The sequence below is a fragment of the Klebsiella sp. JN_Kp126 genome (assembly GCF_033843325.1).
Lineage (GTDB): Bacteria > Pseudomonadota > Gammaproteobacteria > Enterobacterales > Enterobacteriaceae > Klebsiella > Klebsiella michiganensis.
In genome coordinates this window covers 1-57,186 of sequence record NZ_JAWXQV010000092.1, presented here as the reverse complement: position 1 = coordinate 57,186, position 57,186 = coordinate 1, and the positions used below count along the sequence as shown (strand labels likewise).

Below are 57,186 nucleotides of genomic sequence, written 5' to 3'. Positions count from 1 at the left end.
GCGGCGATGAAGCGCGAGAAAAACCACTGGACTATATGCAGGGGGTGATGCTGGAAACCACCGGCGCGTCGCCCTGGTATCGCGTCGAGCTTTCCCCGCTGCTCTATCAGGGGACGGCGTGGCCTGACCTGCGCGATGTGCGGGTATTTAACCATCAGGGAGAGACCGTACCGTTCGCGCTGCAGGTGCAGAAGGCGCAACCCGTTACGCCTGAAGCGATGACGCTGCGGCTTTTCCCTCTGGAGATGTCGCCGGTTCCGCCGCGCGAAGAGGGGCGACGCGGCGGAGAATCGCTGGTCCTGCGTTCAACAACGGGGATCGAAATTCATCTGGAAACCGATGATGCGAAGGCGCTCGGGCAGAGCTACTTACTGACGCTGCCAACGGAGAAAACGGACGCGTTTGCGCTGGCTCAGCTGCGGCTGAACTGGGCGGCGCTGGCGGGCAGCTGGCAGGGGAAAGCGTCGGTCTATTCCAGTCGGGATTTGAAGTACTGGCGCCCTGTCCAGGAGGATGCGCCCCTTATGGATCTGGCGCGCGATAGCGATCGTTTGAAAATGGATACCATTAGCGCTGACCTGACGCTCTCCGCGGACGGGAATCGTTACCTGCTGGTGCTCCTCGATTCGCAAAGCAAGGCGGTCGTGTTAAATAGCGTGACGGCCCTGGCCGAACGCAGAGAGCCCGAGTCTACGCGCATTGAGCTTGATGCGCAGGCGAACAAGATTTCAGATGAGGAAGCCGTTTGGCGCTGGGCCCGGCCTCAGCCGCTGACTTCGCTCAGGATATCGATGGCCAGCGAAGGGGTTCTGCCGGTCGCGCTCTCCTGGCGCAGCGGCGAAAAAGAAGCCTGGCAGCCGCTGACCAAAACCGTGCTGTATCGACTGGACGGCAAGCGTTCGGAGGATATTCAACTTTCAGGCCAGCCGGTTGAAGCGGTGCGGATCACAACGATTAACGCCAGATTACCGACGTCGCTGCCCGCGATAAGCGGTACGCGAGACAAATACCAGCTGGTTTTTAATACCCAGGGAAAAGGGCCTTATATGCTGGCCTGGGGCAACCGGGCGGCGCCAAAGGCGGATGTCGCCATGGACATGCTCATCCCGGCGTCGTTGCGCAAAACGCAGGCTGTAAGCGATCTACCGCTGGCCGTCGCGCAGGAGAGCGTCACCCTCGGCGGTGAAGCGCGGTTGACGGCGACGTCGGCTACCGAGCAGCAGAGCGGCTGGAAAAAGCTGCTGGTGTGGGGAGCGCTAATAGTGGGCGTCCTGGTGCTGGCGATGATGGCGTGGCGAATCTGGCGCGAAGTGAAAAAAAGCGGCTCCGTATAAAACAAAAAAGGCTCGCATCTGCGAGCCTTTTGCCGAACAACGTACGCCGATTACAGGCTGGATACGTTCTCGGTCAGGTATTTAGCGACGCCTTCCGGAGAAGCGGCCATACCTTCTTTTCCTTTTTCCCACTGCGCCGGGCAAACTTCGCCGTGCTCTTCGTGGAACTGCAGCGCGTCAACCATACGCAGCATTTCGTCGATGTTACGGCCCAGCGGCAGGTCGTTAACCACCTGGTGACGAACAACGCCGTTGGCGTCGATCAGGAAGGAACCACGCAGGGCAACGCCTTCGTCCGGGTGCTCAATACCGTACGCTTTCTGGATTTCGCGTTTGATGTCAGCAACCATGGCGTATTTAACCGGGCCGATGCCGCCCTGGTCTACCGGGGTGTTACGCCACGCGTTGTGGACGAACTCGGAGTCAAAAGAAACGCCAACCACTTCTACGCCGCGTTTCTGGAATTCTTCGTAGCGCTTGTCGAACGCGATCAGTTCAGACGGGCAAACAAAGGTGAAGTCCATCGGCCAGAAGAACAGAACGGTGGCTTTACCGCTGGTGTGCTGTTTGAAGTTGAATTTCTCAACGATTTCGCCGTTACCTAAAACCGCTGCCGCGGTGAAGTCCGGAGCCTGACGAGTAACCAGAACCATATGATTCTCCTGTTAATACTAAGGTTAATTGGAACGCAACGCGGGCAAGTATAGGGAGAGGCGCCGGCGAACTCAACGTGACGCTGACAATCGATGAGATAGGTTTTGCCTATCAATCGTTATTTGAAACGGCTATTCAGAATAGTCTTTTGCCAAAAAAGCGCAATCTTTTACAGTTCACCTTTTTTCGCCTGCGCCATCATCTGCGGGTAGAAGCGCCAGAACTGCTGCTCAAGACGATCGTAATGGGTATCCAGATCCTGCCAGGAGTCGCGCAGGGCGTCCAGCCGCGGACGGCGGCTGGCCATACCGTTCAGAACCCGCTGAATAAACGCCATATCCCGATAGCGTTCAAGCCAGCGCTCTGACCACAGGTATTCGTTGAGATTGACAAAACGCGGCGGGGAATCGGGCAAAATAAACGTGACCTGGGCGTGGGCGTAGCGGACAAACTCCGGCAGCGGCAGCTCGGGCGACAGCTGCGCCCAGTGGCGTGACAAGAAATGGTCCCACATCACATCCAGCGTAATCGGCGCAACCCGGCGCGTTTCGGGACGAAACCACCCTTTGGCTTCGGTGACTTCGGGCAGGTTATCCGTCAGTACATCGATCCGGCGGTGCATAAAAATGCCCTCCACGACGTCAGCGGGCCACTCGCCGGCGGGGTCGCCGCGAACGAAATCGGCCAGTAAATTACCGGAAAGGGAGCTGTCAGCGAGATGGGCGAGGTGCAGGTGTGCGAGAAAATTCATGCGATTCGTTATCCGGATACGGCTAGTTGTTGCAGCGAAGAGGTGTGAGCACTAGACTAAGCCGCCTGTTTTTAAGTCATGAGTATATGCCATGCGCGTCGCCGATTTCTCCTTTGAATTACCCGAATCCCTGATTGCCCACTATCCCATGCCCGAGCGCAGCAGCTGCCGCTTGCTGTCATTAGACGGGCCGACGGGCGCGCTGACGCACGGTACTTTCACCGATTTACTCGACAAGCTCAACCCTGGCGATCTGCTGGTTTTTAATAATACCCGCGTGATCCCGGCCCGCCTGTTTGGCCGTAAAGCCAGCGGCGGCAAGATTGAGGTGCTGGTCGAGCGCATGCTCGATGATAAACGTATTCTGGCACATATTCGCGCGTCTAAAGCGCCGAAACCGGGCGCGGCGCTGCTGCTCGGCGACGATGAAAGCATTAAAGCGACCATGGTAGCGCGCCACGACGCGCTGTTTGAAGTTGAGTTCGACGACGCGCGCAGCGTGCTGGACATTCTCAACGCTATCGGCCATATGCCGCTGCCGCCGTACATCGATCGTCCTGACGAAGACGCCGACCGCGAGCTGTATCAGACCGTATACAGCGAAAAACCGGGCGCCGTTGCGGCGCCAACCGCCGGCCTGCACTTTGATGAGCCGATGCTGGCGAAGCTTCGCGAAAAGGGCGTTGAGATGGCGTTCGTCACGCTGCACGTGGGGGCAGGAACCTTCCAGCCGGTACGCGTAGACAGCATTGAAGAGCATATTATGCACTCTGAATATGCGGAAGTGCCGCAGGAGGTGGTCGATGCGGTGCTGGCGGCAAAAGCGCGCGGCAGCCGGGTGATTGCGGTGGGCACGACCTCGGTGCGTTCGCTGGAAAGCGCGGCGCAGGCGGCGAAAAACGACCTGATTGAGCCTTTCTTCGGCGATACGCAGATTTTCATCTACCCGGGCTATCAGTACAAAGTCATTGATGCGCTGGTGACCAACTTCCATCTGCCTGAATCCACGCTGATTATGCTGGTTTCCGCATTTGCCGGCTATCAGCACACCATGAACGCCTATAAGGCTGCGGTAGAACAAAAATATCGCTTTTTTAGCTACGGGGACGCGATGTTTATCACGTACAATCCGCAGGCTATTTTTGAGCGCCCATAAGAAGGCTGTCGCGCTGGTTATTTTGACGCCTTCAGGAATTTATTAGCTATGGAATCATTCCGTAGCGAGTCGTTAAACGTCAGACTGTTTTTCTGACGCGGGAGTGATAATGAAATTTGAGTTAGATACCACCGATGGTCGCGCGCGCCGCGGCCGTCTTGTGTTTGAGCGCGGCGTCGTTGAAACGCCAGCCTTTATGCCGGTTGGCACCTATGGCACCGTAAAAGGGATGACGCCGGAAGAAGTTGAAGCGACCGGCGCGCAAATCATCCTCGGCAACACCTTCCATCTGTGGCTGCGTCCTGGTCAGGAGATCATGAAGCTGCACGGCGATCTGCACGACTTTATGCAGTGGAAAGGACCGATCCTCACCGACTCCGGCGGCTTCCAGGTCTTCAGCCTCGGCGATATTCGCAAAATCACCGAGCAGGGCGTGCACTTCCGCAACCCGATCAACGGCGATCCGATTTTCCTCGATCCGGAAAAATCCATGGAGATTCAGTACGATCTCGGTTCCGATATTGTGATGATCTTTGACGAATGTACGCCGTATCCGGCGGACTGGGATTACGCTAAGCGCTCGATGGAAATGTCCCTGCGCTGGGCGAAGCGCAGCCGCGATCGGTTTGACGGTCTGGGCAACAAAAACGCGCTGTTTGGCATCATTCAGGGCAGCGTTTACGAAGATTTACGTGATATCTCTGTTAAAGGTCTGGTAGAGATTGGCTTTGATGGCTACGCTGTCGGCGGTTTGGCTGTCGGCGAGCCGAAGGAAGATATGCACCGTATTCTGGAGCACGTCTGCCCGCAGATCCCGGCCGACAAGCCGCGATACCTGATGGGCGTCGGTAAGCCGGAAGATCTGGTTGAAGGGGTGCGTCGCGGGATCGATATGTTCGACTGCGTCATGCCGACGCGCAATGCGCGCAACGGCCACCTGTTCGTCACCGACGGCGTGGTGAAAATCCGCAACGCGAAGCACAAGAGCGATACTTCGCCGCTGGATGCAGAATGTGATTGCTACACCTGTCGCAACTATTCACGCGCTTACTTGCATCATCTCGACCGTTGCAACGAAATATTGGGCGCGCGACTCAATACCATTCATAACCTGCGATACTATCAGCGCTTAATGGCTGGTTTACGCAAGGCTATTGAAGAGGGTAAATTAGAGAGCTTCGTGACCGATTTTTACCAACGTCAGGGTCGAACCGTTCCACCTTTGAACGTTGACTAATTTTAATAATGAGGGAATTTCAATGAGCTTTTTTATTTCTGATGCGGTAGCAGCAACCGGTGGCGCGGCGCAGGGCAGCCCGATGTCTCTGATCCTGATGCTGGTGGTGTTTGGTCTGATTTTTTACTTCATGATCCTGCGCCCACAGCAGAAACGCACCAAGGAACATAAAAACCTGATGAACTCCATTGCCAAAGGCGATGAAGTACTGACCAACGGTGGCCTGGTTGGGCGCGTCACTAAAGTCGCGGAAAGCGGCTACATCGCTATCGCGCTGAACGATACCACTGAAGTGGTTATCAAACGTGACTTCGTAGCTGCCGTTCTGCCGAAAGGCACCATGAAGGCGCTGTAATTACCCATTTTCCCTAAGGGAACTGCCGTGTTAAACCGTTATCCTTTGTGGAAGTACGTCATGCTGGTCGTCGTCATTGTCGTCGGCTTAGTGTATGCGCTTCCCAACCTGTATGGTGAGGATCCGGCCGTTCAAATCACTGGCGCGCGCGGCGTCGCCGCCAGTGAGCAAACGCTGATCCAGGTCCAGAAAACACTACAAGAAGAAAAAATTACCGCGAAGTCTGTGGCACTGGAAGAGGGCGCAATTCTTGCGCGCTTCGACACCACTGATATCCAGCTGCGCGCGCGCGAAGCGCTGATGGGCGTGCTGGGTGACAAATACGTCGTGGCGCTTAACCTTGCTCCGGCAACCCCGCGCTGGCTGGCGGCCCTGTATGCCGAGCCGATGAAGCTGGGTCTTGATCTGCGCGGCGGCGTGCACTTCCTGATGGAAGTCGACATGGACACCGCGCTGGGCAAACTGCAGGAACAAAATATCGACAGCCTGCGCAGCGAGCTGCGTGATAAAGGCATTCCTTACGCGACCGTGCGTAAAGAAGACAACTACGGCCTGAGCATCGCTTTCCGCGACAGCGCCGCGCGCGACCAGGCTATCTCATACCTTAGCCCTCGTCACCGCGATCTGGTTATCTCCACTCAGGGCAGCACTGGCCTGAAAGCCGTGATGACAGACGACCGTCTGAAAGAAGCCCGCGAATATGCCGTTCAGCAGAACATCAATATCCTGCGTAACCGTGTAAACCAGCTGGGCGTTGCCGAACCTCTGGTTCAGCGTCAGGGCGCCGACCGTATTGTGGTTGAACTGCCGGGTATCCAGGACACCGCGCGTGCGAAAGAGATCCTCGGCGCGACCGCGACCCTGGAATTCCGTCTGGTTAACACTAACGTTGATAGCGCCGCGGCGGCCGCCGGTCGCGTTCCGGGCGACTCTGAAGTGAAATATACCCGCGAAGGCCAGCCGGTTGTGCTGTACAAGCGCGTCATCCTCACCGGTGACCACATCACCGACTCGACGTCGAGCATGGATGAGTACAACCAGGCGCAGGTTAACATCTCCCTGGATAGCGCTGGCGGCAACATCATGTCTAACTTCACCAAGGACAACATCGGTAAACCGATGGCGACCCTGTTTGTGGAGTACAAAGACAGCGGGAAGAAAGATGCCAACGGGCGCGCGATTCTGGCGAAAGAGGAAGAGGTGATTAACATCGCCAACATCCAGTCTCGTCTGGGTAACAGCTTCCGTATTACCGGCATCAGCAACCCGACCGAAGCGCGCCAGCTCTCCCTGCTGCTGCGTGCAGGCGCGCTGATTGCGCCGATTCAGATTGTTGAAGAACGGACCATCGGTCCAACCCTCGGTATGCAGAACATCAAGCAGGGCCTGGAAGCGTGTCTGGCCGGTCTGGTGGTCTCCATCCTGTTTATGATCTTCTTCTACAAGAAGTTCGGCCTGATTGCGACCTCTGCGCTGGTGGCTAACCTGGTGCTGATTGTCGGCATTATGTCCCTGATTCCGGGGGCGACGCTGACCATGCCGGGGATTGCGGGGATCGTGTTAACCCTTGCGGTGGCGGTCGATGCGAACGTTCTGATTAACGAACGTATTAAAGAAGAGCTGAGCAACGGGCGCTCCGTGCAGCAGGCGATTGACGAAGGTTATCGCGGCGCGTTCAGCTCCATCTTTGATGCCAACATTACGACGCTTATCAAAGTCATTATCCTGTACGCGGTCGGTACCGGTGCCATTAAAGGGTTTGCGATTACCACCGGTATCGGTATTGCGACCTCAATGTTTACCGCTATCGTCGGCACCCGTGCCATCGTGAACCTGCTGTACGGCGGCAAGCGCGTTAAAAAGCTGTCTATCTGAGGAGTGCGTTGTGGCACAGGAATATACTGTTGAACAATTGAACCACGGCCGTAAAGTCTGGGACTTTATGCGCTGGGACTACTGGGCTTTCGGCATTTCAGGTTTTCTGCTGATTTTGTCCATCGCTATTATTGGCGTGCGCGGGTTTAACTGGGGTCTGGATTTCACCGGCGGTACGGTGATTGAGATCACCCTCGAAAAACCTGTCGATATGGACCAGGTGCGTCAGTCGCTGCAGAAGGCGGGCTTTGAAGAGCCGCAGCTGCAAAACTTCGGCAGCAGCCGCGACATCATGGTGCGTATGCCGCCGGTGCATGACGCCAACGGCAGCCAGGAGCTGGGCAGCAAGGTCGTTAGCGTGATTAACGACTCGACCAGCCAGAACGCGACGGTCAAACGTATTGAGTTTGTGGGGCCGAGCGTTGGCGCGGACCTTGCGCAGACCGGCGCGCTGGCGCTGATAGCCGCGCTGGTGTGTATCCTGATCTACGTCGGCTTCCGCTTTGAGTGGCGTCTGGCGGCAGGGGTGGTTATCGCGCTGGCGCACGACGTGGTGATCACCATGGGCGTGCTGTCGCTACTGCATATCGAGATCGACCTGACCATTGTGGCCTCGTTGATGTCGGTTATCGGCTACTCGCTGAACGACAGTATCGTGGTATCCGACCGTATTCGTGAAAACTTCCGCAAGATTCGCCGCGGTACGCCGTACGAAATCTTTAACGTGTCGTTGACGCAAACGCTGCACCGTACCTTGATCACCTCCGGGACAACCTTGATGGTTATCCTGATGCTGTACCTCTTCGGCGGTCCGATTCTGGAAGGCTTCTCGCTGACCATGCTCATCGGTGTCTCCATCGGTACGGCTTCTTCTATCTACGTCGCGTCCGCGCTGGCGCTGAAGCTGGGCATGAAGCGCGAGCACATGCTGCAGCAGAAAGTCGAGAAAGAAGGGGCGGATCAGCCGTCAATTCTGCCGTAAGGCAATCGCGTAGCGATAAAACGAATCCCGGTCGCAAGGCCGGGATTTTTTTATTACAGCCGCCCGGATTTTGGTTACTCTCCCGTATCAGCACGCAATGACATGGAGAAATGCCGATGGCTGTCGTAACGCTTTCCACCGTTCCTCAACCCCCGCTCTGGCACGATGTGCCTTCCGTTACGCTTAACGACGACACGCTGCGGCTGCGCAAGTCCAGGGTGCTGGCAAATATGCGTCAGTCCGGCGTAGACACGCTTATCGTCTATGCCGACAAAGAGCACGGCGGCAACTTTGAGTATCTCACCGGCTTTATTCCCCGTTTCGAAGAGGCGCTGCTGGTGCTGCATCGGGACGGTGAAGCGGTGCTGGTGCTGGGTAACGAGAATCTCAAGCTGGCAGGCCATGCCCGGCTGGAAAACCGTGTGATTCACGCCCCGTGGTTTTCGCTGCCCAATCAGCCGATGGAAACCGGTAAAACGCTGGCTCAGCGGCTTCAGGAGGCAGGCGTTGCGGCGGAAAACCGAATTGGCCTGGCGGGCTGGAAGCTCTTTACCGGCGCGGCGGATGACCGCGCGCAGATGTTCGATCTGCCTGCCTTTATCGTGGACGCTATTCGCCAGGCCGCCGGCCCGCAGGCAAGATTAACTAACGCCACCGGCATTTTTATCGACCCGGCAAGCGGAGCGCGAGTCACCAATAATGCCAACGAGCTGGCGCACTATGAGTACGGCGCAAATCTGGCTTCCACCGCGATTCTCACCGCGCTTAACGCCGTTGCGCCGGGTAAAACGGAAAAGCAAATCGGCGCGCTGCTGGCGGCGGAAGGGCAGCCTAATAGCGTGGTGATGATTGCCGCTACCGGCGAGCGCTTCGCTTGGGCGAATCTTTATCCGGGCGATAAGGTGATTCAGCGCGGAGATAAATTCTCGCTGACCACCGGCTTCAAAGGCGGCCTGAGCAGCCGCGCCGCCTACGTGGTGGCCGATGAGAGCGAACTGGCGCCCGAGGTGGCTGATTATCTCGAGGTCGTGGCGAAGCCCTATTTCAACGCGGTGGTGAACTGGCTGGAAAATCTGCGCATCGGCATGCGCGGCGGTGATATGTATGCGCTGATAGAGCAGGCGTTGCCGAAGGCGGAATATCACTGGCACCTGAATCCGGGGCATCTGGTCGCGGATGAGGAGTGGCTCTGTTCGCCCATTGGCCCCCATTCAACCGCCTGCCTGCAAAGCGGGATGATACTGCAAATCGACATCATTCCTTCCCGCCCGGGCTACGGCGGCGCAAGCATTGAAGATACCGTGGCGCTTGCCGATAGCGCGTTGCGTCGGGAGCTGGCGCAGCGCTATCCCGAACTCTGGCAGCGTATCGTCGCCCGGCGCTTGTATATCGGCGAGCAGCTTGGCATTGTGCTTCCTGAAGAGGTGCTGCCATTTTCCAGTACCGTGGGATACCTGCGTCCGTGGCTGCTGAGTCCCGAGCGCGCGCTGGTGTGCGCACCATACTGACACAATGCTGTCAGTAGGCCTGTCTTACACTCCTCCTGAACCCAAACAATGGACAGGAGGATGTATGAACAACGTAATTAACTGGTTTGAGATCCCGGTTGCGGAGATGGATCGTGCCGTGGCGTTTTACGAGCCGGTGATGCAGGTGACGCTGCGTCGGGAAAAAATGGATTGCATCGAGATGGCCGTTTTCCCGCATGAGGATCCGGCTCCCGGCGGCGCGCTGGCAAAGTTCGATGGCGTTAAGCCCTCCGATCAGGGATGTATTATCTATCTGCATACTGACAATCTGGCGGCCACGCTCGATCGCGTCAACTCGGCGGGCGGAAGCTGCGTGTTTGGCCCCCTTGAGCTGGCGGACGATATCGGCACGATTGCCCTGTTTATTGACAGTGAGGGTAATCGGATTGGCCTTCACCAACCCGCGTAAATGAGACAACAGAAATGAGCCGACGCGCCGACCGCCTTTTTCAAATCGTCCAGATCCTGCGCGGGAGGAGATTAACCACCGCCGGGCTGCTGGCCGAGCGGCTCGGCGTGTCAGAGCGCACCATCTACCGCGACATTCGCGACCTCTCGCTCTCCGGCGTCCCGGTTGAGGGGGAAGCCGGGAGCGGCTACCGGCTGCTGGCAGGCTATGACCTACCGCCGCTGATGCTAACAACCCAGGAATCGGAAGCGCTGATGGCCGCTATACGGCTGCTGCAAACCTGGGGCGGCGCCTCGCTGTCCCAGGCGCTGGAGTCGGCGCAGGAAAAAGTGCTGGCTATTTTGCCTGCCGAGAGCCGGCGCAAGGCGGAGCAGTCGCGCGTGTTCGCACCGGACTTTGGTGCGCAGGGCTATAGTAAAGATCAGTTTGATATAGTGCATCGGGCAGTCTCCGCCCAGCAGGCGCTGGGGCTGCGCTATCGCGATGAAGCGGGAAACGTGTCGCAGCGTGACGTACTGCCGCTGGGGCTTTTTTTCTGGGGCGAGCGCTGGCTGCTGGTGACCTGGTGCGAACTGCGGGAAGATTATCGCTGTTTTCGCCTTGACCGCTGCCTGGAGATTTCCGCCACCGGGCGTCATTTCAGCGAACGAGCCGATCGCTCATTGAGTGATTTCTTGCGTAAGGTGAGATGCGAAGAGCGTTAGCTTTTATGATCCCCGGCGTAGTTGCCGGGGATCATCGAGCCGATTAGAAGTTGTAGCCGACCACGAAGTAACCACCCCAGCCGGTAGAACGGACGTTAAAGTCGCCGTCGCCGAAGTTCAGCTTCGCGTCATCCGCCCACTGGCCGCCGTTGTGGAAGTAACGCGCCACGACGGAGTAGTGCCAGTGATCGTAGTTCAGCGCCAGGATATGGCTGGACGCGATGGAGTTGCTGGTGCGTGAATGCTTACCGTTCAAATCATAAGCGTTGTCATCGCCCAGATCGGAGCCCCAGTCAAAGTTGGTGAAGCCGATATAGCTCAGTGAACCGCCCCACAGGTCGGTCAGCGGCACGAAGTATTTCACTTTGAAGCGGTAGCCGTCCCACTCGTTCTCGTTTGATGCGCCATAGTTTTGCCACTGATATTTCGCATAGACGTTGAGCGAGAGGCTCATCGGCAGGCCGGTATCGATATCGGTACCCAGACCCATATACCAGGTGCTCTGACGACCGGACTTGTTGCGGCCCATGTCGTAGATATAGTTGTTAGCGAAATACCACTCTTTGAACGGGCCGAAGCTGAGGTCGGTACCGGTCAGTTTGTCGATGGAGAAGCGCGGCTCAATTTCCATAAACAGCGGGGAACCGTGGTTCCAGATACCTTTCGCGTTGGTGTTACCACCGAAGAATACCGGAGCATCCATATAGCCATAGAAATCAAACCAGTCTTTCTTGGCGAACGCTTCATATTCCAGATAAGTATCGTTACGGATCTGCGGCCCAAAACGAGTGTGGTAGCTGCCCACCACGTTTACACTCTGGTGCCACCAATCAGACAGGTATTGCGGTTTGTCGTTTTCTGCCGCGCTGGCAGAGAAAGATGCGGAGAGCGCCAGAGCTGCGCCGGCTGCCAGTAATGTTTTTTTCATAATGATGCCACTGTTTAAATTAAGCCTGAAGGCGTTAAAAGAAGCGCCGAAGCGTTTCTAAATATTTCGTATTTCTGTGGCGTCTATTATAGGAATCATTGCTCACAAAAATATGTGTTGTTTCACATAACGAACACATGCGTAATCGATTGCGTTCACGATTTTATGCATTTCTTGCGGGAATGCCACCGAAATTCATAAATTCTGGCAATTTTTAGTGAACTGAATGGAAAATCTGTAAGTGGATTAGCATGAGGGGAGGGGAGCCGGATGTTCAGGGCATCCGGCTGAGGGCGTTACGGCGTGTTTGCGGGCTGGATATCGTGGATGCGGACAAAGCCAACCTGCTCGGGCGTTACGCCATTCAGGCGTAGCGGAATATCGACGTCGCTCGGCGCCAGAACGCTTGCCGGCGCGCTAATCAGCTGATTTTGTACGTTAACTTCCTGATAGCTATCGGTGGTGCCGCTGATCTGCCCGGAGGCGACCGTCGCGCTAAAGGCCGGCAGCGGATCGTTTGATTCACCCTGGATACGCAGGGTCAGGCGGGTACCGTCGCCATCCGGCGCGATATTGAGCAGCGACATGCGCAGCGTACCAATCTGGCTTTTCAGGCGAGCTGGCGTTTTCGCCTCCGGCAGCAGGTATACGCCGCTGTTTGATTTCGCGTTCAGAACGTTTTGCTGAGTAATTTTTACCGTTTGCTGATTGAGCTGGGTCATCTCTTTGCTCAGGGTGCTCACGCTCTGGTTCATCTGGCGGATTTCGCTTTGCTGCGCGCAGGCGCTGAGGGTGAAAATGCTACCCACAATGGCCAGCTTTAAATAACGTCTTGTCATAGTTGGGATTCCGTTAACAGAGGATGCTTAATGGTAGACCGATCGGATAATCGCACTATAGATCCTTTGTCTCAAAAGCTCTTTCTTTGTTGTCGGGTCACTTCGCGGTAAACTACCCGTTAGTTTAACTACATGTCAGGACGCGCCATGCATTGCCCTTTCTGTTTCGCCGTAGATACCAAAGTTATCGACTCTCGTCTGGTGGGCGAGGGCTCTTCCGTGCGTCGTCGTCGTCAGTGTCTGGTCTGTAATGAACGTTTTACGACGTTTGAAGTGGCGGAACTGGTGATGCCGCGAGTCGTAAAAAGCAACGACGTGCGCGAGCCTTTTAATGAGGACAAACTGCGCAGCGGTATGCTGAAAGCGCTGGAGAAGCGCCCGGTCAGCTCAGACGATGTCGAAATGGCGGTTAACCATATAAAAACCCACCTGCGCGGGACCGGCGAGCGGGAAGTGCCGAGCAAAATGATCGGCAACCTGGTGATGGAACAGCTGAAAAAGCTCGATAAAGTCGCCTACATCCGCTTTGCTTCGGTCTATCGCAGCTTCGAAGATATCAAAGAGTTTGGCGAAGAGATCGCCCGCTTACAGGACTGAGCCCATGCAGGATGAAATATACATGGCGCGAGCGCTGAAGCTGGCCGCGCGCGGACGCTTCACCACGCACCCAAACCCGAATGTCGGCTGCGTGATCGTTAAAGATGGCCAGATCGTCGGCGAAGGTTTTCACTATCGCGCCGGTGAACCGCACGCGGAAGTGCACGCGCTGCGCATGGCGGGCGAAAAAGCGAAAGGCGCGACGGCGTACGTCACGCTGGAGCCCTGTAGCCATCACGGGCGCACGCCGCCGTGCTGCGAGGCGCTGATTGCCGCAGGGGTGACCCGCGTGGTTGCGGCGATGCAGGATCCGAACCCGCAGGTCGCGGGTCGCGGTTTGTACCGTTTGCAGCAGGAAGGGGTCGACGTCAGTCACGGGCTGATGATGAACGAAGCCGAGGCGCTGAATAAAGGTTTTCTTAAGCGGATGCGCACCGGTTTTCCCTGGATTCAGTTAAAAATGGGCGCATCGCTGGATGGGCGCACGGCGATGGCCAGCGGAGAGAGCCAGTGGATCACCTCACCGCAGGCGCGGCGCGATGTGCAGCGCCTGCGTGCGCAAAGCCACGCCATCCTGACCAGCAGCGCGACGGTGCTGGCGGATGACCCGGCGCTAACCGTACGCTGGGACGAGCTCAACGCCGACACCCAGGCGCTGTATCCGCAGGAAAACCTGCGCCAGCCTTTGCGTATCGTTATCGATAGTCAGAATCGCGTCACGCCGCAGCATCGTATCGTGGAGCAGGCGGGTGAAACGCTGTTTGCCCGTACCCGTGAAGATGAACGCCAGTGGCCGGAGAACGTACGCACGCTGCTGGTGCCGGAGCATAACGGTCGCCTGGATCTGGTGGTCCTGATGATGCTGCTGGGCAAACAGCAAATTAACTCGATCTGGGTGGAAGCAGGCCCCACCCTTGCCGGCGCGCTGCTGGAGGCCGGGCTGGTGGACGAGCTTATCGTCTATATTGCGCCTAAACTGTTAGGCAGCGATGCGCGCGGATTATGTGTACTGCCGGGGCTTGAGAAACTTGAGCAAGCACCCCATTTCAAATTCAATGAGATACGTCATGTAGGCCCGGATATTTGCCTGCATTTAGTGAACGCTTGATTTCCCCGGACAAAAGGGAAAGCAGTGCGCCGATTATTATGATAGAATCCGCCCCCCTTGCGGGGCCAAATGAACTGAACCCGAAGGAAGAGTATGAACATTATTGAAGCTAACGTTGCTACCCCGGACGCTCGCGTCGCCATCACCATCGCGCGTTTCAACAACTTTATCAACGACAGCCTGCTGGATGGCGCGATTGACGCCCTGAAGCGTATTGGCCAGGTCAAAGATGAAAACATTACCGTGGTTTGGGTTCCAGGCGCGTATGAGCTGCCGCTGGCGGCTGACGCACTGGCGAAAACCGGTAAGTATGACGCAGTGATCGCGCTGGGTACCGTTATCCGTGGCGGCACCGCGCACTTTGAATATGTGGCTGGCGGTGCAAGCAATGGCCTGGCGCACGTCGCTCAGGACAGCGGAATCCCGGTAGCCTTCGGTGTTCTGACCACAGAAAGTATTGAACAAGCCATCGAACGCGCTGGCACCAAAGCCGGTAACAAAGGCGCTGAAGCCGCGTTGACCGCGCTGGAAATGATTAACGTATTGAAAGCCATCAAGGCCTGATTTTTGTAAGGGGAATTCCGTGAAACCTGCTGCTCGTCGCCGCGCCCGTGAGTGTGCTGTCCAGGCGCTTTACTCCTGGCAGTTGTCCAAAAACGACATCGCTGATGTCGAATACCAGTTCCTGGCGGAACAGGATGTGAAAGATGTAGACGTTCTGTATTTCCGCGAACTGCTGTCCGGAGTGGCGACTAACAGCGCGTATCTCGACGGCCTGATGAAGCCGTATCTTTCTCGTCTGCTGGACGAGCTGGGTCAGGTGGAAAAAGCGGTGCTGCGTATCGCACTGTTTGAGCTGTCAAAGCGTAGCGATGTACCGTACAAAGTTGCGATTAACGAAGCCATCGAACTGGCGAAAACCTTTGGCGCTGAAGATAGCCATAAGTTTGTCAACGGCGTGCTGGACAAAGCTGCCCCGGTAATTCGTCCCAACAAAAAGTAAATTCCAGGGCCGGTTTTTGCAGAGTCTCACTTCTGCAAACCGGCCTTATTCTTTTCTTTTTCTGAGGCATAACGTATGGCATGCGGCGAATTTTCCCTGATTGCCCGTTATTTTGATCGCGTAAAAAGCGCACGTCTTGATGTTGAAACCGGCATTGGCGACGACTGCGCGCTCCTGAACATCCCCGAGAAAAAAACGCTGGCAATCAGCACCGACACCCTGGTGGCGGGAAACCATTTTTTACCCGATATCGACCCTGCCGACCTCGCCTATAAAGCGCTGGCGGTCAACCTGAGCGACCTGGCGGCAATGGGCGCTGAACCGGCGTGGCTAACCCTGGCCCTGACCCTGCCGGAAGCGGACGAAGCCTGGCTTGAGGCCTTTAGCGACAGCCTGTTCGTGCAGCTTAATTATTACGATATGCAGCTCATTGGCGGCGATACCACGCGCGGACCGCTGTCGATGACGCTGGGTATTCACGGCTATGTGCCGACGGGACGCGCTTTGAAGCGCTCCGGGGCAAAGCATGGCGACTGGATTTACGTCACCGGCACGCCGGGAGACAGCGCAGCGGGTCTGGCGATTTTGCAGGATCGGCTGCAGGTTGAAGATGACGCCGACGCGGATTATCTCCTGGCGCGCCATCTGCGTCCGCTGCCGCGGGTTCTGCAGGGGCAGGCGCTGCGCGATTTGGCGAACGCCGCCATCGATCTCTCCGACGGCCTGATTTCTGACCTGGGGCATATTCTCAAGGCCAGCGGCTGCGGCGCGCGCGTCGATCTTGATGCGATGCCGTTCTCGGATGCGATGCTGCGCCAGGTTGAGCCTGAGCAGGCGCTGCGCTGGGCGCTCTCCGGCGGTGAAGATTACGAGCTGTGCTTTACCGTACCTGAACTCAATCGCGGGGCGCTGGACGTGGCCCTTGCCAACCTCGGCGCGCGTTTTACCTGCATTGGGCAGATCCTGCCGGAATCGGAAGGTCTGCAGTTCACACGCGAAGGTAAGCCCGTCACGTTCGATTTTAAGGGATACGATCATTTTGGCGCGTAGTAGAGATGTGGCGAAAAGCCGTCTGAAGATGAGCAATCCCTGGCATCTGCTGGCAACGGGATTTGGCAGCGGCCTTAGCCCCGTGGTTCCCGGCACTATGGGATCGCTGGCGTCGATCCCCTTCTGGTATTTGCTGACCTTACTCCCCTGGCAGCTCTATTCGCTGGCGGTGATGATGAGCATCTGCATTGGCGTCTATATTTGCCACCGTACGGCGAAAGATATGGGTACCCACGATCATGGCAGCATTGTCTGGGATGAGTTTGTCGGGATGTGGATCACCCTGATGGCTCTACCGACGATGGACTGGCAGTGGGTCGCCGCTGGATTTGTGATTTTCCGCCTCTTTGATATGTGGAAGCCGTGGCCCATCCGCTGGTTCGACCGCAATATCCACGGCGGGATGGGGATCATGGTGGACGATATTGTCGCCGGGGTGATTTCCGCCGGGGTGCTGTACGTGATTGGCCACCACTGGCCGATTGGTCTTTTTTAAACCAGTCTGGCCCGGCTGGCCTGGCGCCTCTGGGAAATTGAGCAGGCAGGCTTTTCCCGGAGGCGGTGGTGAACTCGTCGTCCGCAGATGCTGGTGAACCTGTAGCCCGGCTAAGCGCAGCGCGAGCCGGGAATCGGCAGGGAACCGCGCGTTACTTGAACCCCACAATCGGGTGCGGTTTATACGGCGTCTCCAGCTTTTCAATCTGATCCGGCGTCAGCGTTAAATCGACCGCATGCAGCAGCTCATCCAGCTGCTCCTGCCTTGAGGCGCCGATAATCGGCGCGGCCACGCCCGGCTTGCTCAATAGCCAGGCCAGAGCCACCTGCGCGCGGTTGGCGTCAAGCTCTTCCGCGACTTCGGCCAGGTTTGTCGCAATCAGTTCATCATTCTCATCAGTGGCATTGTAAAGCGCCTTACCGACTTCATCGGATACCAGACGGGCGGTGGTTTCCCCCCACGGACGGGTCAGGCGACCGCGCGCCAGCGGACTCCACGGCATCACCGCGACGCCTTCACGGCTGCACAGCGGCAGCATTTCGTTTTCTTCTTCACGATAAATCAGATTGTAGTGATCCTGCATGGTGACGAAGCGGGCCCAGTTATTCTGCCGCTGTAGCGCTAACGCCTGGGCAAACTGGCGGGCATGCATTGACGATGCTCCGATATAGCGGGCTTTACCCGCCTTGACGACGTCGTTTAGCGCTTCGAGAGTTTCTTCAATGGGCGTGGTGTAATCCCAGCGATGAATTTGCAGCAGATCGACATACTCCATGCCGAGGCGGCGCAGGCTGTCGTCAATGGAGCGCAGGATCTGCGCGCGCGACAGTCCCTGCGGCAGATCGCCCACCTGATGGTAAACCTTGGTGGCGACGATCACGGAATCGCGACGGGCATACTCACGCAGCGCGCGCCCGAGGATCTCTTCGCTGCTGCCGTCAGAGTAGTTATTCGAGGTGTCGAAGAAGTTAATGCCGCCCTCGAGGGCGTATTTTATCAGCGGGCGGCTGCTCTCTTCCGGTAAGGTCCATGCATGGTTACCGCGGTCCGGTTCGCCAAAGGTCATACAGCCGAGGCAGAGTCGGGAAACGCGGAGATCGGTATCGCCAAGAGGGATATAGTGCATAGTGCGCTCCTGCTACGGGTAAAGGGTATCCTTTAAGCATAGCAGGAGCGGTGGCGGCAATTATGCCAGCCAGGCGTGGATTTTGGCTTCTATTCCGGCGGCGTCCAGGCCGAGGTCGGCGTGCGCTTCTTCCTGGGTTCCCTGCGGGATAAAGAAATCAGGCAGGCCGAGATTGAGCACAGGAATCGCGCGGCGGCGGGACATCAGCAGCTCATTCACGCCGCTGCCCGCACCGCCCATAATGGCATTCTCTTCCAGGGTGACCAGCACTTCGTGTTCTGCGGCCAGCTGTAGCACCAGCGCTTCATCCAGCGGTTTGGCAAAGCGCATATCCACCAGGGTGGCGTTAAGCTTTTCCGCGACTTTTGCCGCCTGCGGCAGCAGCGTGCCGAAGTTCAGAATCGCGATTTTTTCACCTTCGCGTTTCACTACGCCTTTCCCGATAGGCAGCGAGGCTAGCGGTTCAAAGGCCGCGCCGGTACCGGAGCCGCGCGGATAGCGCACCGCGCTCGGGCCGTCGTTGTAGTGATAACCGGTATACAGCATCTGGCGGCACTCGTTCTCATCGCTGGGGGTCATGATGACCATGTCAGGAATGCAGCGCAGGAAGGAGATATCAAACGCGCCCTGATGGGTTTGCCCATCGGCGCCGACGATACCCGCACGGTCGATAGCGAACAGCACCGGCAGCTTCTGGATGGCGACATCGTGAATCACCTGATCGTAGGCGCGCTGCAGGAAGGTGGAGTAGATCGCCACCACCGGCTTATAGCCGCCGATCGCCAGGCCGGCGGCAAAGGTCACCGCGTGCTGCTCGGCAATGGCCACGTCGAAATACTGGTCGGGGTATTTTTTCGAGAACTCGACCATCCCTGAACCTTCGCGCATCGCTGGCGTGACGGCCATCAGCTTGTCATCTTTCGCAGCGGTTTCGCACAGCCAGTCGCCAAAGATTTTCGAGTAAGAGGGCAGGCCGCCGCTGCTTTTCGGCAGCACGCCGCTGGTGTGATCGAATTTTGGCACCGCGTGGAAGGTGATCGGGTCTTTTTCGGCGGGCTCATAGCCGCGGCCTTTTTTGGTCATAATATGCAGGAACTGCGGCCCTTTCAGGTCGCGCATATTCTTCAGCGTATTTACCAGACCGATAACATCATGACCGTCCACCGGCCCAATGTAGTTAAAGCCCAGCTCTTCAAACAGGGTCCCCGGAACCACCATCCCTTTGATATGTTCCTCGGTGCGTTTGAGCAGCTCTTTAATCGGCGGCACGCCAGAGAAGACCTTTTTGCCGCCTTCGCGCAGCGTGGAGTAGAGTTTGCCGGAGAGCAGCTGCGCCAGATGATTGTTTAGCGCACCGACGTTCTCGGAGATCGACATTTCGTTGTCGTTGAGCACCACCAGCAGATCGGGTTTGATATCGCCAGCGTGGTTCATCGCTTCAAACGCCATCCCGGCGGTTATCGCCCCGTCGCCGATTACGCAAACCGCGCGGCGCTGCTTATCCTCTTTGGCTGCGGCGATAGCTATGCCGATTCCGGCAGAGATGGAGGTCGACGAGTGGCCGACGCTCAGGACGTCATACTCGCTTTCTCCGCGCCACGGGAAGGGGTGCAGCCCGCCTTTCTGGCGGATGGTGCCAATCCGATCGCGGCGTCCGGTCAGAATTTTATGCGGGTAAGCCTGGTGGCCGACGTCCCAGATCAGGCGATCGAAAGGCGTGTTGTAGACGTAATGCAGCGCCACGGTTAGTTCTACCGTACCGAGCCCGGAGGCAAAGTGTCCGCTGGAGCGGCTGACGCTGTCCAGCAGATAACGCCGCAGTTCGTCGCACAGTTTCGGCAGGCTATCTTTCGGCAACAAACGCAACTCCTGGGTGGAATCCACCAGCGCCAGGGTCGGGTATTTGGCAATATCAAAACTCATCAGAGACTCATTTATTGTTTATTTATCACGCTGAATTATGTAATTCGCGAGCGCTTCCAGTGCCGTGGTATCCAGAGATTGCGCGGCCAGCTCAGTTAACGACCGGCGGGCGTCGGTAATCAGGTCAAAGGCCTTTTTCCGGGCTTGCTCGAGTCCCAAAAGGGCGGGGTAGGTACTTTTGCCCAGCTGCTGGTCGGCTCCCTGACGTTTGCCAAGTGTGGCAGTATCCCCTACCACGTCGAGAATGTCATCCTGGACCTGGAAGGCGAGACCGATGTTCTCGGCGTATCGATCGAGAGCGGGTAGCGCCCTGCGTCCGGCTTCACCTGCGCTCAGCGCGCCCATTCGTACCGCGGCGCGAATCAACGCGCCGGTCTTATGGCGGTGAATTCGCTCCAGCGACGTCAGATCAACCTGATGGCCTTCCGCTTCCAGATCCAGCGCCTGACCGCCGCACATACCCGCGATGCCGCTGGCCTGGGCCAGCTCAGAAATCATCGCCAGGCGATCGCGATCCGGCACTTCCGGCATCGGCGCATCACTCAGTATAGAAAACGCCAGCGTTTGTAGGGCGTCTCCGGCAAGAATTGCGTTCGCTTCGCCGAATTTTATATGGCAGGTCGGCTGGCCGCGGCGTAAATCGTCATCGTCCATCGCCGGGAGATCATCGTGCATCAGCGAATAGGCATGGATGCATTCGACGGCGGCGGCAGGGGCATCCAGCGTAGCGCGGCTAACGCCAAACATATCGCCGGTCGCGTAAACCAGGAACGGGCGCAGGCGTTTGCCGCCTAATAGTGCGCCATACTGCATGGCTTCGACCAGCGGAGTGTTCTGAAAGGGCTGCGGAGCGATAAAACGGCGCAGCGCTTCGTTAGCCTGCTCGACGCACGCCTGTAGCTGTTGCGGGAAGTCCATTTATTCAGCGTCCGGCGTAAAAGGGGTAAGCGGCGCGTCTTCGCTATCCGCCAGCAGAATTTGTACGCGCTGTTCGGCCTGCTGCAGCTTTGCCTGCCCCTGGCGCGCCAGCTGGATCCCGCGCTCGAATTCGCCGAGCGCTTCTTCTAACGGCAGCGAGCCGCTTTCCAGACGATTAACAATTTGCTCCAGCTCGCCCAGGGCGGTTTCAAAGCTGGCCGGGGCCTCATTTTTCTTTGGCATAGTGAATATAGACTCTTGTAATGTCTCGATGGCTATCAATATGGTAACGAAGTCGCGCGGTTAATCAAATAACGCGCAATGCCAGGTGAAAAGCGTCCAATAGTGGTATACTCCGCGCCCTGGATGCAGACGCCAGTCGCGCCTGTACAACTTTTTATGCTTAAAGCCCCGTCGGGCTTGCCAACGACGGGCTTGCCAACGAATAGTGTCGCCATGAAGTTTATCATTAAATTGTTCCCGGAAATCACCATCAAAAGCCAATCTGTGCGATTGCGCTTCATTAAAATTTTAACCGGGAACATTCGTAACGTTCTCAAAAACTATGATGAGACGCTTGCCGTCGTTCGTCACTGGGATCATATCGAGGTCCGGGCGAAGGATGAAAACCAGCGTCCGGCTATTCGCGATGCCCTGACCCGTATCCCCGGTATCCACCATATTCTGGAAGTCGAAGACGTTCCTTATACCTCTCTGCACGATATTTTCGAGCAGACGCTGCCGCTGTGGCGTGACGCGCTGGAAGGTAAAACGTTCTGCGTGCGCGTTAAGCGTCGCGGTAAGCATGAGTTTACCTCAATCGAAGTGGAGCGCTACGTCGGCGGCGGTTTGAACCAGCATATTGAAACGGCGCGAGTGAAGCTGACCGACCCTGATGTGACGGTTAACCTCGAGATCGAAAACGATCGCCTGCTGCTGGTTAAAGGGCGCTACGAAGGTATCGGCGGTTTCCCGATCGGCACCCAGGAAGACGTGCTGTCGCTCATTTCCGGCGGTTTCGACTCCGGCGTTTCCAGCTATATGCTGATGCGCCGCGGCTGCCGCGTGCATTACTGCTTCTTTAACCTCGGCGGCGCGGCCCATGAAATCGGCGTGCGTCAGGTCGCGCACTATCTGTGGAACCGCTTCGGCAGCTCACACCGCGTGCGCTTCGTGGCGATTAACTTCGAGCCGGTGGTGGGTGAGATCCTGGAGAAAGTCGACGACGGTCAGATGGGCGTGGTGCTCAAGCGGATGATGGTGCGCGCGGCGTCAAAAGTCGCCGAGCGCTACGGCGTCCAGGCGCTGGTCACCGGCGAGGCGTTAGGCCAGGTTTCCAGCCAGACGCTGACCAACCTGCGCCTGATCGACAACGTCTCGGATACGCTGATTCTGCGTCCGCTGATTTCGCACGATAAAGAGCACATTATTGACCTCGCGCGTGAAATCGGCACCGAAGATTTTGCCCGCACCATGCCGGAATACTGCGGCGTTATCTCGAAGAGCCCCACCGTGAAAGCGGTGAAGGCGAAGATCGAGGCGGAAGAAGAGCACTTCGATTTCAGCATCCTTGAGAAAGTGGTGGCGGAAGCGAGCAACATTGATATCCGCGATATCGCTCAGCAGACCGAGCAGGACGTAGTGGAAGTGGAAACCGTCAGCGGTTTTGGCCCTGACGACGCGATCCTCGATATCCGCTCTATCGACGAGCAGGACGATAAGCCGCTGAAGGTGGAAGGCGTGGACGTGGTTTCTCTGCCGTTCTATAAGCTGAGCACCAAATTTGGCGATCTCGACCAGAGTAAAACCTGGCTGCTGTGGTGCGAGCGTGGGGTCATGAGCCGCCTGCAGGCGCTGTATCTGCGCGAGCAGGGCTTTGAAAACGTGAAGGTATATCGCCCCTAGTTCTTCAGGAGCAAGGCGCAATCATGAAAACGGCAACCCTGGGTTGCCGTTTTGCATTTATTCGTAGTAGTTATAAATTCCTGCCGCCATCACCAGCTGTGAAGCGACTTCGTGCGCTTTTTCGCGTCCAACCAGCAGGTCGATCATCTTCAAGGCGAAATCAATTGAGGTTCCCGGCCCCTGGCTGGTGAGCAGCTTAACGCGAGCGTCCCAGACGACGCGCTTATCCTGCCACTGCTCGGCGGGGATACGTTCTTTCAGCGCCGGAAAGCCGGTCATATTGCCGATGGGGAAAAGGTTGTGCGGCACCAGCACGGTCGGCGCCGCGGCGCAAATCGCCGCAACGATGCGCCCGGAAAGATGGAATTGACGTACTGTTTCAACCAGCAGCGGGCTGTCGCGAAAGCACTCCGCACCCTTAATGCCGCCGGGCAGAACAAGGATATCGAAGTCGCCATCGGCCACTTCGACCAGCGGCGCATCGGCCAGCAGCTTAACGCCGCGCGAGCAGACAATGGTCAGGCTACCATCGCTGGCAACGCTGGCGGTCGTGACCTTTATGCCGCCACGAACGAGTAAATCGATGGTGGTGACCGCTTCGGTCTCTTCGCTACCAGGGGCGAGGCAAATCAGTGCCGACGCGCTCATATTCATTCTCCTTACGCTTTACCAGTTCAAACAGACGGGTATTTTCAGGTACGGCGATACCGTGGGCTCGAGCACGCTTTAGCAGAAAACCGGTGATATAGTCGATTTCCGTATGGCGCTGGGCGAGAATATCCTGCAGCATGGAGGAGGTATTTTCTGCCGTACTTTCAATAACCTGATGTACATAGAATAACAGGTTTTCCGGCGAGGTATGCATCCCCTCGCGATCCATCACCGCCGCAACTTCATAACAAATCGCGGCGACCTCCTGCGGGTATTCGCGTAAATCGCCGTTCTGACAGTTTTTTAACGCCGTCAGCGGGTTAATCACACAGTTTACCGCCAGCTTGCTCCAGGTCGCGGGGTAGATATTGTTATGCCAGGCGACGTCGGGCAGCACGCTCTGCAGTACATCGGCGAGATAGCTATAATCCTCAGGGTAGGCTTTCGCCGGGCCAATATGGCTGGTGCCGTTGGCGACGTGGACGATCACGTTGCCGTCGCGGCGGGCCGCCTGCGTTGTCGAAGCCAGAAGCAGCGGCTGTTTGAGGCTCTTAAGCTCGTCAACGGTACCCATACCGTTGTGCATGAGCAGAACAGGTACTGACGACGGCAGGATGGCGCTCAGGTTTTTTACCGCGTTAGAGACCTGCCAGGCTTTGAGGGTGACCAGCAGCAGGTCGCTGCTGGCGAGAAAATCAGGATCGTTAGCGGTAAAAGATTCATTAAACACGCTGCCGTCGGTTTCAATCACATTGACGCTACAGAATGGCTGTGGGACGCGTAACCAGCCCTGGACTTCATGTCCGTGTTTGTACAGCGCAGTTAGCCATAACTGTCCCAGTGCACCGCATCCGAGTACGGTTACTTTCATTATTCCTCCTCACCTGTGAGTGCTGCATCAGGTGCTCATGGCTAAAGTATAGCGTTATCAGTTATCCTTTCGGGATAACAAGTTGAGTTATGTCGCGTTGCGGGTATTATGCAACGCAAAAGAAACTGAAGGAGAGGAAAAGATGCCATCTTTCGATATTGTCTCTGAAGTCGATCTTCAGGAAGTTCGAAACGCCGTAGAGAACGCGACCCGCGAAGTTGAATCGCGTTTTGATTTCCGTAACGTCGAAGCGAGCTTTGAGCTGAACGAAAAAAACGAGACCATCAAGGTCCTCAGCGAGTCTGATTTCCAGATTAACCAGCTGTTGGATATTCTGCGCGCCAAGCTGCTGAAACGCGGAATTGAGGGCAGTTCTATCGAAGTGCCGGACGAGTTCGTGCACAGCGGTAAAACCTGGTTTGTCGATGCGAAGCTGAAGCAGGGCATTGAGAGCGCGACGCAGAAAAAAATCGTCAAGCTGATTAAAGACAGCAAGCTGAAAGTACAGGCGCAGATCCAGGGCGAAGAGATTCGCGTTACCGGTAAATCTCGCGACGACCTGCAGGCGGTTATGGCGCTGGTGCGCGGCGGTGATTTAGGCCAGCCGTTCCAGTTCAAAAACTTCCGCGATTAAAAGAGTCCCGTCTGTCGGCCGGGCACGGCGTTAGCCGCCGCCCGGCAGGACACAAAGCACCGCTCAGAACCGTTTTTGCCTGCCTGAACAAAGGTGCTCGCTTTTATATCCCTTTGATTGCCTGCTCAATTTCAAAGCGGTTAGTGATCTTGCTGTCGATTTTGATATACACCGAACGCTCTTCGCTAATCACCAGCACCTCTTTGACGCCCTCTTTAGCCCGTAAGCGCGCCTCGAGCATTTTGTCCGCGGCGATATCCTCCGGGATCTCGACCCGCAGGCTGCTAACGTACGGCGGCTCGCTCATGGTGCTGGCCACCAGCAGCCACAGCATCGCCAGCAGGGCGCCGAGCAGGAAGACGGTTTGCGAATCAAAAAAGCCATCCACCCAGCCGCCGAGCGCTCCGCCGATGGCCACGCCAAGGAACTGGCTGGTGGAGTAAATGCCCATCGCGGTGCCTTTATATCCGGCCGGTGATTCTTTGCTGATCAACGACGGCAGCAGCGCTTCCAGCAGGTTAAACGCGAGGAAAAATAGCTGAACGCCGGCGACCAGCTCCCAGAAATAGCCTCCGGCCCCCCAGAGTACGATTTCAGCAATCAGCAGGATGGCGACGCACAGCAGAAAGACGCGCTTCATTTTGCGCTTCACTTCGGCGTAGATAATAAACGGCACCACTGCGACAAATGAGACCAGCATGGTGACCAGATAGATTTTCCAGTGCTCGGCGGCGGGGAAACCGGCGGCCTCAAGCTGGCCCGGCAGAGCGACAAACGTGGACATCAGCATGATATGCAGGCACATAATGCCGAAATTGAGCTTCAGGAGTTTTGGCTCGGCAAGCACTTTGCTAAAGCAGCCTTTCACCATACCGGACTCGCGGTTCAGCACGTGATTCTGGCTGTTCGGCACCACCCATAGCGTCAGCAGGATGCCGAGCGTCGCCAGAACAGCAATCATCCAGAACAGGGCGTGCAGGCCGAGCTGGTGGGTAACGACAGGCCCGAGAACCATGGCGATAGCAAAGGTGACGCCAAAGCTGACGCCGATAAACGCCATGGCTTTAGTGCGGTTTTGCTCGCGGGTTAAATCGGAAAGCAGCGCCATGACCGCGGCGGCAATCGCCCCGGAGCCCTGCAGCGCGCGGCCAAGAATAATGCCCCAGATAGAGTCAGAAAGCGCGGCGATAACGCTGCCGAGAACGAAGATTAACAGGCCGCCGACGATCAGCGGCTTACGGCCAATGCGGTCAGAAAGCAGCCCGAAAGGTATCTGGAATAGCGCCTGGGCCAGCCCGTAAATACCAATTGCCAGTCCGATAAGGGCTTCGCTTGCGCCCTGTAACGCCATGCCGTAAGTGGTCAGAACCGGCAGGACCATAAACATGCCAAGCATGCGCAAAGAGAATACGGTCCCCAAACCCCAGGTCGCACGCAGTTCGCCTGGCGTCATTTTATTATCGTTCATTACCACCTCAATATAAAAACTGCGCATAGTGTAGTGGGGGGAAACAGAAGCGTAAATAAATGTTTGTTTAACAGATATTACGACTGTGTTGCATGATGAGGTGAGTACGGTAGAAAGAAAAAACCAGTGGAGGGGCCTCCACTGGTGTTCAGCGGTTATTGGCAGTTAAAGTCAACCCACTGGCCGCCTGCGTCGGCGGATTTGACGCACTGCTCAACCCAGTAAACGCCGTGAAGACCGGCTTCGACGTCCGGATACCAGAAGGTCTCCAGGAACGCCTGGTCCCCGCGATCCATCGCGTCGATGGCGATAGCGTAGCGGCGATAGAGGTTGGCCCACGCCTCGAACAGCCCTTCAGGGTGACCGCCGCCAATGCGGTCGTCCGCCAGCGCCTGCTGGCTGAGATAGGGCATCCCGCGCTCGAGGACGCGGGCCGGTTCGCCCTGTACCTCATAGCTGAGCTGATTTGGACGCTCATCCCACCATTCGATGCTGGCTTTTTCGCCAATAACGCGGACTTTTTGCGAGTGCATCGCGCCGCTGTTGACCGCGCTGGTCCACAGTGAGCCAACGGCGCCGTTGTTATATTCCATCAGCACAAAGGCGTTATCTTCCAGCGGCGCGCGAGATTTGACGAAGCTTTGACGCGCGCACATCAGGCGGGTGATGTTCAGGTTCGGCACCATCGTCTCGGCAATAAATAGCGGGTGGGTTGCCAGATCCCCCAGCACATAGCTAGGGCCGGCATATTTGGGCGTTACCCGCCAGCGGGTGGATTCAGCCTGCAGCTCAACGGCTTCATTATGAAAACCGTGGGCGAACTGCATATTAATAATGCGGATCTCGCCGAGCATCCCTTCCGCTATCATCTGCCGCGCCTGCTGGATCATCTGGTGTCCGGCATAACCGTACGTGACGCCGATAATTTTATTCTGCTTTTTGCTTAGCGCCAGCAGCTCGCGCGCTTCGTCGGCGGTAAAGCACAGCGGTTTTTCGCAAATAACGTGCAGCCCGGCTTCAAGCGCCGCTTTAGTGATAGCGAAGTGAGTATTGTTCGGCGTAGTGACCGATACGGCTTCAATGCCGTCAGGGCGTTTGGCCTCCTCCGCGAACAGCGTTTGGTAATCGGCGTAGCAGCGTTCAGGAGCGATGCCGAGCTGCTCGCCGAATTGACGACCGCGCTCGGCATCGATATCAAGCGCGCCGGCGAGCAGAGTAAAGACGTTGTCGCGAAGCGCCGCACAGCGGTGGCTGTAGCCAATCTGGCTGGTGCCGCCGCCGCCGACCATGCCCCAGCGCAGGGAGCGGGATAAGGGTTTCATGCCGTTTAACATGATGGTGCACTCCTCAATGATAGAGATCCTACGGATTTCAGATGTTCTTCTGTGTACCCGCGCTCGCCGAGCGCGGGCCTGGTTCTAAGGTTTTACATCTCGCCACGGGCTTCGCGTTCTTTCAGGTCATGCATGATCTGCGGGTATTGCTTATCCAGGCGATAAAACAGCAGGGTGATAATGACCACGATCCACAGGAAGAAAGAGCCGTAGAGATAAACGTGGTTAATCATGTCGATAGCGCTTTGCGGCTGAACGCCGGATCCGCTGCTGGAGCTGACGTAACCCGCCATGCTCAGCAGGCCGGAGATAACCGCGGCGGCAATACCTGCGCCGAGTTTCGTCCCAACGGAACCGGCGGAGAAGATCATCCCTTCCTGTCTGACGCGCGTTTTCCACTGGCCGAATTCGACGGCATCGCCGCAGAATCCGAACAGCACGGCGTTCAGCGGGGCGAAGCCAATACCGCGAATAATCGCGTTTGCCAGCGCCCAGTGGTAATCATCAGAGTTAAACATAAACAGCACCTGGCCGATGGTCGCCAGTACGATGCCGCAGAGGGCAACGTTGCGTTTACCGTATTTGCGGATGGGCACGGAGCTCAGGAAGGTGAAAATAATAATGCAGGCGGTTTCGGCAACGAAAATGGAGCTATAGAAGGTATCGTCGCCGAGCACGTAGCGGCAGTAGTAAGGCAGCGCGATCCCTACCACGGTGTAGTACACGCTTTGCGCGGTCCACAGGATGGCGCTGGCCCAGAAGTACTGGTTACGAAAAAGCGCGGAAAGCTGGGTTTTTACCGGTACGTTTCCCTGTTTTTCTCGCGCTTTGATGACCACCTTTTCTTCGCATTTATAAAAGCAAAACAGCAGCAACAGCAGCGCCAGAAAAGCCCAAATAGACATGGTTTTGATCCACGCCGCCTGATCGTCGCCAAAGTACTTCACCAGCGGCAAAGTGCAGGCAACGGCGAGAATACGACCAAAAGGCGACATCGACATTCGGGTGATGCTGAGCATATCCCTTTCCCAGGAGGCGCGGGTCATCATCGCAGAGAGGCTGCCGTAGGGGAGGTTGATGGCGGTATAGCACACGGTGGTGCAGAAGTTATAGGCGACCAGCAGATAGAGAAACTGCAGCGTGCCGGTGGTCTGCGGGACGGTGAACAGTAAAATTGCCGATACGGCGTAGGGCACGCTCATCCACAGCAGCCAGGGGCGTGATTTACCCCAGCGAGAGTTCGTACGTTCCACCATCAGGCCCATGATGACATCGGAAACGCCGTCAAACAGACGTGAGATCAGCATCACCAGGCCAACGGTGGCGATGCTGATGCCGACATAGTCGGTATAAAACAGGGTTAAAACCGTGCTGATCATGCCGAAAACGACGTTACAGGCGGTATCGCCGCCGCCGTAAGCGATTCGGGTAGCCCAGCTTAGCTTATCGCCGCGTGCTGCCGCGGGAGAGAGAAGAATCTGCTGTTCACTCATGGTCAATTCCTTTGTCTGGAAGGACAAGTCAGGACCTCTGCGCCAGTTCCACCGGCACGACCTTATCCTGAATATCAGCCAGAACATAAGGAAATATTTATTTCATTTCAATGCTTGTTTGGAATTTAATTTCTGTATATGCGAGGCGGATCGAAAAACCGTAAAAATTGAGCCGTAAATTTTTGGGCTACAGCTATCAAGCCATTCTGATTGATAAGGTTATTAAGTGTTTTTCTGAACGATGTTTGATTTGTTTATTGTATGTATTTAATGATTTTGCGCTGTGATTTTGTGAAGTGAATCGATACTGCATGGCATTTTTATTTTTCATTTCTCATTTAAATGAAATTAATGTTTCTTTTTTGGGCAGGCGTGTTTTTGAAACACGCCTGCCTTAGCGTCAACGTTTAAAATGTACTTCTGACGGGCGAGGTTGACGCGGTGGCCCTTGCCGACGGGCCAGCCGCGAAAATACCTTTGGCCGCCAGCCCGGCGACGGTTATCGCGGCGGGAATGCCAAGGATCAGGAAAACGCTTTCGAAGCTGATATTCAGCGCCAGCATCTCCGCCCCGGCAAAGGCGCTCAGGATCGCGCCCATGCGGCCAACGCCGTGCATCCAGCTGGAGCCGGTAGCCCGTGCTTCGGTAGGATAGTAGCGGGCGGAGAGCGCGTTCATGCCGGTATTGGCGCCGTTTAAGCAGGCTCCGCTGATAAACGCCAGCAGGCAGATGAGCGCAAAGCTTGCCGCGGCATAGCCCATCGCCATCGTAAACAGGCCGCCAACCGCGTAAATCAACCCGAGCGCCCGATGTGGGTTGATCCGGTCCATTAGCCAGCCCGCAAACAGCGAGCCAAGGGTTCCCCCAGCCTGGTACATTGCGGTCATTACCGCCGCCTGGCCGACCGTTAAGCCCACCTCTTTTACCATCGTCGGTAGCCAGCTGCCGAGGAGGTAAACCAAAAAAAGCCCCATAAAGTAAACCAGCCAGAGCATCATCGAACCGAAGCGATACTGGCGGGAGAGAACGATGCGCATGGCATTTGCCTGGACGGGCTGGGCCGGGAGGCTGAACTCGGCCTCATCGGGGATTTGTCCCGGATAGAGGCGTTGCATAATCCGCCGAATACGTTCGGCAGGCGCGCGCTTAACGACCAGAAAACGCACCGATTCCGGTAACAGCCAGATCAGGACCGGAGCGAACAGCAGCGGGAGGAGCCCGCCAAGCAGCATCAGCGAGTGCCAGCCAAACTGCGGGATTAGCCAGGATGCGGAGAAACCGCCCGCCGCCGCGCCAAAGGTGAAGCCGCAAAAAATAATCGTAATCAGGAACGAGCGCTGGCGCTCCGGCGCATACTCTGACACCAGGGTGCCGATATTCGGCATGGCGGCGCCTAATCCCAGCCCGGTCAGGAAGCGGAAAACCATCATCTGCTCAATATTTTGTGAAAGGGCGGTGGCGATGGTCCAGAAGCCGAAGAAGAAGACGCTATTAATGATAATTTTTTTCCGTCCCAGCCAGTCGGCGAGCGGCCCGGAGAAAATGGCCCCCAGCGCCAGGCCTATCAGCGCGGCGCTGATGACAAAACCGAGTTGGTGATTGCTTACTCCCCATTCCTGCTTCAGCGTCGGGGCGATAAATCCCATGATGGCGATATCAAAGCCGTCCAGCGCGATAACGCAGAAGCCTAAAAACACCACCAGCTTCTGAAAGCGGCTTAGCGGATTGGCGTTGATTAACTCCCTGACGTCCAGGCGTTGAGTCTGTGTCATGGGACTCTCCTTATGCGCAAGGGCGCAGGTAGGACTGCGCGGCGTTAAACAGCAGCTGAGCGCGAGCGAGCGGCGGCAGCGCACCCCGATCGCCGCTTAGCGGGACCTCGATGGATACCGGCAGCGTGGCCGGAAGCGCCGCCATCAGACCGTGCAGGTCGAGTCCGCCTTCGCCGGGGACCTGGCGCGCGGCGCGGGCCTGGTAAATCAGCTCCTGCTCGTCAGCGGGTGGTTGCGGTGAGGCATCGCAAAGCTGCATATAGTTGAGGCAATTTTGCGGTAGCGCCGCGATCGTGGACAGGGATTCGCCGGCCCGCCAGAAGTGAATAGCGTCAATCAAAATACCGATATCGCTGCGGCCGCTGGCGGTGATGAGCGCCCGGGCTTCGGCAATGGTGCGCAGGTGGGTCCAGGGCATGGGCTCCAGGTTCATGGTTAATCCATGCTCCTGGCCGGCTTCGGCAAGCCGGGCGAGATTTCCCGCGCTGCGCGCGCGGTTATCATCGTTTCCTGCCACTAAAACTTGCTTTGCGCCAAGGCGCGCGGCGGTAGTAAGAAAAAGCTGCAAACGAGCGTCCACTGAAAAATCGGGCGTCAGGCGGACGATCTCAACGTCCGAAACGCGAACGCCGGTTTCCATCAGCGCCGCCAGGGTATCGCGTACGGCGGCGGTGTCGCCGAGCATGTCGTAATCCGGATCTGACGGGGTTGCGGGAAGCAGGCGCAGACCAACGTGGGTGAATCCGGCCTGGGCCGCAATGCGTACCTGTTCCGGCGGCGGAACGTCGAGGAGGGTAAGCGCGGCGAGTGAGAGGGTTCGCATGTTCATAAAGGACTCCAGTACAGTTGCAGGTGATTGTTGTTATGCGTATTGCCGTCCCTGGTGGAATGCTTTTACTGCGTTGTTTTATTGAGATTTTCTGCCAGGTTTTTTCCGACCAGATAGCCAAAAGTCATGGCCGGACCCAGCGTGATACCGCCGCTGGGATAGAATCCCCGCATCACGCTCGACATATCGTTGCCGATGGCGAAAAGCCCCTGGATCGGCTGCCGCTGCGCGTTGAGAACACGGGCATTTTCATCGGTGATTAGTCCACTGAAGGAACCCAGCGAGCCGGGCAATATACGTACCGCATAAAAAGGCCCATGGCTGAGTTTCCCGAGCGTGGGGTGGGGCGAGCGGCTGGCGTCACCCTGCGCGCGGTTATAGGCCGAGGCGCCGCGCTGAAAATCCTTATCCTCTCCCTGGTCTACAAAGCCGTTAAACCGGGCGATCGTTTCCGTTAGCTGCTGCGGATTGATGGCGCATGTTTTCGCCAGCGCTTCCGGCGTCTCACCGACGTACAGATAGCCGGTCCGTCGCCAGGCCTCGGGGGTAAACGGGAAGGGGCGAGCATGGCCCAATCCGTAGCGCCGCAGCGCACGGCCGTCGGCAATTAGCCACGCCTGCGGCGTTTCGTCCGGCGGCGTCGCGTCCAGCAGCGCGGCAATAAAATCATGATAAGAGTCGGCTTCATTGGTGAAGCGTTTACCGTTGGGCAACACGGCAATAAAGCCGGGCTTGGCGCGCTCAACCAGATGCGGGAACGGCAGCTGCAGTCCGCTGGCGAGGGTAACGCGCGACACCGGCGCCCAGGCCATGGCGTGCCTGAGTGAGGTATCAAACTGGCCGCCGACCGCTTCGCCGAGCCGAATGCCATCCCCCTGATTGCTCGGGGGCGCGGCGGAGAAGTGGCCGTAGCCGCTGGCGGCGTGCGGCACATTTTCGGCCAGACGCTGCCTGTCGTGAGGAAAGCCTCCGCAGGCGAGGATCACCGCGCCGGCGCGAACCTTCAGCGCGCTGTCGTCGCTGCGTAATATCGCGCCTGCAACGCCGTTGTTGTCGGCAAGCAGACGTTCTACCGGCGCGTTAAGCTGAAAATTAACCCCCGCATCCAGCGCCGAACGCAGCAGGCGGGCGACCAGCGCGTTGCCGTTAACCAGATGCTGTCCGCGACCGGCGCGCAGCCGCTGCCAGCCGTGACGCAGCAGGCGGCGGGTCGCATACAGCGCCGAGCCAGGTGAGCGGGTCGCGTTGAAAAAGTGCGCCATATCCGTGCCGCCGGCAATGCCCATACCCGCAAGGCTGATGGTCTCCAGCGGAGGCCGCAGGCGATGCAGCCAGTCGCCCAGCAGCCGTCCGTCAAAAGGCTGCGCCGTGACCGAGCGGCCGCCCAGCGCAGCGCCCGGTGAAGCGTGAAAATCGGGCATTTTGCTGCCGGAAAGAAACTGCACGGCGGTACGGCGGCGGAAAAAGTCGATCATCTCCGGTCCGTACTGTAAGAAGGCAAGCAGACGCGCATCGGCAGGCTCACCGTCCATTTCATGGCGTAAATAAGCGAGCGGCGCGCCCGGCTCTTCTTCAATCCCTTCTTCACGAGCCAGCGGGTTACGCGGGATCCACAGCCAGCCGCCGGACCAGGCGCTGGTGCCGCCAATGACCGACTCTTTCTCCGCAACCAGTACGCTGGCGCCGCCGAGCGCGGCGGTGACGGCGGCAGAGAGCCCCGCCGCGCCGGAGCCGACGACCAGAACATCCACGTTCATCTGCCCGCTCATGACCCTCTCCTTATTGCAGTGGTGAAAAATCAGTGGGGCGCAGAAGCACCGACTCCAGACGCTCGACGGCGGCCAGCTCGCGGTTTTTGCGCGAGAACGTCAGCCAGCGTTCGTCCTGCGCCATGCGCGCCCGACGCGCCAGGCGATCGTCCAGACTTTCATAGGCCCAGATATGCACCACCTGATTGACCACGCCAATTTCGGTAAAAAAGAAGCCGATGAGCTTACCGAGGTGCTCGGTTTGCACGGCGTAAGCATCGCTTTTGTACAGCGCCAGCCAGTCGGCCATTTTCAGCGGATTGATGGTGTAGGTGCGTTTTTCATAGATCATGATTTTCTCCTGTTTATAGTGCGTGTTGTTGCGCCATATGGCTGGCTGAGAGATAGCCGAAGGTGAGCGCCGGGCCGAGCGTAATACCTGGGCCGGGGTAGGTTCCGGCCATCATCGAATCCATATCATTACCCACGGCATAGAGGCCTTTAATCGGTTCACCGTGCTGGTTAATGACCTGAGCATCGGCGGTAGTGACCAGGCCGCGCGAGGTACCGAGATCGCCGGTATAGAGGGTGACGGCATAAAACGGCGCGCGGGTCAGCGGAGCGTTACAGGCGTTTGGCCGGTGGCCGGGGTCGCCCATCGCGCGGTTATAGCTGTTGCCGCCTTTGGTGAACGCCGGGTCGAGGCCCTGAGCGGCGTCGCGGTTGTAGCGAGCCACCGTGTCAGCGAGCGTCTGCGGATCCAGGCCGAGCCGCTGCGCCAGTTCAGGCAGCGTATCGGCCTTATGCAGATAGCCCGCTTTCACCAGCGCGTCATTATTGACCGGGGCAGGGCGCGCCAGGCCGAGGCCGTAGCGCTTCATGGCCAGGGCGTCGCAAATCAGAAAGCAGGGCGCATTTTCTGCCCGGCTTTGCATGGCGCTGGCGAAGTGGTGATAAGAGTTAGATTCGTTCACGAAGCGCACCGCGCGCTGGTTGACGGCAATCACTCCAGGTTTGGCGCGATCGGTGACCAGATGAGGGAAGCGCTCTTGCGTGCCGTCGGGATGCTGTAAAACCGAGACCGGCGCCCAGAAAAAGTTAGACGGCAGGTCAGCCCCTTCCCGGGCATTGACCGCGGCGGCAAGGCGCAGCGCGGCGCCGTCGTTGGCGGCGGGGGACATGGTGTAGTGCTCGCGGGTCTGGGGGCGATAGCGTTCAGCCAGCCTGCCTGCGGCAAAACCACCCGCCGCCAGTACCACCCCGCAGCGGGCTTCAAGGGCCTGCTTTTGTCCCTCGTGCTCAATTTCTACGCCGGTCACCTCGCCATTGCGTTCGCTCAGCGAAAGCACGTTGACGTTGAGCCTGAGCTGCATACCTTTGCGAAAGGCGAGCGTCGCCATGCGGGCGATCAGCGCGTTGCCCATCGCCAGGCGGGTACCGCGAGGGTACCGCAGGCGATCGCGACCGAAGCGCAGCAACAGTCTGCCGCAGTGCGCGAACGAGCGCGGGGAGCGGCGCATATCGAGAAAGTGCTGGATATCAACCCGGTTAACCATCATCCCGCCAAACAGCAGCATTCCCGGTGGGGGAGAGCGGAGGTCGCGAAAATGCGCACCCAGTTCCCGTCCGTCAAACTCCACCACCTCGAGCGCCCGCCCGACATCGACGGCGCCGGGCTCATCCGGGTAATAATCCGGAGAGAGCGGGCGCAGGCTATATTTCACCGCGCCCTCTTTTTCAAGAAACGCCAGCGCCTCGCGCCCTGAAGCGATAAAGGCATCCACCAGATCCTGACGATAATGAGGCTCACCGATAATCGTCCGCAGATAGGTTTCGATGGCCTGCGGGCTGCCGCCCACGGCCATTTTCCGCGCCTGATCGCTATCGTGGATCCACACCGCGCCGCCGGAAATGGCGGAGGTGCCGCCAAACAGCGGGGCTTTTTCCAGCATCAGCACCGACAGTCCCTTACAGCTGGCGGTCACCGCCGCGGCAAAACCTGCGGCGCCGCTGCCGATAACGATGACATCCCAGCTTTTCATGCCGCCGCTCCTTGTTCCTGCGCGATGGCGCCGATGAATTGCCCCATCAGTTTCATCTGCGCCAGCGCCATCTCCGGCCCGGTCTGGATCGCGCAGCCGCGATCCCGGGCGAAGGCGAGGAGCGGGGTGATGATCGGGGCGGTCACCACGTCGGCGACATGCGTGGATAGCGGAAGGGTTTCCAGCAGCGTCTGCGGCAGCGGCAACGGCTCGAAACCGGCCATTCCCGCCGGGGAACCATTCACCAGCAAATCCAGGCCGGCAAGCGTAGCGGGCAGGTCGACGAGATGAACGTGCGGAAAATGGGTGGCCAGCCGGTTATGCAGCAGCTGAAGGGTGGCGGGATTCTGATCATAAAGGGCCAGCTGGCGGATACCCGCTTCGCAAAGCCCCCACGCGATAGCGCTGCCCACACCGCCGCAGCCGGAGAGCAGCCCCTTTTTACCGGCGGCGCTAAAGCCGTGCGCCTCTGCGGCAAGCTGAAAACCGACGCCGTCTAGCATATCGCCCTGTAAACGGCCATCGGCCAGCTTACGGATGACGTTAATGGCATTGAGGTGCTGAGCTCGCGGGGTTAACTCGTCGACCAGGGCGGCGGCCCGCTGTTTGTGCGGAACGGTGACCAGGACGCCGCTCATGTTGTGCCAGCCGCGCAGGGCCTGCAGAAAGTCAGCAACGGCTTCGGGGGCGATATCAACCGGGATCATCACGCTGTCCAACTGCTGGTCAGCAAAGAAGCGGTTGAAATTCTCCGGCGACTTAACCTGGGTAATAGGGTGGCCGATGACGGCGACGACCTGAGTGAATCCACTGACCATTTCAAACCTCATTTTGTTAAATGAATGTTGTGAAAGTATTTCAGCGGAAGCTGAGAGCGACAACGCAGAATTCGGCCATACTGGTTGTTAATCGCACTACCACTGCGATAATCGCGCTAAACTGATTGTATTGTTGCTAAAGTGTGAACAAGTATGCAAAACCAGATTCATACCCGCGATCTGATCGTCGGCCTGCAAAAAGGGCTGGCGCTGATCCAGCTATTTTCAAAAGAGTTCCCCCGGCTCACCGTGCCGCAGGCGGCGAAAATGAGCGGCCTGACGCAAAGCGCCGCGCGGCGCTTTTTCCTTACCCTGCTGCACGAGCGCTATCTGCAAACCGACGGACGTCATTACTGGCTAACGCCTAAAGCGTTAAGGTTGGGGCAGGCGTATGTCGATTCGGCGCAGTTCCCACGCATGGTACGACCGATCGTGGAGTACATCGCCAGTCGGACGGAAGAGCACGCTTCGGTCGGCGTGATAGATGATGACGAGCTGGTGTATATCGCCCGCAGTAAACACACGCCGTTTAACTCGACTTCAGTGCGTCTGGGGGAGAGAGTGCCGATTTACTGTACCGCCGGAGGGCGACTATGGCTGGCTTCCTTAGCGGAAACCGAGTGTGAAACCGTTTTGCAGCGGATCCGCCGCGAGCAGCGTACGCCCTATACGGTGACGGACGTGGCGGCGTTAATGGAAAAGATCGCTCAGGTTCGTCGCCAGGGATACGCCGCGATTGAGCAGGAGTTTGAAATTGGCATGCTGGTCCTGGCCGTGCCGCTGTCAGATCGGGAAGGGCTCTACTGGGGAGCGCTGAGTTTAACCAGCCATCAGTCAAGAACCTCGATTGAGGCACTATGCCGCGATCATCTGGATTTGCTCTATAGCGCTCAGGCGATGCTGGTGGGTTAAAACCAAAGGCGCAGACGATTCACTCATCCTTGTGCCGAGAGAGCTTACGGTAGGCAAAAAAAAGGGCAGGAAGAATCCTGCCCTGAGAATGACGAACCGATATTAGGCGGTGACGCTGTTAGTGAAAGTGTTCCACTCGCCCGACAGGTCGTGCACAGAATTGCTCCAGTTTTCGTTGCTTGAGGCAACGAAATCCTGCCACGTAGATGTGCCGCTCAGGTAATCACCGAACGCAATGGTATCGTTAACGATGGCATTGGCGATGGTAGCACCTGCGGAGGTAATAAAATCGCTCAGATGGCTTGCTGTATTATTAATAATGCTGGAAATGCTGTTAGCAATGCTGCCGAACACATTAAAACCACCAGAAATAGATTCCATTTCGCCAATAGTTAATTCTTTCATTGGTATTCCTTGTTAAGTTTGATTAATTTTTATTAGTGGGTCTCTTACCCACGGAAGAAATACTAACACTCTTAAATTATGTTAATCCAGAGTATTAATATGTGAAATATTCAATTTCATACAAATTTAATAAAATGAAGTTTTCTTCAGAGATAACGGCGTAAGCCATGAGTATGAATTTTTTATTCGGCACATCTGGCTTTAATGTGAAATTGCATGAGGGCCTTATAAAGAAAAACGCGCTGAAAGTGGTTGCAGGCGGAAATAAGACGGACAGCTTTTTTTTCATTGAAAACTTTACTATTGTTCAATAGAGATGCTATATGAACCGGAGAGAAAAATATTCATGGCAAAAGACCGCCTGTTCGTGCGGAGGAGGGGAGGGCAAGAGAACATCACCCTGGCACCATACCTCACGTTAATATGTTAATTTTCGATTTCACATTCGCCCACCGGGAATGAAGGAAGCGCAGCCCGCTGAATGAACGAGAGCCTGTCTATGGTTTGCTAACCCGAATGACGTCAGCGTTCGACGAAACAAAAATTTCGCGATATATCTCTTATACTATTTTGCGCACAATAAATTTATTTACCGTATATATGCAGCTAAACCACTCGGCGCCGTACGGGGTAGCGCGGCGGCGGGATTCATATCTCAAAGATACCATTGCCGACCGCAGTGGGAAAACCGTGCTTAGCGATGATTCGTTAAACAACGGAATCATTAGCCGGTATATAGTGCTCATTTTATTGACAGTACCAGCGTTAAAACCAATTTTAATTCATCTAAATAAACGATGGCTGCAGGATAATGAATTGCTGCTGATGAATCTGATGCGGCTATTTGTCGAAACGAATTGGCAGTACTGCGTGACTATTATCGCATCAGTATGGCTAAACGCGTTCCGGCAGTAAGCGGAGAAAGGCATGTACGGGGGGCGTCTTTGATCGAGGACGCTGAAGCGGAATTTAGCCAGGGGCAGAGAAAGCGTTGAGAGGGTTGAGGGCACAATCTCAGAATAATAGGGTGGGGAGAATGATTTACAACCATCGGCGATGCGAGATTAACAGGGGGAAATAAGTAATGGCGTATCGTGCGATACGCCATTGAGAGACACTATCTGACCATGGTCAGCAGGTTGTGTGAATCCGGCACCATAAAGTCGACGGACATCATCACCGACAGCGCGGTAATGGCTACGATGGAAAAGACGAACAGCTTACGCGCCCAGACTTTATCATCCGCCACTTTATAACCGCGCAGCGCCATTCCGAGCCACCAGACGCTCACCGCCGCAGCGACAACCAGATATTTATATCCAGCGTAGCCGCCCAGGGAGAGCATCAGCGTGGCAACGGCGAAAGCGATGATGTAAACGGTGATATGGTTTTTCGCTACCGAAATGCCTTTCACTACCGGCAGTACCGGAATGTTCGCTGCCTGATAATCCTTGAAGCGGAAAATCGCGATAGCGTAAGAGTGAGGCATCTGCCACAGGCTGAAAATCGCCAGCAGAATCGCGGCACCGCTGTCAAAATCACCGGTAACCGCGCAGTAGCCAATCACCGGCGGCGCAGCGCCGGAGAGAGAACCAATCAGCGTGCCGTAGACGGAGTGGCGCTTCATGTACAGGCTGTAAACGCCGACATAAACCACGAACCCCATCACCCCCAGCCAGCAGGCCAGGGGATTCGCGCCAAACCACAGGAGCATGAAGCCAGCAATACCCAGCAGGGTGGCGTATACCAGCGAAGCTTCTGGCGAGATCAGCCCTTTGACCAGCACCCGGTTTTTCGTCCGTTCCATCTTACGATCGATATCACGGTCGATATAGTTGTTGAAAACACAACCCGAGGCGACCACCAGGGATACTCCGAGGAGCGTCCAGATAAAAAGCGGATAGTCGATGTGGCCCTTGGAGGCCAGCAGGAAACCGCCAATCACGGAGATCAGGTTGCCAAAAATAATGCCTGGTTTCGTTACTTGCAGGTATTGCTTAAACATACTCGCCGCTCTTAGTGCATCATCATGTTGTAGTTCAGGTTCCACATAATCCAGATGGAGCCGACAACTACGATAGCAATGATGATTACGGTGAAGATAAATGCGGTCAGGTTCCAACCTTCGTCCGATTTACTGTTCATGTGCAGGAAGTACACGAGGTGTACCACAATCTGCACAACCGCAGTGACCAGGATGGTTCCCAGAATAGCCGCATGCGATGCAGATCCACTCATCACCATTGCAAACGGGATAACCGTCAGAATGATCGACAGGATGAAACCTGTCATGTAGCTCTTCACGCTGCCGTGAGAAGCGCCGCTATGATCGGTAGAATGACTCATTACATCGCCCCCATCAGATAAACAACAGAGAACACGCAGATCCACACGACGTCCAGGAAGTGCCAGAACAGGCTCAGGCACATGATACGGGTGCGGTTCGTGCTGGTCAGGCCGCGACGAGAAACCTGAACCATCAGCACCGCCATCCAGATCAGACCAGAGGTCACGTGCAGACCGTGGGTGCCGACCAGCGCGAAGAACGCTGACAGGAAGCCGCTGCGATCCGGGCCCATACCTTCAACAATCAGGTGATGGAATTCATAGAGTTCCATCGCGATGAACCCAGCCCCGAAGAGGAAGGTCAGCGCCAGCCAGGAAACCACCTGGCTCTTGTTGTTTTTGTACATGGCGATAGCCGCCATGCCGTAGGTGATGGAGCTGAACAGCAGCAGCGCGGTTTCAACCAGAACGAACGGCAGTTCAAAAATATCTTTACCGGTCGGACCGCCCGCCGTGCCGTTCACCAGAACGGCATAGGTAGCGAACAGAGTGGCGAAGATAATGCAGTCGCTCATCAGGTAGATCCAGAAACCGAATACCTTCATCGGTCCTGTATCATGGTGCCCGTGTTCGTGCGCGTGGGCGTTATGCGCAAGAGTATCAGTTGCCATTTTTCAGCCCTGCTTTGTTAATCTCATCGAAATGCTGATTTTCCAGTTTTTCGACTACTGCAACCGGCACGTAGTAATCCACGTCCTCGTCAAAGCTCTTAATAATCCAGGTCACCAGGATACCGACGAAGCTTGCAATCGCCATCCACCAGATATGCCAGATCATTGCGAAACCAAACACCGTTGCGAAAGCAGCAATCACGATGCCCGCGCCGCTGTTTTTCGGCATATGAATCTCTTCATAGCCAGCCGGTTTCTTATACGCGTCGCCTTTTTCTTTCATTTCCCAGAACGCGTCACGCTCGTGAACGACAGGAACGATAGCAAAGTTGTAGAACGGCGGAGGAGAAGAGGTTGCCCACTCCAGCGTACGGCCGCCCCACGGGTCGCCGGTCAGGTCACGGTTCTGCTCGCGATCGCGGATAGACACGTAGAACTGAATCAGCTGGCAGAGAATACCGCAAGCGATCAGCGCCGCACCGCAGGCTGCAACAACCAGCATCGGGTGGAACTGCGGGTCAATCTGCTGGCTCAGGCGACGGGTCATGCCCATGAAGCCCAGTACGTACAGCGGCATAAACGCGACGAAGAAGCCGATGATCCAGAACCAGAAAGCGCGTTTGCCCCAGGTTTCGTTCAGGGTGAAGCCAAAGGCTTTCGGCCACCAGTAGGTCAGACCTGCGAAGCAACCGAACACCACGCCGCCGATGATGACGTTATGGAAGTGCGCGATCAGGAACAGGCTGTTGTGCAGCACGAAGTCTGCGCCCGGTACCGCCAGCAGTACGCCGGTCATACCCCCTACGGAGAAGGTTACGATAAAGCCAATCGTCCACAGCATTGCTGAGTTGAAGACGATACGGCCCTGGTACATGGTAAACAGCCAGTTGAAGATCTTAACCCCGGTCGGGATAGCGATGATCATGGTCGTAATACCGAAGAAGGCGTTTACGTTCGCGCCCGCACCCATAGTAAAGAAGTGGTGCAGCCAAACGATGAACGACAGAACGGTAATACACACTGTTGCCCATACCAGCGAGGTGTAGCCAAACAGACGCTTACGTGAGAAGGTTGCGGCGATTTCGGAGAAGACACCGAATACCGGCAGAACCAGAATGTACACTTCCGGGTGACCCCAGGCCCAAATCAGGTTGATGTACATCATCATGTTGCCACCCATATCGTTGGTAAAGAAATGGGTGCCCAGGTAGCGGTCCAGGGTCAGCAGCGCGACGGTGACGGTCAGAATTGGGAAGGAGGCGATAATCAGGATGTTGGCGCACAGAGATGCCCAGCTAAACACCGGCATCTTGAACATGGTCATGCCAGGGGCACGCATCTTGATAATCGTTACGAAGAAGTTAATACCGGTGAGCGTTGTACCAATACCGGATAGCTGGAGAGCCCAGATCCAGTAATCGACCCCGACGCCCGGACTGTACTCAATTCCCGAGAGCGGCGGATAGGCCAGCCAACCGGTCTGCGCGAATTCACCGACGCCCAGAGAGAGGTTAACCAGAATCACGCCCACAACGGTGAACCAGAAGCTCAGGTTGTTAAGGAATGGGAAGGCAACGTCGCGCGCGCCGATCTGCAGCGGAACCACCAGGTTCATCAGACCGATAACAAACGGCATCGCTACGAAGAAGATCATGATAACGCCGTGGGCGGTAAAGATCTGATCGTAGTGGTGAGGCGGCAGGAAGCCTGCTTCCCCGGCCGAGGCCAGCACCTGCTGGCTACGCATCATAACGGCGTCAGCGAAGCCACGCAGCAACATGACGATTGCTACGATAACGTACATGATACCGAGACGTTTGTGGTCAACCGAAGTCAGCCACTCATTCCAAAGGTAGGACCACTTACCGAAGTAAGTGATGGCCGCCAGAAGCGCCAGTCCCCCAATGATAATTGCAGCCACCGTAACCACAATAATGGGTTCATGGTAGGGCACTGCATCCAGTGTAAGTTTTCCGAACATCGTTTTCTTCCTCGGCCCCTTAGTGAGCGGTTTCCGCGTGGCTCATGTCCATGCCTTCCATTCCTTCGTGCGCTGCGTGCTCGCCCTCAGGTTGGGTCATATCCATGCTCTTACCGTGAGACATAAATTTGTTAACAACATCTTTAAACAAATCTGGTTTCACGTTAGAGAAGTATTCCACTTTGTTGTATTCGCTAGGCGCAGCCAGTTTGTCGAACGTTTCCATGGAGTCCATGGCGTTCGCAGACTGTTTGGCTTTCGCTACCCACTGATCGAAGGTTGCACGATCCGGCGTGGCGATAGCTTTGAACTTCATTCCTGAGAAGCCCGGGCCGCTATAGCTGGCGGAGATACCGTCGTAAGTACCAGCTTCGTTCGCGATGAGGTGCAGCTGAGTCTGCATCCCGGCCATTGCGTAAATCTGGCTACCTAAACGTGGGATAAAGAACGAGTTCATCACGGAGTTGGAGGTCACTTTGAAGTGTACCGGTACGTTCGCCGGGAAGGCGATTTCGTTGACGGTAGCAATGCCTTGTTCCGGATAGATGAAGAACCATTTCCAGTCCATCGAAACGACTTCGATAGTGATAGGTTTTTCATCGTGAGCAAGCGGTTTGCTCGGCTCTAATGCGTGAGTGGTTTTCCAGGTCAGAACGGCCAGGAACAGGATGATCAGGATAGGAACCGTCCAGACCACAGCTTCCACTTTGTTGGAGTGTGACCAGTTCGGGCTATACTTCGCATCTTTATTGCTCGCACGATACTTCCAGGCAAATCCTACTGCCATCAAGACGGCTGGAATAACGACGATCATCATCAGGCCGAAGGCCGTCAGAATCAGAGAGCGTTGCTCCAGTCCAATCTGTCCTTTTGGGTCGAGGAGTGCAGAATCACAACCACTGAGTAATACAGTGCCTGCGATTAATGACATCCATCCCAAACTTTTATTGTATTTCCTAAGTCTCATTGAACGACCTCAATTCCACGGAATCTGGTGGCGCTTAAAGTGTACGGGCATTTTACGGGAAGGTTGCATTACTGTAAACATAGTTGGAGCTGTGTCTGCTCTATGTTAGCGGCTTCTGCTTGCCCTGTCACATATGTTACGGAGTGTGACATTATCGCTTGCAAACCTTGATTTAGGCGGGATTGATAACGAAAGGGATAAGAACGAAAGGCTTTATAAGAGAATGAGCATAACTACCCGCAAAACAACACAAATAATTAACAATTAATTATCAAATAAAAGACATCGTAAAAGCGGAAAATAAAACCTGCAGAGCTGAATCGGTTAAATTATTTAAAGATTCGCATGAAAATTGTCAATAATTTCCAGAAATCTAAAACGCACAAAACAACAAATCGGCTACGATGAATATAAAATCGTTAATAAGACGTTATAATTACGTTTAGTAATTACAACGTCCACGTACGTTTCTGCGCTGATTTAAATCAGCTCGGTTTTACGTAATGCCAGATAGTCAAGGAAGGCGCCGAGTAAAATACCCGCGACGGCGGTGAGTACGGCGATCTCAAGCAGGCCGGCAAGGAAGGAGAAGTTGGTGTAATCCAGCGCGTTGAGCGCCAGCAGCAGCAGCCAAATCGCCAGCATCAGGCAGCCAGCAGCCAGAATAATTAATGCCAGCCCGTAGGTCTGCGGAAAGCGCGTGCGCGGCATAAAGCTTTCTGAGCGCTGAGTGTGTTCCAGCGTACGCCGGCAAATTAACAGCAGCAAAATCCCCGGCACCGCGGCGACGACGGAAAAGAGATAGAAGGTAGGCCAGCCGTGGGCTTCAACAAACCAGCCGGCGATAGGCCCAACGTACACGCGCCCAACGGCAGAGAGCGCTGAGAGCAGGGCAAACTGGGTGGCTGAAAACGATTTATTGCACAGCGTCATCAGCAGCGCGACGAACGCCGCGGTGCCCATCCCGCCGCACAGATTTTCGAAAAACACCGCCGTCGCCATGGAGAAAAGGTGTTTATCGGTAATTGAGAGCAGCCAGTATCCGGCGTTGGATACCCCCTGCAGCAGGCCGAAAATCAGCAGCGCGCGGAACAACGTCAGGCGCTGCATGAGCACGCCGCCGTAAAGCGCTCCGATAATCGTGGCGAACAGGCCGAGCGTTTTATTCACCATTCCCACTTCACCCGCATCGAAACCGACGCCGCGAATCAGGAACGTGGTGGTCAGGCTCATGGCAAACGCGTCGCCAAGCTTATAAAGGACGATCAGCAGCAGAATAAGCCAGGCATTATTGCGGCCGAAGAAGTCGCGCAGCGGTGCGGCGACGGCCTGCTCCAGCGTCTTCGGCACCGGAATAACGTCGCTGGGTTCCGGCGCCAGCAGCGTGGCGATAATGCAGGGGATCAGCAGCGCGGCCATCAGCCAGTACATCCCCTGCCAACCCAGCCAGCGATCGGCCAGCCAGAGCGCCAGCCCGCCGGAGACCAGCATCCCCAGACGATAGCCCAGCACGCTGATTGCCGCTCCGGTGCCTCGCTCTTCCGCGGCCAGCACGTCAGTTTTCCACGCGTCAAATACGATATCCTGAGAGGCGGAACAAAAGGCGATGACCACCGCCAGCGCTGCCATCCAGCGCAGCTGCGTGGACGGTTCAAGGAAACCCATCGCCGCAATGGCGATAAGGAGCAGAAACTGGGTCGCCAGCAGCCAGCCGCGACGACGGCCGAGAAACGGCGGCGTATAGCGGTCCATCACCGGCGACCAGAGGAACTTAAAGACGTAGGCCTGGCCGACGAGCGAGAAAAAACCGATAGTTTTCAGATCGATGTTTTCAACGGTCATCCACGCCTGCAGCGTGCCGGAGGTGAGGGCGAGCGGTAATCCCGAGGCAAAACCGAGGATCAGCAGGATAGCTGATTTTGGCTGCGTGAAAATGCGTAAGTAATGATTAGACATGGCATGTCGTGCAGACCCGGCGCGAGGCCGGGTCTGCGACTTAAATTAACGCGCGTTTTGCTTGATGAAATCGTGAATGCTGGTGTCCTGCGCCATATCGCTAATGGTATCGGTCATGACGCTATTAACCGCATCGGCGATATTTTTATTCGAGGCCTGGAAGGCGCCTTCAACAGAGTAGCTGGCACGATAGTTTTTCGTCATCTTATTGCCGTTAGCGGCAGTGGCAACGATCGCAATATCGGCTTTAGTCGCAATATTGTAACGCACGTTGCCCTGAGAAACGTCGGCGTACAGTTTATTCACAATGATTTGCAGATCCACGGCGCCGTTCGGGCCAATCATATAGCCACGCGAGGTCATCTGTTTCTCGAGCACTTCCTGCAACAGGAAGCGCAGGTCGCGGGAGGCGGTGAGCGTAACCTGTTGGTTATCGCGGGTGACTTTCGCCAGCGCCTGATCCGGACGCTGATCGGCGCCGTTAATGCTGACGGTCACGCCCATCAGGCTGGGATCCTGCTGCGGCAGGGTGATTTTCGGTGAAACATCAATGGTGGTCGGCGGAGTGGCGCATCCGGCCAGCATAAACAGCGCGACCAAAGGAAAAAGAATTTTCTTAAACATGTTCAGGGTCTCAACGCATGGTGGAGTGGTAATGAGGAAAATTCCCGCCATCATAACATCGCCAACGGCAAGGGGAAGTGGCAACGCATGTAAATTCATCGCCTTGTGCGTTTTCTGTCCTGACTGCATCTCTTATCGCAACGCAGGCAGGGCTTTCAGGACACCGAACCACTAAAGCCGATACTTTTGCATGAAAATATCAGAGGAATGCTAATTTTTTGTTGTTTTCGCCCAATGGAAGCGGTAAAAGCGGCTAACATTTAAAGGGAATGGCGGCAATACAGCGTTGTCGGAGGAGAAAATTCATGATGATACGTGAACAGATCGAAGCAAAACTTAGGGCAGCGTTCGACCCGGTGTATCTTGAAGTCGTGGATGAAAGCTATCGCCACAACGTTCCTGCGGGCTCTGAAAGTCATTTTAAAGTGGTGTTGGTGAGCGATCGCTTCCTTGGCGAGCGTTTTCTTAATCGTCACCGTATGATTTACGGAACGTTGACTGAGGAACTATCAAGCACCGTGCACGCTCTGGCGTTGCATACCTATACAATCAAAGAGTGGGAAGGGCTACAGGATACCGTCTTTGCTTCTCCTCCTTGTCGCGGGGCTGGAAGTATCGCGTAGAAATCGCATTTGCAACCGCTGGAGCTTTTCCAGTATGTTGCGTGAAGATTTATGAGAAAACGGCCTGCGGGCCGTTTTGTTTTGCCTGAAAAATGTGCAATTCACGCATATTTACAGGCAAATTTGCTCGGGAAATGTGAAAAAAGCCGCAGCAGTGGGCGACAACCGTTCTCGACTCACAAAAGTGATGCCGCTATAATGCCGCGTCTTTTATTATGAATGTCTTCGGGATGATTCTGACGACAGGGAATGTGTTTCTGATTTGAAGAGGGCATCCCGGTTCTGCGAAGCAACCTGTTCGCGCTTCCAGAGTTGACCGAGCACTGTGATTTTTTTGAGGTAACAAGATGCAAGTTTCAGTTGAAACCACTCAGGGCCTTGGGCGCCGTGTAACGATTACTATCGCCGCTGACAGCATCGAGAATGCTGTCAAAAGCGAGCTGGTCAACGTAGCGAAAAAAGTTCGCATTGACGGCTTCCGTAAAGGCAAAGTGCCGATGAATGTTGTTGCTCAGCGTTATGGCGCATCTGTTCGCCAGGACGTGCTGGGTGACCTGATGAGCCGTAACTTCGTTGACGCGATCATCAAAGAAAAAATTAATCCGGCCGGCGCGCCGAACTACGTTCCGGGCGAATACAAGCTGGGTGAAGACTTCACCTACGCGGTAGAGTTCGAAGTTTATCCGGAAGTTGAACTGCAGGGTCTGGAAGCGATCGAAGTTGAAAAACCGGTTGTTGAAGTGACCGATGCTGACGTTGACACCATGCTGGATACTCTGCGCAAGCAGCAGGCGAACTGGAAAGACAAAGACGGCGCTGTTGATGCAGAAGATCGCGTTACCGTTGATTTCACCGGTTCCGTTGACGGCGAAGAGTTCGAAGGCGGCAAAGCCTCTGACTTCGTACTGGCGATGGGCCAGGGCCGTATGATCCCGGGCTTTGAAGACGGTATCAAAGGTCACAAGGCTGGCGAAGAGTTCACCATCGACGTGACCTTCCCGGAAGAGTACCACGCTGAAAACCTGAAAGGTAAAGCGGCCAAGTTCGTTATCAACCTGAAGAAAGTTGAAGAACGTGAACTGCCAGAGCTGACTGAAGAGTTCATCAAACGTTTCGGCGTTGAAGATGGTTCCGTAGCCGGTCTGCGCGCTGAAGTGCGTAAAAACATGGAGCGCGAGCTGAAAGGCGCCGTGCGTAACCGCGTTAAATCTCAGGCTATCGAAGGTCTGGTTAAAGCTAACGATATCGACGTTCCGGCTGCGCTGATCGACAGCGAAATCGACGTTCTGCGTCGTCAGGCTGCTCAGCGTTTCGGCGGTAACGAGAAACAGGCTCTGGAGCTGCCGCGTGAGCTGTTCGAAGAGCAGGCTAAACGCCGCGTTGTTGTTGGCCTGCTGCTGGGCGAAGTGATTCGTACCAACGAGCTGAAAGCTGACGAAGATCGCGTTAAAGGCCTGATCGAAGAGATGGCTTCCGCTTACGAAGATCCGAAAGAAGTGGTTGAGTTCTACAGCAAAAACAAAGAGCTGATGGACAACATGCGCAACGTCGCGCTGGAAGAGCAGGCCGTTGAAGCCGTGCTGGCGAAAGCTAAAGTGTCTGAAAAAGCCACTTCCTTCAGCGAACTGATGAACCAGCAGGCGTAATTTCGCCCCAAGGTTTAAGGTTTGAGCAAAAACCCGTTGCCGAAAGGCTGCGGGTTTTTTTATTGCAATGATAGCCTTAGGATGAGTGCGAAAAGGCGATTTCAGTGATAGCGTTACGACAAAAGATTGTTATGCTTGAATTATGGCGACGTCATCCCCATAACCGGGAGACGTAACTGCATTGGCATAATCATGCGCCGTAATGAAGCGTGCATCTATGCACTTCTGCCCGACGGCAGAAATTCTGGCTGATAATCCGTCCGTAAGGTTACAATCAGTGCAGCGGTTTTTTTCAAATTAATCCAGGAGACGGAAATGTCATACAGTGGCGAACGAGACAACTTTGCACCCCATATGGCCCTGGTGCCGATGGTCATTGAACAGACCTCACGCGGCGAACGTTCATTTGATATTTACTCCCGTCTGCTCAAGGAGCGCGTCATTTTTCTGACCGGCCAGGTAGAAGACCACATGGCTAACCTGATCGTGGCGCAGATGCTGTTTCTGGAAGCGGAAAACCCGGAAAAAGATATCTATCTGTACATTAACTCTCCGGGCGGGGTGATTACCGCCGGGATGTCTATCTATGACACCATGCAGTTCATCAAGCCTGATGTGAGCACCATTTGTATGGGCCAGGCGGCCTCAATGGGCGCGTTCCTGCTGACCGCCGGGGCGAAAGGCAAGCGTTTCTGCCTGCCGAACTCCCGCGTGATGATTCACCAGCCGCTGGGCGGCTACCAGGGCCAGGCGACGGATATCGAAATCCACGCCCGCGAAATCCTGAAAGTGAAAGGTCGCATGAATGAACTGATGGCACATCATACGGGTCAATCCCTTGAGCAGATCGAGCGCGATACCGAGCGCGATCGCTTCCTGTCTGCCTCAGAAGCAGTGGAATACGGCCTCGTTGACTCTATTTTGACTCATCGTAATTGATGCCCCAGGCGCAAGGGTGCCGCTATACTTGTTTGAAAGAGGGCGGCACAACGCTTCACAGCGGTTTGCGCCTGAGAATGGCATTTGCGTCGTCGTGTGCGGCACAAAGAACTTAATAAGAGGTTTGGACTCATGACAGATAAACGCAAAGATGGTTCGGGCAAACTGTTGTACTGCTCTTTTTGCGGCAAAAGCCAGCATGAAGTGCGTAAGCTAATCGCCGGGCCATCCGTGTATATCTGCGACGAATGCGTTGATTTATGTAACGACATCATTCGCGAAGAAATTAAAGAAGTCGCGCCGCATCGCGAGCGCAGCGCGCTGCCGACGCCGCACGAAATTCGCCACCATCTGGACGATTACGTTATCGGCCAGGAGCCGGCGAAAAAAGTGCTGGCGGTGGCGGTATACAATCACTACAAACGTCTGCGCAATGGCGACACCAGCAACGGCGTTGAACTGGGCAAAAGTAACATTCTGCTAATCGGGCCGACCGGTTCCGGTAAAACGCTGCTGGCGGAAACGCTCGCGCGCCTGCTGGATGTGCCTTTCACCATGGCGGATGCCACCACCCTGACCGAAGCCGGCTACGTGGGTGAAGACGTTGAGAACATCATCCAGAAGCTGCTGCAGAAGTGCGACTACGACGTACAGAAAGCCCAGCGCGGTATCGTCTACATTGATGAAATCGACAAAATTTCCCGTAAATCGGATAACCCGTCGATCACTCGCGATGTTTCCGGCGAAGGCGTGCAGCAGGCGCTGCTGAAGCTTATTGAAGGTACCGTTGCCGCGGTTCCGCCGCAGGGCGGGCGTAAGCATCCGCAGCAGGAGTTCCTGCAGGTTGATACCTCTAAGATCCTGTTCATCTGCGGCGGCGCCTTTGCCGGTCTGGATAAGGTCATTTCCCACCGTGTTGAAACCGGTTCAGGTATTGGTTTCGGCGCGACGGTCAAGGCGAAGTCTGACAAAGCCAGCGAAGGCGAGCTGCTGTCTCAGGTTGAGCCGGAAGATCTGATCAAGTTTGGCCTGATTCCTGAGTTCATCGGTCGTCTGCCGGTTGTGGCGACCCTGAGCGAGCTGAGCGAAGAAGCGCTGATTCAGATCCTCAAAGAGCCGAAAAACGCCCTGACCAAGCAGTATCAGGCGCTGTTCAGCCTGGAAGGCGCTGAGCTGGAATTCCGCGACGAAGCGCTGGACGCTATCGCTAAGAAAGCGATGGCGCGTAAAACCGGGGCTCGCGGTCTGCGTTCTATCGTTGAAGCCGCGCTGCTCGATACCATGTACGATCTTCCGTCAATGGAAGACGTGGAAAAAGTGGTCATCGACGCTTCGGTTATCGATGGCCAGAGCAAGCCGCTGCTGATTTACGGCAAACCGGAAGCGCAGCAGGCATCTGGTGAATAATTAACCATTTTGCTCAAGCAGTTAACAAAAAGGGGGGATTTTATCTCCCCTTTTATTTTTCCTGCATTCCCGCCGTTGAATGTATGGAATACATCCCCATATACTGGTTTACATATTAACGGCGACGCGTCGTTGAGTTGCGTCGTCGGCTACCTGGCGGACTTTAAACTAAGAGAGAGCTCTATGAATCCTGAGCGTTCTGAACGCATTGAAATCCCCGTATTGCCGTTGCGCGATGTGGTGGTTTATCCGCACATGGTCATACCCCTGTTTGTAGGGCGGGAAAAATCTATCCGTTGCCTCGAAGCAGCCATGGATCATGATAAAAAAATCATGCTGGTTGCGCAGAAAGAAGCCTCGACGGATGAGCCGGGTGTAAACGATCTTTTCACCGTCGGGACCGTGGCGTCTATTTTGCAAATGCTGAAGCTACCGGACGGTACTGTCAAAGTGCTGGTCGAAGGTTTGCAGCGCGCGCGCATCTCTGCGCTGTCTGATAATGGCGAGCATTTTTCGGCGAAGGCTGAATACCTTGAATCGCCGGCGATTGACGAACGCGAGCAGGAAGTGCTGGTTCGTACAGCCATCAGCCAGTTTGAAGGCTACATCAAGCTGAACAAGAAAATCCCACCGGAAGTGCTGACGTCGCTGAATAGCATTGACGATCCGGCGCGCCTGGCGGATACCATCGCTGCGCATATGCCGCTGAAGCTGGCGGACAAACAGTCCGTGCTGGAGATGTCCGACGTTAACGAACGTCTGGAATATCTGATGGCGATGATGGAGTCGGAAATCGATCTGCTGCAGGTTGAGAAGCGCATTCGCAACCGCGTGAAAAAACAGATGGAGAAATCTCAGCGCGAGTACTATCTGAATGAGCAAATGAAAGCCATTCAAAAAGAGCTCGGCGAGATGGACGACGCCCCGGACGAGAACGAAGCGCTGAAGCGTAAGATCGACGCGGCGAAAATGCCGAAAGAGGCAAAAGAGAAAACCGAAGCGGAACTGCAGAAGCTGAAAATGATGTCCCCGATGTCGGCGGAAGCGACCGTCGTTCGCGGCTACATCGACTGGATGGTGCAGGTACCGTGGAACGCCCGCAGCAAGGTCAAAAAAGACCTGCGTCAGGCTCAGGAGATCCTCGACACCGACCACTACGGCCTCGAGCGCGTGAAGGATCGTATTCTTGAGTACCTCGCGGTGCAGAGCCGTGTTAACAAGCTCAAAGGGCCGATCCTGTGCCTGGTTGGGCCTCCGGGGGTCGGTAAAACCTCTCTCGGCCAGTCCATCGCCAAAGCCACCGGACGTAAGTACGTGCGTATGGCGCTGGGCGGCGTGCGCGATGAAGCGGAAATCCGCGGTCACCGTCGTACCTATATTGGCTCAATGCCGGGCAAACTGATCCAGAAAATGGCCAAAGTGGGCGTTAAAAACCCGCTGTTCTTACTGGATGAGATCGACAAGATGTCTTCGGACATGCGCGGCGATCCGGCCTCGGCGCTGCTGGAGGTGTTGGATCCGGAACAGAACGTGGCCTTTAACGATCACTATCTGGAAGTGGATTACGATCTCAGCGACGTGATGTTTGTCGCGACCTCCAACTCCATGAACATTCCGGCGCCGCTGCTGGATCGTATGGAAGTGATCCGTCTCTCCGGCTACACCGAAGATGAGAAGCTGAACATCGCCAAACGCCACCTGCTGTCAAAACAGATTGAGCGTAACGCGCTCAAAAAAGGCGAGCTGACGGTGGATGACAGCGCGATTATCGGCATTATCCGCTACTACACGCGTGAAGCGGGCGTGCGTGGTCTGGAGCGCGAAATCTCGAAACTGTGCCGTAAGGCGGTAAAACAGCTGCTGCTGGATAAATCGCTGAAGCACATCGAGATTAACGGCGACAACCTGCATGACTTCCTTGGCGTGCAGCGCTATGACTATGGCCGGGCGGATAGCGAAAACCGTGTGGGTCAGGTGACGGGTCTGGCATGGACGGAAGTGGGCGGCGATCTGCTGACCATTGAAACCGCCTGCGTTCCGGGTAAAGGTAAGCTGACCTATACCGGTTCACTGGGTGAGGTGATGCAGGAGTCCATCCAGGCTGCGCTGACCGTGGTGCGTTCGCGTGCGGATAAGCTGGGTATCAACTCAGACTTTTACGAAAAACGCGATATTCACGTGCACGTACCGGAAGGCGCTACGCCGAAAGATGGCCCAAGCGCAGGTATCGCGATGTGTACCGCGCTGGTTTCCTGTCTGACGGGCAATCCGGTGCGCGCCGATGTGGCGATGACCGGGGAAATTACCCTCCGTGGCCAGGTGTTGCCAATCGGTGGTCTGAAGGAAAAACTGCTGGCCGCGCACCGCGGCGGCATTAAGACTGTTCTGATTCCTGATGAAAACAAACGTGACCTTGAAGAAATTCCAGATAACGTTATCGCCGATTTAGATATCCATCCGGTGAAACGAATCGAGGAAGTTCTGGCACTTGCACTGCAGAACGAGCCGTTTGGTATGGAAGTCGTCACGGCAAAATAGTGATTTCGCGCAAATTGCGCTAAGAAAAATAGGGCTGGTAAGTAAATTCGTACTTGCCAGCCTTTTTTTGTGTAGCTAACTTAGATCGCTGGCAGGGGGGTCAATTACAACTCTGTTGTAAGGGCATGACAGTCCTGATATAACTGCTGCGCGGTCGCGCCACGAAGGATTCTGGTGCGATATAAATTATAAAGAGAGGAAGAGAACAGTGAATAAATCTCAACTGATTGACAAAATTGCTGCCGGTGCGGACATTTCTAAAGCCGCAGCTGGACGTGCGTTAGATGCTTTAATCGCTTCTGTTACTGAATCTCTGCAGGCTGGGGATGACGTTGCGCTGGTAGGGTTTGGTACTTTTGCTGTTAAAGAGCGCGCTGCCCGTACCGGTCGCAATCCGCAAACAGGCAAAGAAATCACCATTGCTGCTGCTAAAGTACCGGGTTTCCGTGCAGGTAAAGCGCTGAAAGACGCGGTAAACTGATCGACTTCCCCACTGGGGTCTGTGACGAAGTACAAGGGCGCATCGTAAGATGTGCCTTTTTTATTTGCCAGAATGAGACTTAATGTGACTTTATACGCACTTGTGGGCTGACAATCACCCCGTTTTCTTGTCAAAATACGTCCTCACGCGCGGCGGCCATCACATGCTATGCTGCGCGAGCTAAAGTCATCTACAGCGGAGCGTTGTTACACCATGATGGACAACCTACGCACGGCCGCCAACAGCGTCGTGCTCAAGATTATTTTCGGTATCATTATCGTCTCGTTCATTTTGACCGGGGTGAGTGGTTACCTGATTGGCGGTGGTAACAACTATGCCGCAAAAGTTAATGACCAGGAGATTGGTCGCGCACAGTTTGAAAATGCCGTTGCCAGCGAGCGTAATCGCATGCAGCAGCAGCTTGGCGACCAGTTCTCAGAACTGGCGGCCAATGAAAATTACATGAAGACCATGCGTCAGCAGGTGCTGAACCGTCTGATTGACGAGGCGCTGCTCGATCAGTATGCCCGTGAGCTGGGTCTCAACATCAGCGACGACCAGGTGAAGCAGGCTATCTTCCAGACCCAGGCTTTCCAGGCGGATGGCAAATTTGATAACGAGCGCTTCAGCCGTATTGTTAATCAGATGGGGATGACGACGGATCAGTACGCGCAGGCGCTTCGTAATCAGCTGACGACTCAGCAGCTGATCAACGCCGTAGCCGGTACCGACTTTATGCTGCCGGGCGAATCTGACCAGCTGGCGGCGCTGGTTTCTCAACAGCGCGTCGTCCGTGAAGCCACTCTCGACGTGAACGCGCTGGCGGCAAAGCAAACCGCTACCGACGATGAAATCAACGCGTTCTACCAGCAGAACCAGGCGCGTTTTATGGCGCCTGAGCAGTTCCGCGTCAGCTACATCAAGCTGGACGCTGCCAGCATGCAGGAAAACGTCTCTGACGAAGAAATTCAGTCATGGTACGACCAGCATCAGGATCAGTTCACTCAGCCGCAGCGTAACCGCTACAGCATCATCCAGACCAAAACCGAAGCGGATGCGCAGGCGGTGCTTGATGAGCTGAAGAAAGGCGCTGACTTCGCCACGCTGGCCAAAGAAAAATCAACCGATATTATCTCTGCCCGCAGCGGCGGTGATATGGGGTGGCTGGAAGATGCGGCGACCGTGCCAGAGCTGAAAGAGGCCGGTCTGAAAGAAAAAGGCCAGCTTTCTGGCGTAATTAAATCCTCCGTTGGGTTCCTGGTTGCCCGCCTGGACGATGTTCAGGCAGCACAGGTTAAACCACTGGCTGAGGTTCGCGACGATATTGCGGCGAAAGTGAAGCAGGAAAAAGCCCTGGATGCGTACTATGCCCTGCAGCAGAAAGTGAGCGACGCGGCGAGCAACGATAACGAGTCGCTGGCGGGCGCAGCCCAGGTTGCCGGTCTTAAAGTGGTTGAAACCGGCTGGTTTGGCCGCGACAGCCTGCCGCAAGAGCTGAATTTCAAGCCGGTCTCTGAAGCTATCTTCAACGGCGGCCTGGTGGGCGAAAACGGCACGCCGGGAAGCAACTCCGATATCATCACCGTCGACGGCGATCGCGCGTTTGTTCTGCGCATCAGCGAGCATAAACCGGAAGCGGTGAAACCGCTGGCGGATGTGAAAGCGCAGGTGAGCGATATTGTTAAGCACACGAAAGCGGAACAGCAGGCGAAGCTGGATGCCGACAAGCTGCTGACGGCCCTGAAAGAGGGCAAAGGCGATGAAGCGATGAAAGCCGCAGGCCTGAGCTTTGGTGCGCCGCAGACGCTGTCACGCACCGGTCAGGAAGCGCTGAGCCAGTCTGTCTTTGCACTTCCGCTGCCGCAGGCGGGTAAGCCAAGCTACGGCGTGGGCTCCGATCTGCAGGGCAACGTGGTGCTGCTGGCGCTGGACGAAGTGAAAGCGGGTACGATGCCGGAAGAGCAGAAAAAAGCGATGATTCAGGGGATCACCCAGAATAACGCCCAGATCGCTTTCGAAGCGCTGATGAGCAACCTGCGTAAAGCGGCGAAAATTAAGCTCGGCGACATTATCGATCAGCAACAATAATTACGTGCTGCTTCGCAAAAGCAAGTAACGTGATGTCATTCTCAAAGGCCGCTTTCGCGGCCTTTTCCATTTCTGCATTTTGCCTTTTGTACTCTTTTTCCTTCGTCGCTATCGTGACCTTGCTGTCTACAAACAAGGAGATAACAGCATGAAACGAGGAATGAAAACGCTTATTGCCGCCGTACTGGTTTGCGCGGCGGGGAGTCAGATAGCGCAGGCGGCGCCTTCTGCCGGCAAAGCGTCGGCGCCGGTAAAGGAAAGCGTGCAGTCGCCGCAGGCAAAAACACCGGATGCGTTAAATGCGGCGGATAGTGAAGGCACCAGGGTGAGTATCAATAACGCCAGCGCGGAAGAGCTGGCTAAGGCGCTGAATGGCGTCGGCCTGAAGAAAGCGCAGGCTATAGTGAGCTATCGCGAAGAGTACGGGCCATTTAAAACCGTTGACGATCTTAAGCAGGTGCCCGGAATGGGCAACTCGCTGGTAGAGAGAAATCTGTCACATCTGAAGCTGTAAATTTTCAGCGAAAGTTTGCACAGTCGTCATTATTTGCCAGACTGAAGAGGTCATGCCAGTGGTGTGACCTCTGACCTCAAAACAACAATTAAAGATAAGGCATTTGCGCTATGCAGACACAAATCAAAGTTCGCGGCTATCATCTGGATGTCTATCAGCACGTTAACAATGCGCGTTATCTGGAGTTTCTCGAAGAAGCGCGTTGGGATGGCCTGGAAAGCAGCCCGGCCTTCCACTGGATGACCGCTCGCAACATCGCCTTTGTGGTGGTCAATATCAATATCAACTACCGCCGACCGGCGGTACTAAGCGATGTGTTAACCGTCACCAGCAAGCTCGAACAGCTGAACGGAAAAAGCGGGACGTTAAGCCAGGTGGTCACCCTCAACCCTAATGGCGAAGTGGTCGCCGATGCGCTTATCACTTTTGTCTGTATCGATCTAAAAACGCAGAAAGCGCTGCCGCTTGAGGGCGAATTGCGGGAGAAGCTGGAGCAGCTTGAGCCTCGCTAACAGGCCAGCCGGAGGGGGATGTCCCGGAGGCGGTGCTGCGCACCTGTCCGGGCTTGTATGATTACTCCGTCAGAAAGAACCGGCCAGTTCTCTCTGA

Annotated in this window: 54 protein-coding genes (1 of these 54 only partly in view); 27 read left to right on the top strand and 27 right to left on the bottom strand. The window is 55.9% G+C overall.

All coding sequences use genetic code 11. The features are described from left to right. Window positions 1-1,334: the 3' portion of a DUF3999 domain-containing protein gene (locus tag SIK97_RS25450; RefSeq protein WP_057173893.1), read on the top strand. 61 nt of this gene lie to the left of the window's left edge; the window shows 1,334 of its 1,395 coding nt (coding positions 62-1,395); its start codon lies beyond the left edge, outside the window; the stop codon is at window positions 1,332-1,334. A gap of 50 nt (window positions 1,335-1,384) precedes the next feature. Here the strand turns inward: SIK97_RS25450 and SIK97_RS25445 are convergent, their stop codons facing one another. Together SIK97_RS25445 and acpH are read right to left on the bottom strand one after the other, a co-directional pair. After that, complete coding sequence (locus SIK97_RS25445) at window positions 1,385-1,987, bottom strand: peroxiredoxin (protein ID WP_004099418.1); 603 nt, start codon at window positions 1,985-1,987, stop codon at window positions 1,385-1,387. A 170-nt stretch (window positions 1,988-2,157) separates the two neighbouring features. Further along, window positions 2,158-2,739, bottom strand: coding sequence for an ACP phosphodiesterase (acpH, locus tag SIK97_RS25440; RefSeq protein ID WP_057173894.1), 582 nt, complete (start codon window positions 2,737-2,739; stop codon window positions 2,158-2,160). Between the two features lie 91 nt (window positions 2,740-2,830). Here acpH and queA point away from each other — a divergent pair, with 91 nt between their 5' ends. The 8 genes from queA (at window position 2,831) to SIK97_RS25400 (ending at window position 10,986) form a co-directional block, all read left to right on the top strand. Further along, window positions 2,831-3,895 carry a tRNA preQ1(34) S-adenosylmethionine ribosyltransferase-isomerase QueA gene (gene queA / locus SIK97_RS25435; protein ID WP_032694142.1) on the top strand — a complete coding sequence of 355 codons (1,065 nt, stop codon included), beginning with the start codon at window positions 2,831-2,833 and terminating at the stop codon, window positions 3,893-3,895. Window positions 3,896-4,004: 109 nt separating this feature from the next. Then, a complete protein-coding gene (tgt, locus tag SIK97_RS25430) occupies window positions 4,005-5,132 on the top strand; it encodes a tRNA guanosine(34) transglycosylase Tgt (RefSeq protein ID WP_004129667.1) in 1,128 nt (375 codons plus the stop codon). A gap of 22 nt (window positions 5,133-5,154) precedes the next feature. Further along, window positions 5,155-5,487: a preprotein translocase subunit YajC gene (yajC, locus tag SIK97_RS25425; protein ID WP_004099423.1), complete on the top strand. Its 333-nt coding sequence runs from the start codon at window positions 5,155-5,157 to the stop codon at window positions 5,485-5,487. Window positions 5,488-5,514: 27 nt separating this feature from the next. After that, the gene (gene secD / locus SIK97_RS25420) at window positions 5,515-7,362 is read left to right on the top strand and encodes a protein translocase subunit SecD (RefSeq protein WP_071957337.1); all 1,848 of its coding nucleotides are present in this window, start codon (window positions 5,515-5,517) and stop codon (window positions 7,360-7,362) included. A gap of 10 nt (window positions 7,363-7,372) precedes the next feature. Continuing rightward, a complete protein-coding gene (gene secF / locus SIK97_RS25415; protein WP_004848195.1) occupies window positions 7,373-8,344 on the top strand; it encodes a protein translocase subunit SecF in 972 nt (323 codons plus the stop codon). 116 nt (window positions 8,345-8,460) lie between these two features. Continuing rightward, on the top strand, window positions 8,461-9,852 hold the full coding sequence (locus SIK97_RS25410) for a M24 family metallopeptidase (RefSeq protein ID WP_048261401.1): 1,392 nt from the start codon (window positions 8,461-8,463) through the stop codon (window positions 9,850-9,852). Between the two features lie 64 nt (window positions 9,853-9,916). Further along, on the top strand, window positions 9,917-10,282 hold the full coding sequence (locus SIK97_RS25405; RefSeq protein ID WP_014228160.1) for a VOC family protein: 366 nt from the start codon (window positions 9,917-9,919) through the stop codon (window positions 10,280-10,282). 14 nt (window positions 10,283-10,296) lie between these two features. Then, window positions 10,297-10,986, top strand: coding sequence for a helix-turn-helix transcriptional regulator (locus tag SIK97_RS25400; protein WP_014228161.1), 690 nt, complete (start codon window positions 10,297-10,299; stop codon window positions 10,984-10,986). 43 nt (window positions 10,987-11,029) lie between these two features. Here SIK97_RS25400 and SIK97_RS25395 read toward each other — a convergent pair whose 3' ends face one another. Then, window positions 11,030-11,914 carry a nucleoside-specific channel-forming protein Tsx gene (locus SIK97_RS25395; RefSeq protein WP_004848202.1) on the bottom strand — a complete coding sequence of 295 codons (885 nt, stop codon included), beginning with the start codon at window positions 11,912-11,914 and terminating at the stop codon, window positions 11,030-11,032. Between the two features lie 296 nt (window positions 11,915-12,210). Then, window positions 12,211-12,753, bottom strand: coding sequence for a DUF3251 domain-containing protein (locus SIK97_RS25390; RefSeq protein WP_032748221.1), 543 nt, complete (start codon window positions 12,751-12,753; stop codon window positions 12,211-12,213). 147 nt (window positions 12,754-12,900) lie between these two features. On the opposite strand from SIK97_RS25390, the gene nrdR reads away from it, so the two are divergent. The 6 genes from nrdR (at window position 12,901) to pgpA (ending at window position 17,007) form a co-directional block, all read left to right on the top strand. Then, window positions 12,901-13,350 carry a transcriptional regulator NrdR gene (gene nrdR / locus SIK97_RS25385; RefSeq protein ID WP_014228162.1) on the top strand — a complete coding sequence of 150 codons (450 nt, stop codon included), beginning with the start codon at window positions 12,901-12,903 and terminating at the stop codon, window positions 13,348-13,350. Window positions 13,351-13,354: 4 nt separating this feature from the next. After that, window positions 13,355-14,458, top strand: coding sequence for a bifunctional diaminohydroxyphosphoribosylaminopyrimidine deaminase/5-amino-6-(5-phosphoribosylamino)uracil reductase RibD (gene ribD / locus SIK97_RS25380; RefSeq protein WP_057173895.1), 1,104 nt, complete (start codon window positions 13,355-13,357; stop codon window positions 14,456-14,458). Between the two features lie 93 nt (window positions 14,459-14,551). After that, entirely contained in the window at window positions 14,552-15,022 is a 471-nt protein-coding gene (gene ribE / locus SIK97_RS25375; protein ID WP_004129690.1) for a 6,7-dimethyl-8-ribityllumazine synthase, read from the top strand. A 19-nt stretch (window positions 15,023-15,041) separates the two neighbouring features. Next, a complete protein-coding gene (gene nusB / locus SIK97_RS25370) occupies window positions 15,042-15,461 on the top strand; it encodes a transcription antitermination factor NusB (protein ID WP_004099457.1) in 420 nt (139 codons plus the stop codon). 75 nt (window positions 15,462-15,536) lie between these two features. Further along, window positions 15,537-16,511 (top strand): thiamine-phosphate kinase, encoded by a 975-nt coding sequence (gene thiL / locus SIK97_RS25365; protein WP_014228164.1) that lies wholly within the window; start codon window positions 15,537-15,539, stop codon window positions 16,509-16,511. Next, entirely contained in the window at window positions 16,501-17,007 is a 507-nt protein-coding gene (gene pgpA, locus SIK97_RS25360) for a phosphatidylglycerophosphatase A (protein ID WP_004133926.1), read from the top strand. The genes thiL and pgpA overlap by 11 nt, the downstream gene beginning before the upstream one ends. A gap of 151 nt (window positions 17,008-17,158) precedes the next feature. Here pgpA and SIK97_RS25355 read toward each other — a convergent pair whose 3' ends face one another. Genes SIK97_RS25355 through xseB form a run of 4 tightly spaced genes read right to left on the bottom strand, consistent with a single transcriptional unit; the run spans window position 17,159 to window position 21,217 of the window. After that, on the bottom strand, window positions 17,159-18,133 hold the full coding sequence (locus SIK97_RS25355) for an aldo/keto reductase (protein WP_014228165.1): 975 nt from the start codon (window positions 18,131-18,133) through the stop codon (window positions 17,159-17,161). Between the two features lie 60 nt (window positions 18,134-18,193). Next, window positions 18,194-20,056 carry a 1-deoxy-D-xylulose-5-phosphate synthase gene (gene dxs / locus SIK97_RS25350; RefSeq protein ID WP_025107179.1) on the bottom strand — a complete coding sequence of 621 codons (1,863 nt, stop codon included), beginning with the start codon at window positions 20,054-20,056 and terminating at the stop codon, window positions 18,194-18,196. Between the two features lie 18 nt (window positions 20,057-20,074). Next, window positions 20,075-20,974 carry a (2E,6E)-farnesyl diphosphate synthase gene (gene ispA, locus SIK97_RS25345; protein WP_004848218.1) on the bottom strand — a complete coding sequence of 300 codons (900 nt, stop codon included), beginning with the start codon at window positions 20,972-20,974 and terminating at the stop codon, window positions 20,075-20,077. Continuing rightward, a complete protein-coding gene (gene xseB, locus SIK97_RS25340; RefSeq protein ID WP_004099468.1) occupies window positions 20,975-21,217 on the bottom strand; it encodes an exodeoxyribonuclease VII small subunit in 243 nt (80 codons plus the stop codon). Between the two features lie 213 nt (window positions 21,218-21,430). On the opposite strand from xseB, the gene thiI reads away from it, so the two are divergent. Further along, window positions 21,431-22,879: a tRNA uracil 4-sulfurtransferase ThiI gene (gene thiI / locus SIK97_RS25335; RefSeq protein ID WP_014228166.1), complete on the top strand. Its 1,449-nt coding sequence runs from the start codon at window positions 21,431-21,433 to the stop codon at window positions 22,877-22,879. 57 nt (window positions 22,880-22,936) lie between these two features. On the opposite strand, the gene yajL is transcribed toward thiI, so the two are convergent. Both yajL and panE read right to left on the bottom strand, forming a co-directional pair. Next, window positions 22,937-23,527: a protein deglycase YajL gene (gene yajL / locus SIK97_RS25330; protein WP_049081055.1), complete on the bottom strand. Its 591-nt coding sequence runs from the start codon at window positions 23,525-23,527 to the stop codon at window positions 22,937-22,939. Further along, on the bottom strand, window positions 23,490-24,401 hold the full coding sequence (gene panE, locus SIK97_RS25325; protein ID WP_049081053.1) for a 2-dehydropantoate 2-reductase: 912 nt from the start codon (window positions 24,399-24,401) through the stop codon (window positions 23,490-23,492). The genes yajL and panE overlap by 38 nt, the downstream gene beginning before the upstream one ends. Window positions 24,402-24,543: 142 nt before the next feature. Here panE and SIK97_RS25320 point away from each other — a divergent pair, with 142 nt between their 5' ends. Next, on the top strand, window positions 24,544-25,035 hold the full coding sequence (locus tag SIK97_RS25320; protein WP_004129715.1) for a YajQ family cyclic di-GMP-binding protein: 492 nt from the start codon (window positions 24,544-24,546) through the stop codon (window positions 25,033-25,035). A 103-nt stretch (window positions 25,036-25,138) separates the two neighbouring features. Here the strand turns inward: SIK97_RS25320 and SIK97_RS25315 are convergent, their stop codons facing one another. From SIK97_RS25315 to SIK97_RS25275, 9 genes are all read right to left on the bottom strand, one after another. Further along, window positions 25,139-26,503, bottom strand: coding sequence for an MFS transporter (locus SIK97_RS25315; RefSeq protein ID WP_047724314.1), 1,365 nt, complete (start codon window positions 26,501-26,503; stop codon window positions 25,139-25,141). A 155-nt stretch (window positions 26,504-26,658) separates the two neighbouring features. Next, a complete protein-coding gene (locus SIK97_RS25310) occupies window positions 26,659-27,837 on the bottom strand; it encodes a Gfo/Idh/MocA family protein (protein ID WP_047724313.1) in 1,179 nt (392 codons plus the stop codon). Between the two features lie 92 nt (window positions 27,838-27,929). Further along, entirely contained in the window at window positions 27,930-29,330 is a 1,401-nt protein-coding gene (locus tag SIK97_RS25305) for an MFS transporter (protein WP_057173897.1), read from the bottom strand. A 407-nt stretch (window positions 29,331-29,737) separates the two neighbouring features. After that, complete coding sequence (locus SIK97_RS25300; protein ID WP_154970912.1) at window positions 29,738-31,102, bottom strand: MFS transporter; 1,365 nt, start codon at window positions 31,100-31,102, stop codon at window positions 29,738-29,740. Window positions 31,103-31,112: 10 nt separating this feature from the next. Next, window positions 31,113-31,931, bottom strand: a complete 819-nt coding sequence (locus tag SIK97_RS25295) for a sugar phosphate isomerase/epimerase family protein (protein ID WP_057173899.1) — start codon at window positions 31,929-31,931, stop codon at window positions 31,113-31,115. Between the two features lie 65 nt (window positions 31,932-31,996). Beyond that, complete coding sequence (locus SIK97_RS25290) at window positions 31,997-33,700, bottom strand: FAD-dependent oxidoreductase (protein ID WP_057173900.1); 1,704 nt, start codon at window positions 33,698-33,700, stop codon at window positions 31,997-31,999. A 10-nt stretch (window positions 33,701-33,710) separates the two neighbouring features. Then, a complete protein-coding gene (locus tag SIK97_RS25285) occupies window positions 33,711-34,031 on the bottom strand; it encodes an NIPSNAP family protein (RefSeq protein ID WP_004133454.1) in 321 nt (106 codons plus the stop codon). A gap of 13 nt (window positions 34,032-34,044) precedes the next feature. Further along, window positions 34,045-35,721: an FAD-dependent oxidoreductase gene (locus tag SIK97_RS25280; RefSeq protein WP_057173901.1), complete on the bottom strand. Its 1,677-nt coding sequence runs from the start codon at window positions 35,719-35,721 to the stop codon at window positions 34,045-34,047. Continuing rightward, window positions 35,718-36,539 (bottom strand): shikimate dehydrogenase family protein, encoded by an 822-nt coding sequence (locus SIK97_RS25275; protein ID WP_032748247.1) that lies wholly within the window; start codon window positions 36,537-36,539, stop codon window positions 35,718-35,720. The genes SIK97_RS25280 and SIK97_RS25275 overlap by 4 nt, the downstream gene beginning before the upstream one ends. A gap of 153 nt (window positions 36,540-36,692) precedes the next feature. Between SIK97_RS25275 and SIK97_RS25270 the strand changes: the two genes are divergently transcribed. Beyond that, entirely contained in the window at window positions 36,693-37,451 is a 759-nt protein-coding gene (locus SIK97_RS25270) for an IclR family transcriptional regulator C-terminal domain-containing protein (protein ID WP_032748248.1), read from the top strand. Between the two features lie 102 nt (window positions 37,452-37,553). On the opposite strand, the gene SIK97_RS25265 is transcribed toward SIK97_RS25270, so the two are convergent. From SIK97_RS25265 to SIK97_RS25230, 8 genes are all read right to left on the bottom strand, one after another. Continuing rightward, complete coding sequence (locus SIK97_RS25265; RefSeq protein WP_025107169.1) at window positions 37,554-37,856, bottom strand: hypothetical protein; 303 nt, start codon at window positions 37,854-37,856, stop codon at window positions 37,554-37,556. Window positions 37,857-38,973: 1,117 nt separating this feature from the next. After that, window positions 38,974-39,861, bottom strand: a complete 888-nt coding sequence (gene cyoE / locus SIK97_RS25260; RefSeq protein ID WP_004129778.1) for a heme o synthase — start codon at window positions 39,859-39,861, stop codon at window positions 38,974-38,976. A gap of 11 nt (window positions 39,862-39,872) precedes the next feature. Next, window positions 39,873-40,202, bottom strand: coding sequence for a cytochrome o ubiquinol oxidase subunit IV (locus SIK97_RS25255; protein ID WP_004099523.1), 330 nt, complete (start codon window positions 40,200-40,202; stop codon window positions 39,873-39,875). Continuing rightward, window positions 40,202-40,813 (bottom strand): cytochrome o ubiquinol oxidase subunit III, encoded by a 612-nt coding sequence (locus tag SIK97_RS25250; RefSeq protein WP_004099525.1) that lies wholly within the window; start codon window positions 40,811-40,813, stop codon window positions 40,202-40,204. Before SIK97_RS25250 ends, SIK97_RS25255 begins: the two co-directional genes overlap by 1 nt. Continuing rightward, window positions 40,803-42,794 (bottom strand): cytochrome o ubiquinol oxidase subunit I, encoded by a 1,992-nt coding sequence (cyoB, locus tag SIK97_RS25245; RefSeq protein ID WP_004848247.1) that lies wholly within the window; start codon window positions 42,792-42,794, stop codon window positions 40,803-40,805. Before cyoB ends, SIK97_RS25250 begins: the two co-directional genes overlap by 11 nt. 19 nt (window positions 42,795-42,813) lie before the next feature. Continuing rightward, window positions 42,814-43,761: a cytochrome o ubiquinol oxidase subunit II gene (gene cyoA, locus SIK97_RS25240; protein WP_004848249.1), complete on the bottom strand. Its 948-nt coding sequence runs from the start codon at window positions 43,759-43,761 to the stop codon at window positions 42,814-42,816. Between the two features lie 480 nt (window positions 43,762-44,241). Then, window positions 44,242-45,717, bottom strand: coding sequence for a muropeptide MFS transporter AmpG (ampG, locus tag SIK97_RS25235; RefSeq protein WP_025107167.1), 1,476 nt, complete (start codon window positions 45,715-45,717; stop codon window positions 44,242-44,244). Between the two features lie 45 nt (window positions 45,718-45,762). Further along, on the bottom strand, window positions 45,763-46,341 hold the full coding sequence (locus SIK97_RS25230) for a lipoprotein (protein WP_004848253.1): 579 nt from the start codon (window positions 46,339-46,341) through the stop codon (window positions 45,763-45,765). 305 nt (window positions 46,342-46,646) lie between these two features. Between SIK97_RS25230 and bolA the strand changes: the two genes are divergently transcribed. From bolA to SIK97_RS25185, 9 genes are all read left to right on the top strand, one after another. Further along, window positions 46,647-46,964: a transcriptional regulator BolA gene (gene bolA, locus SIK97_RS25225; protein ID WP_004133447.1), complete on the top strand. Its 318-nt coding sequence runs from the start codon at window positions 46,647-46,649 to the stop codon at window positions 46,962-46,964. A 347-nt stretch (window positions 46,965-47,311) separates the two neighbouring features. Next, window positions 47,312-48,610 (top strand): trigger factor, encoded by a 1,299-nt coding sequence (tig, locus tag SIK97_RS25220; RefSeq protein ID WP_004848255.1) that lies wholly within the window; start codon window positions 47,312-47,314, stop codon window positions 48,608-48,610. A 315-nt stretch (window positions 48,611-48,925) separates the two neighbouring features. Beyond that, window positions 48,926-49,549, top strand: a complete 624-nt coding sequence (gene clpP / locus SIK97_RS25215; protein ID WP_003021624.1) for an ATP-dependent Clp endopeptidase proteolytic subunit ClpP — start codon at window positions 48,926-48,928, stop codon at window positions 49,547-49,549. 132 nt (window positions 49,550-49,681) lie between these two features. After that, window positions 49,682-50,956, top strand: coding sequence for an ATP-dependent protease ATP-binding subunit ClpX (gene clpX, locus SIK97_RS25210; protein ID WP_004099538.1), 1,275 nt, complete (start codon window positions 49,682-49,684; stop codon window positions 50,954-50,956). A gap of 183 nt (window positions 50,957-51,139) precedes the next feature. Beyond that, entirely contained in the window at window positions 51,140-53,494 is a 2,355-nt protein-coding gene (gene lon / locus SIK97_RS25205) for an endopeptidase La (protein ID WP_004099539.1), read from the top strand. 208 nt (window positions 53,495-53,702) lie between these two features. Further along, complete coding sequence (gene hupB / locus SIK97_RS25200; RefSeq protein WP_002444653.1) at window positions 53,703-53,975, top strand: nucleoid-associated protein HU-beta; 273 nt, start codon at window positions 53,703-53,705, stop codon at window positions 53,973-53,975. Between the two features lie 213 nt (window positions 53,976-54,188). Continuing rightward, window positions 54,189-56,063, top strand: coding sequence for a peptidylprolyl isomerase (ppiD, locus tag SIK97_RS25195; RefSeq protein ID WP_004848261.1), 1,875 nt, complete (start codon window positions 54,189-54,191; stop codon window positions 56,061-56,063). Window positions 56,064-56,211: 148 nt separating this feature from the next. Further along, window positions 56,212-56,577, top strand: a complete 366-nt coding sequence (locus tag SIK97_RS25190; RefSeq protein ID WP_049081030.1) for a helix-hairpin-helix domain-containing protein — start codon at window positions 56,212-56,214, stop codon at window positions 56,575-56,577. Between the two features lie 110 nt (window positions 56,578-56,687). Further along, a complete protein-coding gene (locus tag SIK97_RS25185; RefSeq protein WP_057173996.1) occupies window positions 56,688-57,089 on the top strand; it encodes a YbgC/FadM family acyl-CoA thioesterase in 402 nt (133 codons plus the stop codon). Window positions 57,090-57,186: the final 97 nt, after the last annotated feature.

Bases quoted from the DNA above. Each gene is read 5' to 3' on its own strand.
- SIK97_RS25395 (WP_004848202.1), bottom strand. From the start codon at position 11,914: ATGAAAAAAACATTACTGGCAGCCGGCGCAGCTCTGGCGCTCTCCGCA.
- bolA (WP_004133447.1), top strand. From the start codon at position 46,647: ATGATGATACGTGAACAGATCGAAGCAAAACTTAGGGCAGCGTTCGAC.
- SIK97_RS25190 (WP_049081030.1), top strand. From the start codon at position 56,212: ATGAAACGAGGAATGAAAACGCTTATTGCCGCCGTACTGGTTTGCGCG.
- ribE (WP_004129690.1), top strand. From the start codon at position 14,552: ATGAACATTATTGAAGCTAACGTTGCTACCCCGGACGCTCGCGTCGCC.
- SIK97_RS25280 (WP_057173901.1), bottom strand. From the start codon at position 35,721: ATGAAAAGCTGGGATGTCATCGTTATCGGCAGCGGCGCCGCAGGTTTT.
- SIK97_RS25310 (WP_047724313.1), bottom strand. From the start codon at position 27,837: ATGTTAAACGGCATGAAACCCTTATCCCGCTCCCTGCGCTGGGGCATG.
- thiL (WP_014228164.1), top strand. From the start codon at position 15,537: ATGGCATGCGGCGAATTTTCCCTGATTGCCCGTTATTTTGATCGCGTA.
- SIK97_RS25315 (WP_047724314.1), bottom strand. From the start codon at position 26,503: ATGAACGATAATAAAATGACGCCAGGCGAACTGCGTGCGACCTGGGGT.
- xseB (WP_004099468.1), bottom strand. From the start codon at position 21,217: ATGCCAAAGAAAAATGAGGCCCCGGCCAGCTTTGAAACCGCCCTGGGC.
- SIK97_RS25320 (WP_004129715.1), top strand. From the start codon at position 24,544: ATGCCATCTTTCGATATTGTCTCTGAAGTCGATCTTCAGGAAGTTCGA.
- queA (WP_032694142.1), top strand. From the start codon at position 2,831: ATGCGCGTCGCCGATTTCTCCTTTGAATTACCCGAATCCCTGATTGCC.
- SIK97_RS25410 (WP_048261401.1), top strand. From the start codon at position 8,461: ATGGCTGTCGTAACGCTTTCCACCGTTCCTCAACCCCCGCTCTGGCAC.
- SIK97_RS25270 (WP_032748248.1), top strand. From the start codon at position 36,693: ATGCAAAACCAGATTCATACCCGCGATCTGATCGTCGGCCTGCAAAAA.
- SIK97_RS25445 (WP_004099418.1), bottom strand. From the start codon at position 1,987: ATGGTTCTGGTTACTCGTCAGGCTCCGGACTTCACCGCGGCAGCGGTT.
- SIK97_RS25295 (WP_057173899.1), bottom strand. From the start codon at position 31,931: ATGAACATGCGAACCCTCTCACTCGCCGCGCTTACCCTCCTCGACGTT.
- cyoE (WP_004129778.1), bottom strand. From the start codon at position 39,861: ATGTTTAAGCAATACCTGCAAGTAACGAAACCAGGCATTATTTTTGGC.
- panE (WP_049081053.1), bottom strand. From the start codon at position 24,401: ATGAAAGTAACCGTACTCGGATGCGGTGCACTGGGACAGTTATGGCTA.
- cyoB (WP_004848247.1), bottom strand. From the start codon at position 42,794: ATGTTCGGAAAACTTACACTGGATGCAGTGCCCTACCATGAACCCATT.
- tgt (WP_004129667.1), top strand. From the start codon at position 4,005: ATGAAATTTGAGTTAGATACCACCGATGGTCGCGCGCGCCGCGGCCGT.
- lon (WP_004099539.1), top strand. From the start codon at position 51,140: ATGAATCCTGAGCGTTCTGAACGCATTGAAATCCCCGTATTGCCGTTG.
- ppiD (WP_004848261.1), top strand. From the start codon at position 54,189: ATGATGGACAACCTACGCACGGCCGCCAACAGCGTCGTGCTCAAGATT.
- SIK97_RS25390 (WP_032748221.1), bottom strand. From the start codon at position 12,753: ATGACAAGACGTTATTTAAAGCTGGCCATTGTGGGTAGCATTTTCACC.
- SIK97_RS25355 (WP_014228165.1), bottom strand. From the start codon at position 18,133: ATGCACTATATCCCTCTTGGCGATACCGATCTCCGCGTTTCCCGACTC.
- cyoA (WP_004848249.1), bottom strand. From the start codon at position 43,761: ATGAGACTTAGGAAATACAATAAAAGTTTGGGATGGATGTCATTAATC.
- ispA (WP_004848218.1), bottom strand. From the start codon at position 20,974: ATGGACTTCCCGCAACAGCTACAGGCGTGCGTCGAGCAGGCTAACGAA.
- SIK97_RS25300 (WP_154970912.1), bottom strand. From the start codon at position 31,102: ATGACACAGACTCAACGCCTGGACGTCAGGGAGTTAATCAACGCCAAT.
- SIK97_RS25305 (WP_057173897.1), bottom strand. From the start codon at position 29,330: ATGAGTGAACAGCAGATTCTTCTCTCTCCCGCGGCAGCACGCGGCGAT.
- ribD (WP_057173895.1), top strand. From the start codon at position 13,355: ATGCAGGATGAAATATACATGGCGCGAGCGCTGAAGCTGGCCGCGCGC.
- SIK97_RS25230 (WP_004848253.1), bottom strand. From the start codon at position 46,341: ATGTTTAAGAAAATTCTTTTTCCTTTGGTCGCGCTGTTTATGCTGGCC.
- ampG (WP_025107167.1), bottom strand. From the start codon at position 45,717: ATGTCTAATCATTACTTACGCATTTTCACGCAGCCAAAATCAGCTATC.
- SIK97_RS25250 (WP_004099525.1), bottom strand. From the start codon at position 40,813: ATGGCAACTGATACTCTTGCGCATAACGCCCACGCGCACGAACACGGG.
- SIK97_RS25405 (WP_014228160.1), top strand. From the start codon at position 9,917: ATGAACAACGTAATTAACTGGTTTGAGATCCCGGTTGCGGAGATGGAT.
- SIK97_RS25400 (WP_014228161.1), top strand. From the start codon at position 10,297: ATGAGCCGACGCGCCGACCGCCTTTTTCAAATCGTCCAGATCCTGCGC.
- acpH (WP_057173894.1), bottom strand. From the start codon at position 2,739: ATGAATTTTCTCGCACACCTGCACCTCGCCCATCTCGCTGACAGCTCC.
- SIK97_RS25285 (WP_004133454.1), bottom strand. From the start codon at position 34,031: ATGATCTATGAAAAACGCACCTACACCATCAATCCGCTGAAAATGGCC.
- thiI (WP_014228166.1), top strand. From the start codon at position 21,431: ATGAAGTTTATCATTAAATTGTTCCCGGAAATCACCATCAAAAGCCAA.
- yajC (WP_004099423.1), top strand. From the start codon at position 5,155: ATGAGCTTTTTTATTTCTGATGCGGTAGCAGCAACCGGTGGCGCGGCG.
- yajL (WP_049081055.1), bottom strand. From the start codon at position 23,527: ATGAGCGCGTCGGCACTGATTTGCCTCGCCCCTGGTAGCGAAGAGACC.
- clpX (WP_004099538.1), top strand. From the start codon at position 49,682: ATGACAGATAAACGCAAAGATGGTTCGGGCAAACTGTTGTACTGCTCT.
- SIK97_RS25290 (WP_057173900.1), bottom strand. From the start codon at position 33,700: ATGAGCGGGCAGATGAACGTGGATGTTCTGGTCGTCGGCTCCGGCGCG.
- clpP (WP_003021624.1), top strand. From the start codon at position 48,926: ATGTCATACAGTGGCGAACGAGACAACTTTGCACCCCATATGGCCCTG.
- dxs (WP_025107179.1), bottom strand. From the start codon at position 20,056: ATGAGTTTTGATATTGCCAAATACCCGACCCTGGCGCTGGTGGATTCC.
- nrdR (WP_014228162.1), top strand. From the start codon at position 12,901: ATGCATTGCCCTTTCTGTTTCGCCGTAGATACCAAAGTTATCGACTCT.
- tig (WP_004848255.1), top strand. From the start codon at position 47,312: ATGCAAGTTTCAGTTGAAACCACTCAGGGCCTTGGGCGCCGTGTAACG.
- SIK97_RS25265 (WP_025107169.1), bottom strand. From the start codon at position 37,856: ATGAAAGAATTAACTATTGGCGAAATGGAATCTATTTCTGGTGGTTTT.
- SIK97_RS25275 (WP_032748247.1), bottom strand. From the start codon at position 36,539: ATGGTCAGTGGATTCACTCAGGTCGTCGCCGTCATCGGCCACCCTATT.
- SIK97_RS25255 (WP_004099523.1), bottom strand. From the start codon at position 40,202: ATGAGTCATTCTACCGATCATAGCGGCGCTTCTCACGGCAGCGTGAAG.
- SIK97_RS25185 (WP_057173996.1), top strand. From the start codon at position 56,688: ATGCAGACACAAATCAAAGTTCGCGGCTATCATCTGGATGTCTATCAG.